43 protein-coding genes are annotated in these 43,333 nt (G+C 39.7%); 5 read left to right on the top strand and 38 right to left on the bottom strand.

Annotation, left to right across the window (positions count from 1 at the left end; translation table 11 throughout):
* A partial coding sequence (locus tag BALCAV_RS11770; RefSeq protein ID WP_040323935.1) for an RNA-guided endonuclease TnpB family protein occupies nucleotides 1-686 on the bottom strand: 686 nt, incomplete at its 3' end.
* A gap of 505 nt (nucleotides 687-1,191) precedes the next feature.
* Between BALCAV_RS11770 and BALCAV_RS11765 the strand changes: the two genes are divergently transcribed.
* A complete protein-coding gene (locus BALCAV_RS11765; RefSeq protein ID WP_052044374.1) occupies nucleotides 1,192-2,076 on the top strand; it encodes a metallophosphoesterase in 885 nt (294 codons plus the stop codon).
* Between the two features lie 271 nt (nucleotides 2,077-2,347).
* A complete protein-coding gene (locus tag BALCAV_RS11760) occupies nucleotides 2,348-2,848 on the top strand; it encodes a sigma-70 family RNA polymerase sigma factor (RefSeq protein ID WP_052044373.1) in 501 nt (166 codons plus the stop codon).
* Nucleotides 2,849-3,432: 584 nt separating this feature from the next.
* Here the strand turns inward: BALCAV_RS11760 and BALCAV_RS11755 are convergent.
* The 7 genes from BALCAV_RS11755 to spoIIID all read right to left on the bottom strand — a co-directional run bounded on the left by BALCAV_RS11755 (nucleotide 3,433) and on the right by spoIIID (nucleotide 8,831).
* Complete coding sequence (locus BALCAV_RS11755) at nucleotides 3,433-3,729, bottom strand: hypothetical protein (RefSeq protein ID WP_003324095.1); 297 nt, start codon at nucleotides 3,727-3,729, stop codon at nucleotides 3,433-3,435.
* A 437-nt stretch (nucleotides 3,730-4,166) separates the two neighbouring features.
* Complete coding sequence (fabZ, locus tag BALCAV_RS11750) at nucleotides 4,167-4,589, bottom strand: 3-hydroxyacyl-ACP dehydratase FabZ (protein ID WP_003324094.1); 423 nt, start codon at nucleotides 4,587-4,589, stop codon at nucleotides 4,167-4,169.
* A gap of 662 nt (nucleotides 4,590-5,251) precedes the next feature.
* Entirely contained in the window at nucleotides 5,252-5,611 is a 360-nt protein-coding gene (locus BALCAV_RS11745; RefSeq protein WP_003320620.1) for a DNA-directed RNA polymerase subunit beta, read from the bottom strand.
* 37 nt (nucleotides 5,612-5,648) lie between these two features.
* A complete protein-coding gene (locus tag BALCAV_RS11740; RefSeq protein WP_003320619.1) occupies nucleotides 5,649-6,485 on the bottom strand; it encodes a flagellar hook-basal body protein in 837 nt (278 codons plus the stop codon).
* A gap of 53 nt (nucleotides 6,486-6,538) precedes the next feature.
* Nucleotides 6,539-7,366 (bottom strand): flagellar hook-basal body protein, encoded by an 828-nt coding sequence (locus BALCAV_RS11735; RefSeq protein ID WP_003320617.1) that lies wholly within the window; start codon nucleotides 7,364-7,366, stop codon nucleotides 6,539-6,541.
* A gap of 63 nt (nucleotides 7,367-7,429) precedes the next feature.
* Nucleotides 7,430-8,434: a rod shape-determining protein gene (gene mreB, locus BALCAV_RS11730; protein ID WP_003320616.1), complete on the bottom strand. Its 1,005-nt coding sequence runs from the start codon at nucleotides 8,432-8,434 to the stop codon at nucleotides 7,430-7,432.
* 109 nt (nucleotides 8,435-8,543) lie between these two features.
* Complete coding sequence (spoIIID, locus tag BALCAV_RS11725; protein WP_003320615.1) at nucleotides 8,544-8,831, bottom strand: sporulation transcriptional regulator SpoIIID; 288 nt, start codon at nucleotides 8,829-8,831, stop codon at nucleotides 8,544-8,546.
* 960 nt (nucleotides 8,832-9,791) lie between these two features.
* Between spoIIID and BALCAV_RS23420 the strand changes: the two genes are divergently transcribed.
* Nucleotides 9,792-10,070: a nuclease-related domain-containing protein gene (locus BALCAV_RS23420; RefSeq protein WP_081939269.1), complete on the top strand. Its 279-nt coding sequence runs from the start codon at nucleotides 9,792-9,794 to the stop codon at nucleotides 10,068-10,070.
* 719 nt (nucleotides 10,071-10,789) lie between these two features.
* Here the strand turns inward: BALCAV_RS23420 and BALCAV_RS11720 are convergent.
* Nucleotides 10,790-11,719, bottom strand: a complete 930-nt coding sequence (locus BALCAV_RS11720) for a M23 family metallopeptidase (RefSeq protein WP_003322708.1) — start codon at nucleotides 11,717-11,719, stop codon at nucleotides 10,790-10,792.
* A 205-nt stretch (nucleotides 11,720-11,924) separates the two neighbouring features.
* On the opposite strand from BALCAV_RS11720, the gene BALCAV_RS11715 reads away from it, so the two are divergent.
* Nucleotides 11,925-12,482, top strand: coding sequence for a dihydrofolate reductase family protein (locus tag BALCAV_RS11715; RefSeq protein WP_003322709.1), 558 nt, complete (start codon nucleotides 11,925-11,927; stop codon nucleotides 12,480-12,482).
* 212 nt (nucleotides 12,483-12,694) lie between these two features.
* On the opposite strand, the gene spoIID is transcribed toward BALCAV_RS11715, so the two are convergent.
* The 15 genes from spoIID to BALCAV_RS11640 form a co-directional block, all read right to left on the bottom strand.
* Nucleotides 12,695-13,726, bottom strand: a complete 1,032-nt coding sequence (gene spoIID / locus BALCAV_RS11710) for a stage II sporulation protein D (protein WP_003322710.1) — start codon at nucleotides 13,724-13,726, stop codon at nucleotides 12,695-12,697.
* A 1,528-nt stretch (nucleotides 13,727-15,254) separates the two neighbouring features.
* Complete coding sequence (gene murA / locus BALCAV_RS11705; RefSeq protein WP_003324508.1) at nucleotides 15,255-16,574, bottom strand: UDP-N-acetylglucosamine 1-carboxyvinyltransferase; 1,320 nt, start codon at nucleotides 16,572-16,574, stop codon at nucleotides 15,255-15,257.
* 44 nt (nucleotides 16,575-16,618) lie between these two features.
* Nucleotides 16,619-17,386, bottom strand: coding sequence for a YwmB family TATA-box binding protein (locus tag BALCAV_RS21205; protein WP_003324509.1), 768 nt, complete (start codon nucleotides 17,384-17,386; stop codon nucleotides 16,619-16,621).
* 109 nt (nucleotides 17,387-17,495) lie between these two features.
* Complete coding sequence (locus BALCAV_RS11695; protein ID WP_003324510.1) at nucleotides 17,496-17,729, bottom strand: DUF1146 family protein; 234 nt, start codon at nucleotides 17,727-17,729, stop codon at nucleotides 17,496-17,498.
* A gap of 942 nt (nucleotides 17,730-18,671) precedes the next feature.
* The gene (locus BALCAV_RS11690) at nucleotides 18,672-19,073 is read right to left on the bottom strand and encodes a F0F1 ATP synthase subunit epsilon (protein ID WP_003320636.1); all 402 of its coding nucleotides are present in this window, start codon (nucleotides 19,071-19,073) and stop codon (nucleotides 18,672-18,674) included.
* 107 nt (nucleotides 19,074-19,180) lie between these two features.
* Entirely contained in the window at nucleotides 19,181-20,593 is a 1,413-nt protein-coding gene (atpD, locus tag BALCAV_RS11685; RefSeq protein ID WP_003320635.1) for a F0F1 ATP synthase subunit beta, read from the bottom strand.
* A gap of 90 nt (nucleotides 20,594-20,683) precedes the next feature.
* Nucleotides 20,684-21,550, bottom strand: coding sequence for an ATP synthase F1 subunit gamma (gene atpG / locus BALCAV_RS11680; RefSeq protein WP_003320634.1), 867 nt, complete (start codon nucleotides 21,548-21,550; stop codon nucleotides 20,684-20,686).
* Nucleotides 21,551-21,656: 106 nt separating this feature from the next.
* On the bottom strand, nucleotides 21,657-23,165 hold the full coding sequence (gene atpA, locus BALCAV_RS11675) for a F0F1 ATP synthase subunit alpha (protein ID WP_003320629.1): 1,509 nt from the start codon (nucleotides 23,163-23,165) through the stop codon (nucleotides 21,657-21,659).
* A 21-nt stretch (nucleotides 23,166-23,186) separates the two neighbouring features.
* Nucleotides 23,187-23,735 carry a F0F1 ATP synthase subunit delta gene (locus BALCAV_RS11670; RefSeq protein ID WP_003320628.1) on the bottom strand — a complete coding sequence of 183 codons (549 nt, stop codon included), beginning with the start codon at nucleotides 23,733-23,735 and terminating at the stop codon, nucleotides 23,187-23,189.
* Nucleotides 23,732-24,223: a F0F1 ATP synthase subunit B gene (gene atpF, locus BALCAV_RS11665; RefSeq protein WP_003320627.1), complete on the bottom strand. Its 492-nt coding sequence runs from the start codon at nucleotides 24,221-24,223 to the stop codon at nucleotides 23,732-23,734. Before atpF ends, BALCAV_RS11670 begins: the two co-directional genes overlap by 4 nt.
* A gap of 186 nt (nucleotides 24,224-24,409) precedes the next feature.
* On the bottom strand, nucleotides 24,410-24,625 hold the full coding sequence (atpE, locus tag BALCAV_RS11660; protein WP_003320626.1) for a F0F1 ATP synthase subunit C: 216 nt from the start codon (nucleotides 24,623-24,625) through the stop codon (nucleotides 24,410-24,412).
* A 70-nt stretch (nucleotides 24,626-24,695) separates the two neighbouring features.
* A complete protein-coding gene (gene atpB, locus BALCAV_RS11655) occupies nucleotides 24,696-25,409 on the bottom strand; it encodes a F0F1 ATP synthase subunit A (protein ID WP_003320625.1) in 714 nt (237 codons plus the stop codon).
* Nucleotides 25,410-25,426: 17 nt separating this feature from the next.
* Nucleotides 25,427-25,828 carry an ATP synthase subunit I gene (locus tag BALCAV_RS11650; protein WP_040323934.1) on the bottom strand — a complete coding sequence of 134 codons (402 nt, stop codon included), beginning with the start codon at nucleotides 25,826-25,828 and terminating at the stop codon, nucleotides 25,427-25,429.
* Nucleotides 25,821-26,045, bottom strand: a complete 225-nt coding sequence (locus BALCAV_RS11645; RefSeq protein ID WP_003320622.1) for an AtpZ/AtpI family protein — start codon at nucleotides 26,043-26,045, stop codon at nucleotides 25,821-25,823. Before BALCAV_RS11645 ends, BALCAV_RS11650 begins: the two co-directional genes overlap by 8 nt.
* 530 nt (nucleotides 26,046-26,575) lie before the next feature.
* Nucleotides 26,576-28,957, bottom strand: coding sequence for a S8 family serine peptidase (locus BALCAV_RS11640; protein WP_326938307.1), 2,382 nt, complete (start codon nucleotides 28,955-28,957; stop codon nucleotides 26,576-26,578).
* 778 nt (nucleotides 28,958-29,735) lie between these two features.
* Here BALCAV_RS11640 and BALCAV_RS11635 point away from each other — a divergent pair.
* Complete coding sequence (locus BALCAV_RS11635) at nucleotides 29,736-30,647, top strand: nuclease-related domain-containing protein (RefSeq protein ID WP_003324577.1); 912 nt, start codon at nucleotides 29,736-29,738, stop codon at nucleotides 30,645-30,647.
* Nucleotides 30,648-30,712: 65 nt separating this feature from the next.
* On the opposite strand, the gene upp is transcribed toward BALCAV_RS11635, so the two are convergent.
* The 14 genes from upp to spoIIR all read right to left on the bottom strand — a co-directional run bounded on the left by upp (nucleotide 30,713) and on the right by spoIIR (nucleotide 42,814).
* Entirely contained in the window at nucleotides 30,713-31,342 is a 630-nt protein-coding gene (upp, locus tag BALCAV_RS11630) for a uracil phosphoribosyltransferase (RefSeq protein WP_003324578.1), read from the bottom strand.
* A gap of 243 nt (nucleotides 31,343-31,585) precedes the next feature.
* Nucleotides 31,586-32,011, bottom strand: a complete 426-nt coding sequence (locus BALCAV_RS11625; protein ID WP_040323933.1) for a hypothetical protein — start codon at nucleotides 32,009-32,011, stop codon at nucleotides 31,586-31,588.
* A 92-nt stretch (nucleotides 32,012-32,103) separates the two neighbouring features.
* Nucleotides 32,104-33,345: a serine hydroxymethyltransferase gene (gene glyA / locus BALCAV_RS11620; protein ID WP_004428508.1), complete on the bottom strand. Its 1,242-nt coding sequence runs from the start codon at nucleotides 33,343-33,345 to the stop codon at nucleotides 32,104-32,106.
* Nucleotides 33,346-33,464: 119 nt separating this feature from the next.
* Nucleotides 33,465-34,019 (bottom strand): TIGR01440 family protein, encoded by a 555-nt coding sequence (locus tag BALCAV_RS11615; RefSeq protein ID WP_004428507.1) that lies wholly within the window; start codon nucleotides 34,017-34,019, stop codon nucleotides 33,465-33,467.
* Nucleotides 34,020-34,097: 78 nt separating this feature from the next.
* Nucleotides 34,098-34,535, bottom strand: coding sequence for a ribose 5-phosphate isomerase B (gene rpiB / locus BALCAV_RS11610; RefSeq protein ID WP_004428506.1), 438 nt, complete (start codon nucleotides 34,533-34,535; stop codon nucleotides 34,098-34,100).
* A gap of 105 nt (nucleotides 34,536-34,640) precedes the next feature.
* The gene (locus tag BALCAV_RS11605; RefSeq protein WP_004428505.1) at nucleotides 34,641-35,936 is read right to left on the bottom strand and encodes a methyl-accepting chemotaxis protein; all 1,296 of its coding nucleotides are present in this window, start codon (nucleotides 35,934-35,936) and stop codon (nucleotides 34,641-34,643) included.
* Nucleotides 35,937-36,012: 76 nt separating this feature from the next.
* The gene (locus BALCAV_RS11600; RefSeq protein WP_004428504.1) at nucleotides 36,013-36,453 is read right to left on the bottom strand and encodes a low molecular weight protein arginine phosphatase; all 441 of its coding nucleotides are present in this window, start codon (nucleotides 36,451-36,453) and stop codon (nucleotides 36,013-36,015) included.
* A 766-nt stretch (nucleotides 36,454-37,219) separates the two neighbouring features.
* Nucleotides 37,220-37,597 carry a nuclear transport factor 2 family protein gene (locus BALCAV_RS11595; protein WP_040323936.1) on the bottom strand — a complete coding sequence of 126 codons (378 nt, stop codon included), beginning with the start codon at nucleotides 37,595-37,597 and terminating at the stop codon, nucleotides 37,220-37,222.
* Between the two features lie 324 nt (nucleotides 37,598-37,921).
* Nucleotides 37,922-38,461 (bottom strand): manganese efflux pump MntP, encoded by a 540-nt coding sequence (locus BALCAV_RS11590; RefSeq protein ID WP_003324252.1) that lies wholly within the window; start codon nucleotides 38,459-38,461, stop codon nucleotides 37,922-37,924.
* A gap of 248 nt (nucleotides 38,462-38,709) precedes the next feature.
* Nucleotides 38,710-39,750: an L-threonylcarbamoyladenylate synthase gene (locus BALCAV_RS11585; protein WP_003324253.1), complete on the bottom strand. Its 1,041-nt coding sequence runs from the start codon at nucleotides 39,748-39,750 to the stop codon at nucleotides 38,710-38,712.
* Between the two features lie 202 nt (nucleotides 39,751-39,952).
* The gene (locus BALCAV_RS21200) at nucleotides 39,953-40,180 is read right to left on the bottom strand and encodes a GNAT family N-acetyltransferase (protein WP_052044372.1); all 228 of its coding nucleotides are present in this window, start codon (nucleotides 40,178-40,180) and stop codon (nucleotides 39,953-39,955) included.
* 41 nt (nucleotides 40,181-40,221) lie between these two features.
* Nucleotides 40,222-40,404: a hypothetical protein gene (locus tag BALCAV_RS21195; RefSeq protein WP_052044371.1), complete on the bottom strand. Its 183-nt coding sequence runs from the start codon at nucleotides 40,402-40,404 to the stop codon at nucleotides 40,222-40,224.
* 281 nt (nucleotides 40,405-40,685) lie between these two features.
* Nucleotides 40,686-41,957, bottom strand: a complete 1,272-nt coding sequence (locus BALCAV_RS11575; RefSeq protein ID WP_003324255.1) for a hemolysin family protein — start codon at nucleotides 41,955-41,957, stop codon at nucleotides 40,686-40,688.
* A gap of 209 nt (nucleotides 41,958-42,166) precedes the next feature.
* Nucleotides 42,167-42,814: a stage II sporulation protein R gene (spoIIR, locus tag BALCAV_RS11570; protein WP_003324256.1), complete on the bottom strand. Its 648-nt coding sequence runs from the start codon at nucleotides 42,812-42,814 to the stop codon at nucleotides 42,167-42,169.
* Nucleotides 42,815-43,333 lie beyond the last annotated feature (519 nt).

Here is a 43,333-nt window from a genome sequence, read left to right as displayed (position 1 = left end):
CCCTTGTTTTTAGCATTTAACGCACGTCTTGAAAGTTTTCGTTGCTCACGTCTTAATTTCTTTTCCATTTTGGCTGTGAACGTATGATTGTCCATCTTGTGACCATCCGAAAAAACCGCAAAATCCTTGATGCCTAAATCTATACCGATAGATGATTCCGTTTTCTTCAAGGGCTGTACGTCTGTTTTGACTACAATGGATACAAAGAACTTTCCGCTTGGATTTCGTCTGACTGTAGCGCTCAGAATACGTCCTTCAACCTCACGACTTTTGGCCAAGCGAACATACCCTAGTTTCGGCAATTTAATTTTGTTGTCTACTATGGCCATGTTGCTATTTGTTACTTTCGTGGTGTAGGATTGTACCGGATTCTTTTTAGACTTGAAGCGCGGAGCTTTATTTTGTTTCTTGAAGAATCGAGTAAAGGAATCGGCAAGATTTTTCAGGGAGGATTGAAGGGCAATGCTGTCCACTTCTTTTAGCCATACGAATTCCTTTTTTAGTTGCGTTAATTCAGCCGAACAAGCATTGTAAGTTAATCCTTTGCCTGTTTCTTGGTAGGTATCGTTCCATTGCCCTAAAAAGCGATTAAAGACAAAACGAGAACAGCCGATGGTTTTAGCAATGAAGATTTCCTGTTCTTTGGTTGGATAGAGACGAAATTTGTACGCTTTGTTGATGAGCATTGTTTTCACCTCCGATAGGAATGTATGTTCTTATTATACCCTAACAAGAATCTCTTTGGCTACCGCCAACCGCCATTCATCTCCCCCTTATCGTTGGGCTTCTCCCTTCACACGATTGAAGAGGGAGTCTTCTGTCGGGAAATGATAAATCTAACCCCTTTCAAAAAAACTTGTTCTGTTTCTAGAGCCTTCTCATAATTTTGTCCTCTCTTATCGCTTTTCAACCAGTCATATTCATGGACATAGCCGACTATCTATGCTATTTTTTGTACATCGACTTTTTGGAAAGGACTATGGAAATGCCAACTTATCTTATCTTGATTTTGTCTTTAACCTTTTATTTGACGACCTGTTGTTACATCGCCTATAACGGCTGGCGCTGGTTACAAGCTGCTTTTTCCTTCAAGTATAAAAAAAGCTATATTGCCGTTATCTCGTTCTTATCCTTCGCCTTTTTTCTCTCGTACTTTATCCCTTCTGTCGTTCTGGAACTTGCCGGTGGGTATTGGTTTATTATCGTCGGTTATGGACTCATTTTGTTACCGCTTGCGAACATCATTTATTTTGTCAGCAAAAGAAGATGGAAAGTACAAATCGGCTACATCATCAGCGCTTTTTTCCTTTTATTTTCATCTACGGTTCGTATAATGCATGGTCCCCGATTGTACGAGAATACGACATTTCAATCAATAAACCGCTCATGACAGAAGAGAATGAATTAAAAGTTTTGATTGCTTCTGACTTACATATGAACGACATTATTGGGGCCAATCACATTCAGCGTCTCGTCTCCATTTCAAAAGAAGAAGAGCCCGATATGATTTTGCTACCTGGTGATATCATTGATGATAATATTACCCCATATATCGAGCAAGGCCTGTCTGATGTGATGCTCCAACTCCGAGCTCCATACGGGGTCTATGCCGTTCCAGGAAATCATGATTATTATGGGGGTCATTTGCTTCAATTACGTGCTGAACTAGAAGAAATCAATATTCCGCTTTTAATGGATGAAACGATTATGACTAAAAATGGGATCATGATTGTCGGACGTGAGGATTTTACAAATACCGAGCGACTTACGATTGAGGAATTAATGGCAGATGTGCCTCCAGAATACCCAGTCATCATGCTTGATCATCAACCACGTGAAATTAGCGAAGCAGCCGAACACGGTGTCGATCTGATCGTTTCCGGTCACACCCACCGCGGACAAGTTTTCCCAGCAAACATTATTACCGGACTTTTATTTGAAAATGATTGGGGCCACCTGCAAATTGGCGAATTCCATTCCTTTACCACATCTGGTTTTGGCTTTTGGGGTCCAGCCGTCCGCTTTGGCACACGAGCCGAAGTAATGATTGTCAATATCACCTTTTCAGAAGAATAGAAGAACGTTTTGCTCATCCGCCCTCATGTTAAGGGTGGATTTTTTCTTTAGATGTCGATTTGAGCTCCATCCTCAAAAAATGACCATTTTCTCCATATCGACTTTTCCCAACCGTTAAAACAGCCATTTTCTCATACTCATTTTTTTAAAACTATCGCTAGCGAAGGAGTAAATTTGTCGACATCGTCATATGACTGTGACATGAAATTGATTTACATTATACCTACCGCGGAATACACAGAAAGCTGGCTTTCTAAATCGAGGGAAATCAATGTTGAATCAAGACCCCTTCCAATCTGTTTTGGAAGATTTTCAACCGTTAATTAAAGGTCAAATGAAAAAGTTACTTATTTACAAAAACTTTGATGAGTATTACCAAATCGCCCAAATATCGTTATGGAAAGCCTATCACCATTATGATCCAGCAAAAGGTCACTTTGCGGCTTATGCCCTACAAAGAGTACGTGGCGACTTAATCGATCAATTAAGAAAAGAACACAAATACGAAGAACGTTACGAATTAGTCGACCATCAAACCGAAGAATCGATTTGTTCAAATCCAACAAATATAGAAGCAGCTGAAGATTTTCTCACACCCTACTACCACCTCCTTTCAAACCGAGAACAAACCTGGCTCACGGAAACCTTTTATCAAGACATGAAACTCTCAGAAATCGCAACCAAATACGACGTCTCCAAAAACACCGTATCCTCCTGGAGAAAATCAACCTTAAAAAAACTACGCATGATTATCGTTAATGAGGTGAGGTGAAAGAGAGGACTTGGAATAGGAAAAGGGTAAAAATGAATTGAAAAAGGGTGATTAATTAAACGTTTATTTAATGAACATATCGTGGAGAGTCTCCTCTTTAAAATATAGTTATGTTAGTTAGCGTCCCTTAAGCGTTCCACGGGTGATTCGCTAACCTTCTCACAAAAACTATGGTATCTCTCGGTATTACACTTGCTCTAATTTAAATGCTTTGTTATTTTATTTTGACAGTGAAACATCATATCGCTTCAAACATTATCACCATAGACTAGAAAAAACTTGTATAATATAACATTCTTCGACTAAAGGCTGCGATGTTTTGTCTTTTATAAGCTGATTTTTTTCAGAGCTAAAATGAAACTTAGTCATATTCCCTTGTCATTTGAGCAAATAAATGATTCCATTCTGTCATAAATCAAAATTATTTCCCGAAAAATAGTGTTATTTCACCGATCATATCGCCGAACGATTCGACATTTTATGGTTTTTATTGAGGGCCCTGTTGAAGTAAAGCTCAACACAATAGCTCTGTGCATTTTCACAGAAAAAGACCCTACATTTGCAGGGTCTTTTTAATCAATCTATTATTCTACATCTTCAGTTTCGTCTTCAAGATCTTCGCCAAATCCGTCTTCTTCACCTAGGTCATCATCACCTAAGCCACCTTCTTCAAAATCGTCATCTCCAAAACTATCTTCTTCAATACCGTCTTCACCTAGACCGTCATCTTCTAAGCCGCCTTCATCTTCTAATACTGGATCTTCAACTGAAGGATCGTCCATACCCGGATCATTTATTGGATCATCTGTTCCATCTCCACAAGCTGCTAAAAGACCTAAAGATACTACCGCTGCTGCTGATGTTAATAAATATTTTTTCATTTTATTTACCTCCAATAGTAAGTGAAAACTAATTTTTAAGATTGACTAACCTAATCATTATTGCCTCTCTGTTAGCCTGACTGTATCTTAACAAGGATAAATCTTAACGTCTATGGGTTGCGTATTTTTTTGGCAATGTAATACCAACTCCACATCTTGTCACAAACTCTCACATAAAAACTTGGAAGAAGTTATAGAATTGAGAGGTTTAAACTATGGCATTATTGGGTTCAAAGCAACTATTGTCGTTTCTTGAAAAAGACATTCTTTCAGTGCTTAAATCAAAAAAACGAGAAGCCCAAGGTCAATACCAAGGATTTCTCGTTTTTGTATCATTTCTTTCTTGATAAAATAATGCAATACTTACATACGTTCAACTAGATGAAAAAAACAACTTGAATTAAAACAATTTGCTTATGTATGAGCGAAAAATGAGTTTATTTTAATGCAAACGTCATTTCTGCCTCTGCAGCTACTTCCCCATCTACAGTAGCAACGCCTTTAGCTTTTGCAACTGGCCCCTTCATTCTCGTGATTTCTACTTCCAAACGAAGTTGATCACCAGGTCGCACCGGGTTTTTAAAGCGGCAATTTTCAATTTTGGCAAATAACCCAAGCTTTCCTTGATTCTCTTCTTTTTGAAGCATTGCAACCGCACATGTTTGAGCTAGTGCTTCCACAATCAAAACACCAGGCATCACAGGATATTCAGGAAAATGCCCATTAAAGAATTCCTCATTTGCTGTTACATTTTTAATTCCAACCGCACTTTTCCCTACCTCACACTCAATCACTTTATCAATAAGTAAAAATGGATAGCGGTGCGGGATAATTGATTTAATTTCATCAATTCCAATCATGTTCTACATCCTTCCCTTTTTCTTTTTTAATATTATATCATATATTTGGAATGCAGGAATTTTGGGTAAGTTTGGAGGGTTTAGGGCTGATTGGTGGATTTTGATTCCCTTTTACGCTTTTATTTGATGGCTTTCGGATTCATTGCTGGCCTTTGATTCCCTTTGCGGCTTTTATTTGGTGGCTTTCGGATTCATTGCTGGCCTTTGATTCCCTTTGCGGCTTTGATTCGATGGCTTTGGGCTTCATTGCTGGCCTTTGATTCCCTTTGCGGCTTTTATTTGGTGGCTTTCGGCTTCATTGCCGGCCTTTGATTCCCTTTCTGGCTTTGGTTTGATGGCTTTCGGCTTCATTGCTGGCCTTTGATTCCCTTTCACGCCTTTATTTGATGGCTTTCGGCTTCATTAGCGGCCTTTGATTCCCTTTGCGGCTTTGGTTTGATGGCTTTCGGCTTCATTGCTGGCCTTTGATTCCCTTTCACGCCTTTATTTGATGGCTTTCGGCTTCATTGCTGGCCTTTGATTCACTTGCTTTGGGATTCATTGACATCCTCTCTCCATAGCAAAAAACCATGTGGCTTCTGCTTCGCTACATGGTTTTCGTTTATGCTGATATTTCTTTTAATTGCAACTTTTAACTTCCATCACAACACGGTATTGAGCTTTTATTCGTTGCCTCTGATTAGATCTAGGATATGGTACCATGTTTCGGGTTTGAGGGCGTCAGTTGGTTCTTGACCACCGATTGTGCCATAGCCGAACATTAAGCCGAGTATTAAGCAACCTCCGATAAGAGCAAGCACGATTGGGATCCTGAGCCAGATTGGGATTAGACGTATTCTTCCCTTGTTGACTTTCGGGCGGCCAAAACGTTTCTCTTTCGCTTGTTTCTCATCATTTTTTGATGCTGTATTTGCCGCTGGAGCCCCTTCTGTTAACTCTTCTTGTTTGGAATCAACTTTTTTGATTGATTCTTCCTTTGAAGTTGTGTCGGTTTCCATCGGTTTATGGTCTTTTTCACTCATTGGCTTCTCCTCAATAACTAATCAGATTCTAAATCGACTATCCGCGAATGCCGTTCACTAGACCAGACATTTGGTCTGCCATTGAAATGGCTGTGGAATTAAATTGATAATGTCGTTGAGCAATCATAAGGTCACTCATTTCTTTTGCCATATCGACATTAGAGCCTTCTAGTGTCTTTTGCATAAGGGCGATTTCATTTGCATTTACATCTTCAATTACATCTGCTTCAGCATAACCTAATGTTGCCAAATCGGCAAGTTCAAATTGATTCTCACCAACCGGTACGAGCAATTGTGCATTATGAACTTGACGAATTCCAAGGTTCGCTACTTCTTCAACACTACCGTCTGCTAATGTAACAAGTAACTGGCCATTATTATGCAATTGAAAGGAAGAAAAATCTTCAGGAATGATGATTCGCTCTCCTTGATTATCAAGTAAAAAATCACCACTCGCCGTCACTAAAGTTAACTGCTCCGGATTCGCGGCATTTGCCGTTAAATAGAAATTCCCAGCTCGTGTCATACGTTCTGCTGTTCCATCAGCCGCTTCCACTCGGAAAAAGTGATTCGGTTTAGTCAAAGCAAAATCGAGCTCACGATCTGTTGTTTGCAGCGCGCCTTGCTCTAGTCGTAATGCCGTTTGTCCAATTTTTGCTCCTGCACCAATCGTTAGGCCCATTGGTGTCAATCGGCCTACTTCAAGATTTTCTTGAGATTGGTTTGTAAGCTGTTGCGATAATAAATCATGAAAGCTTGCTTCACGACGTTTAAAGCCAACTGTTTGGCTATTTGTTAGATTATGAGAAATCGTATCGAGCTGACTTTGAATTTGGCCCATCGTCACACTAGCAGTTATCATTGAACGATTCATGTTCCACCCCACCTTTTTTAGAAAAGAGATATGCTTTTAATTTGCTTAAGAAATTATCCGAGCCTTCCAATTTCGTTAACAGCTTTTTGCAAACTTTGATCGTACGCTTGTAACACACGCTGATTCGCTTCAAAAGCTCGGTAAGCACTCATCATTTCTGCCATTGTTTGAGTTGGATCGACATTTGATTTTTCCACAAAACCTTGTTGAATTTGATATGTGATATCATCCATCCCAATAGCTTGCGGAAAGTCCTCTGCCTCTTCACCTGAATACGTCAATAAACCATTTCCTTCGCGAGTCAGGTCAAGTGGATTTTCAACATAGACGATACCAAGTTGTCCGATAATATCTCCCTCATTTGAAAGAATGACTCCGTTCTCGTTTACCGAAAAAGAAGTGTTGCCAACCTCAAGGGCTTGTCCATCTGTACCGAGAACACGATGTCCACTAGAGGTCGTCAACACCCCTTCTCCATCAACCGTAAATTGCCCGTTTCTTGTATAACGAAGTGCACCATCATCACCTGTAACCGTGAAAAATAAGCCACCTTGTACGCCATTTTCTCCTTCAGGTAGCACTCCTTGTAACAGAGCAAGGTCTGTTGTGTTTCCGGTTTGATTTAAGTCACCTTGCTTAAAATTAGGAACATGCTCTTGTACATAAACACCAGTGGCCAATTCACCGATCACTTTATTTTGATTCATCGGACCCGAACTTGTATTCATCGCGGCTAGCATCATAGATGGAAACGCTCGAATCGTCGCTTGGTCAGCCTTATATCCTGGAGTTTGTACATTGGCAAGATTATTCGTTAACATTTCTTGGCGTTGTTGTTGGGCAAGCATTCCAGCTGCTGCCCCGTACATTCCTCTTAGCATCGTCTACCTCCGTTTATCCTACTATTTAAAAGTCATTGTTAATTATATCGGTAGAAATGCGGATTATATTTGCACTTTTTTACTGGACATTTTATCTAGGTTTTCTAAAATTAACCCCGTTCCTTTTGCTACACAATGCATTGGCTCTTCTGCTACAAGCACAGGTACTTTTAACTGATCGGCAAGAAGCAAGTCAATTCCGTGCAACAACGCTCCACCACCAGTTAAAATAACGCCACGATCGATAATGTCAGCTGATAGCTCTGGAGGAGTTTGCTCAAGAACTTGTTTGGAAGCTTGTACAATATAGGAAACAGACTCTTGTAAGGCCTCTTGAATTTCCTCTGAATTCACCGTAATCGTTCTCGGCAATCCACTAACCATGTCACGGCCGCGAATATCGATTTCTTCATTACGTGCACCAGGAAATACTGTTGCTACTTCTTTTTTAATATTTTCAGCTGTTCTTTCACCAATTAATAACTTATATGTTTTCTTCACATAGTTCAGAATGTCTAAGTCAAAGCGATCACCAGCTACTTTAATAGAAGAGGCGGTGACGATATCACCCATGGAAAGAACAGCAACATCCGTTGTTCCACCGCCTATATCTACAACCATATTACCGCTTGGTTGGAAAATATCCATGCCTGCACCGATTGCGGCTACCTTTGGTTCCTCTTCTAGGTAAACATTTTTTCCACCGCTTTTTTCTGCTGCTTCACGAATGGCCTTTTGCTCAACGGATGTAATGTTCGTTGGGCAACAAATCAGAATTCTCGGTTTAGAGAAAATACTTTTCATATTAATTTTGCTTAAAAAGTGCTTTAGCATTGATTCTGTTAATTCAAAGTTGGCAATCACTCCGTCTTTCATTGGACGAACGGCAACAATATTTCCTGGTGTACGGCCGACCATACGGAAAGCTTCTTCCCCTACAGCAAGTACGCGCTTGGTGTTTGTTTCGACTGCTACAACTGATGGTTCATTTAATACAATTCCATTTCCTTTTACATAAATAAGTACATTAGCTGTTCCTAAATCAATCCCAATATCTCGACCAAACATGATTCTTTTTCCTCCCTGTTTTTCCGAACATCGTATTAGTAATAAATACGAATTACCTAGTAATAAATTTTATCACAAAAGGCTTGGGCAGGGATAGCTTTTTCAAGAATTATTGTCTAGTTTTGACTACTTTTTCCTGTGAATCGTTCTGTGTTTTCTTATATTTCACTTTTGTCGCCTCACCACCTCTTAAATGGCGAATAGACTTGTGGTACTCAAGGATTTCCTTAACTTCGTTTGCTAAGTCAGGATTGATCTCTGGCAAACGCTCCGTCAAATCCTTGTGTACGGTACTTTTCGAGACCCCGAATTCTTTGGCTATCGTTCGAACCGTTTTTCGTGACTCGACTATATACCTGCCAATCTTGATAGTACGCTCTTTGATGTAATCGTGCACACGACTCGCCTCCCTAAATCTGTGTTAGTGATTGGTACAGTTTATTAAGCAGGCTTAGGAGATATACCACATTCTTCACAGGACAAGGTTTGTTTTTCATAATTTGCGTGAATTTTTTGATTTAGAGTGGTGCTAATAGTGAAGCCACATAGAAAACGGTTTGTTCTTTAAGATATGGTTACATTAGTTAACTTACTCCGAGGCTGAACCGGAGTCGCCGTCTACGGTTTTTATGTTAGAGGCTTTGGCCTTCATTGCGGGGCTTTGATTCCCTTTGCGGCTTTGATTCGATGGCTTTTGGCTTCATTGCGGGCCTTTGATTCCCTTTGTGGCTTTTATTTACTGGCTTTTGGCTTCATTGCGGGCCTTTGATTCCCTTTGCGGCTTTTATTCGATGGCTTTCGGCTTCATTGCGGGGCTTTGATTCCCTTTGCGGCTTTTATTTGCTGGCTTTTGGCTTCATTGCGGGCCTTTGATTCCCTTTGCGGCTTTTATTTACTGGCTTCGGGATTCATTGCAGGCCTTTTGATCCCCTTGGCAGTTTTTTTAATTCCGTGTATTTCGCTCTTGCCGTTTTGGATTATGAAAATAATAATGGTCTTTGTAAAAGAAAGATGATGTTGATATTTTTTTCAGTAGCCTCTCAACCACTACAAAACCCATTAAGAATCACGATTTCCACTCTTTTTTTAAATAAAAATTAATTTCTTTGTCAGATAATCGATCAAACCACTAAACACACTAAATTTTTCGCGGTAAAATAGTCTTACTTTTCAGAATTATAAATTGGTAATTCCATACTAAAGGAGGTGTAAATTTGATATTAAAGGAAAGATAGGAATCAAAATCCTTGATTACTATGAGAAGTTGAAAAAGTCGATTACCCAATTTATCTGAAAAGCATCGTCATCATTATCTTAATATAAAAAAGAAATATGAAGACGAGTAATAATTATACAAATGGACGCAGCATGCTCTCTAGCAAATGATTGGCTTTATGTACATGATATTTCTTTAAAAGTAGGTCAGAGGTATTTTCATAATGATTCTATTATGATCACTCCATACTGTATTTACCTTTTTAAAACGAAAAGCTACAAAGGTAAATTCACGATCAATAATAATCGTTGGTACTCATCGTCTAATGAAGAAATTGAAAGCCCAATTGCCCAACTTCTACGAAACGAAAGCCTCATTCGTCCATTTCTACAAAAACATCGATTAACTCCTCAGATATAATCATTTGTTGTTTTTATCCACCCAGAAACCTATTTATTTCAAGTCCCCCCAGATACGTCAATAAAGATTCATCTGCAATTAAATTGATTGAAAGACATGCTGATGAATGAAGAAAGACAAAATTTAAGTATTACTCCTCAGAAATTCGTCAAAAACTACTTAACGAATCATTTCAGTCAAAACCCTTATTGCTCACACTTCTTGTTCAACTTCCTTCCTAATCTATGACCTCCCTCACAATATTTTAGGAGTATAACACCTCCTCTTAACTTATTGCCTCATAATCTCAATTAGATGAGAGCCTTCCTCCTTTTGATTGAGCCTTTCTTTACTACACTTAACCAAAGAGAGGCATACTCTTTGGTTAAGTCCCTCTAACAGACATGCTATCGCCCCTCTATTAAATGGACAAAAGTAACATTCTAGAAGATTAGCTATTACCTATTTTCAATGGCTTGCGTCTGCCATTTAGCCTCATTTTGTGTATAAAAAAAACCGCCCCGAGTGTATAATCGGAACGGTTTCGGTTAATATTTTTAACTTTTTTCATAGGTTAACTTGGTTTTAGCCATTTGCTAGTCTCTCTTAGCCACTTGAACTTGGCTATTCTAAATGATTGGTCCTTTATTTAAAATAAGGTGACCTTCCATCTTTGACTTCAAACCAGTGGCATCAAAACCACATCTTGCTGTGAACTTGCTTTGGACTCTTTGTCCCCATTACATGAGTAAAGTTACGTTTCCAATGGACTCAACGGCTTCTTCGTCATCAGCGTCGTTAGCGTCTTCTGCACCGTCTTCTTCTTGATCACTGTCTTCGTCTTCTTTATCAGCGGGATCTTCTGTGTCAGTTGGTGTATTTTCTGTTGGTTGTTCTGAACCTTCTGCAGGCTCTTCTTCTTTTCCATCCTTATCTTCTGCTTCTTTACCGTCCTCATCTGATTGGACTACTTCAAAGATTGCATCAATTGGTTGTTGGAAAAGGTCTGTTGGATTCACTTGAACACCATCATATCTAAGCTCAAAATGAACGTGAACTCCTGCATCCTTGTTGTATTCATTTCTTCCAGCTTGTCCTAAGATTTCACCTTGATTAACCGTATCACCGACAGTGACGTCTAGGTTTGCTAAACTGTGGTAGTATGTCACAAGGCCATCTTTATGATTTAATTCAACAACATAACCAAAAATAGGTTGTTTTTCAGCTTTAACAACTGTACCTGTTAAGGCTGCTGTTACATCAAATGAATCTTCTGCACCTGGCATTGCATAATCCAATCCGAAGTTTTGGTGGAATGAACTATTATAACTTACAAGTGCTGCTTGCTTTTCTTCTGATGTTCCATTGTGGTCATAAAAGAACCCGACTAACTCAACTTCTGACTCGTCTGCTGGCATCTTTAACACTTCGTTTGATACAGCGGCCTCAACAGCTTCTTCATCATAGACAAAACTAGGGTCGTTAATTTCTACTTCTCCATCTGGATTAGTAGATTCCTCTTGACCATTTAGAATAAAGACTGCACTTAGAATACCGGCTGCTACAACTAGATAAAGAGCAGGAGCGACCCAACGTTTACGCATTAGACGCTTTACTTGTACACTTAATGTTTTTTCTTCTGAAGAACGTTTATTTTCGTCTTCTCTCATTGTTTCATCACCTCAGCAATCAGTCTGATCAGATTAAGAGGTTTGTATACATCTTTCAAAAAATTTTTTCGATTATTTTTCGACAAAAGCAAGATTTTTATGCATGATTTATAAAAAAAGCACTTCAAGCCCGCTATAAAAAGGATTCACACGGGCCCATCTAGAAGAATATAATAGCTAACTTTTAGAAAATGGGGGAGAACCTATGAGAAAAATACTTGCTCAAGCAATGGTCAGCCTAGATGGCTATATAGAAGATTCTAAGAATAAGATAGATTGGCATGTCGTTGATTCTGAATATCATACATACAGTCTCGAGCTTTTAAAATCAGCTGATTATCTTGCCTTTGGTCGGAAAACATATGAACATATGGCTGCCTTTTGGCCAACACCACTGGCGGAAAGTCTATTTCCAGAAACGAGAAAGCAAATGAATGAGACAAACAAAATAGTCGTCTCTTCCACATTAAAGGAGGCCAATTGGAAATCTACTGAACTGATTAACGAAGATATTGCTTCTTATTTTCATGATCTAAAAAAAGGGCCGAGTAACCAAAACATCGTCATTTTATCGAGCTCTATTCTGTCTGATTATCTATTAAACGAACAGCTGATTGATGAATATCATATTATCGTCAATCCGATTTTACTCGGTGGTGGCACTCCTTATTTCAAAAAGACTCCTGCTAAATTACGATTAGTCGAATCCTCCCCTTTTTCATCCGGGAATGTGCGGCTTCGTTACACACCTATTTATAACTAAAGGAACATTATTGGAGCTACTAAAAAATCGACGATACTCCGCAAGCAGGCGAGCTGCTCCCTAACATGTGAATGTATATCCTACCATGAGGGGAAGGTTTTTAGGTCTACGCTAGAAGCTCTTTTAGACTACTCGTATAGCCAGGGGTTTTCGAAAAGATAAAAAAACTCCACCGTCGTAGTTAACTAACGGTGAAGCTGTTGCTTTTTGGATTAGGAATTTTTTGCGACGTATTGTTCCACAAAAGGTTTTGTCGATTGAATCGTAATATCCTGGTAATAGTAATGGACGATTTCTTCATACGTTTTTCCTTCTAGGGCCATTCCGTTCGCTCCATATTGACTCATGCCAACTCCATGTCCCCAGCCACGTGTTTGGATAATAATCTCGTCGCCTTGCCTTTGCCATTGGAAATCTGATGAATCAAGTCCTAGTTCATCGCGAACGACCCGACCACTAATTTCTTTTCCATTAATTTGAGCCACAGCGACTCGGCCTCCATCTGTTCTCGAAACAATCGTTCCAACGGTTCCATCATCAGGTAAGTTCACTTTTAATTTGCTTTCAAATTCGGCTACACTCATTCTTTTGATACCACTAAATCTTGGTGACTCTTGGTCCCATGGACTCGTTACACTTTTTAAATACGGTGTTTCATTTCCCCAATAATCCTCTGAGTTCTCAGTGTACCCATTACTTGTGGAAAAGAATTGGGCGTCAATCGGTTGGCCATCATACGTTAAAATCTCTCCCTTTGTTGCTAAGACCGCTTCTCGTACTTTTGCATAATTTTGTTCAAAATCGGCTCCCCATTTTTCTTTTAGCTGTTCGTTATCTTGATATACTTGATGGTTTGTCGTGTCCGTAACCACTGCACCTTCAGGGAAGTCAAAGTGCTCCTCATTCATCATATACTGAAGGACATAGGTTCTCGCTGCTAATGACTGGGCTTTTAAAGCCTCGACTTCAAAGGACGCATGCATCTCTGAGCCAACAACCCCAATGACGTATTCTTCAAGCGGAATTTGTTCAACGGTTGACGACTGATTTCGAAAAACTGCTACGGTGACATCTTCCTCTGGTTGATATTCTTCGGTTGCTTCTGGTGGAGGAGCTGGATTTGCTGCTACTTCTGTTGATTGAACTTGTTCACTGGTTGACGATGACCCTAGTAAAACAAGCATCGTCGGAATAAATAAGACTACAGTACATAGAATAATCCCCGTTATCAATAACCGTCTCATATCTAAACTCCTTCATTAAGTATCTCTCTACATGTACTATATGACGCTCTCCCAAAAGATAGAACACGATTTAATAGAGTTAAAGAAGTGCTTTTTAGAACAAAAAAATTAAGATAAAAAGTGTAAATTTGCAGAAAAAATGCGAATCAATGCGATAGCTTGACTCATACACAGCCTATCCAAGACAAAGCAAATATAAAAGTGAAATTTCGATTGATTTTAGAACTGGAAAGAAAGTCATAGGAGGGCAATGATGTCGAAAGCGAATCAATTAGAGAGGATTTGGGATTCATTGAGGTGCTTTGATGTCAATTACACTTGATTTTGGGGCGTAAAGGCATTCATTGAGCGGCTTTGGTTTCCTTTTCACTTGGTTCTGGGACTCTTTGGGATTCATTTGACGGCTTTGATTCCCTTTTCACTTGGTTCTGAGGAGCTTCGGGAATCATTTGGTCCCTTTGATTCCCTTTTCACTTGATTCTGAGGTGCTTTGGCAATCATTTGACGGCTTTGATTCCCTTTTCACTTGGTTCTGGGGCTCTTTGGCAATCATTGAGTGGCTTTGGTTCCCTTTTCACTTGGTTCTGGGGCTCTTTGGGATTCATTGAGGTGCTTTGATTCCCTTTTCACTTGGTTGTGAGGCGCTTTGGGATTCATTGAGTGGCTTTGATTCCCTTTTCACTTGGTTCTGGGACTCTATAGGAATCATTGAGCCCCTTTGATTCCCTTTTCACTTGGTTCTGGGACTCTATAGGAATCATTGAGTGGCTTTGGTTTCCTTTTCACTTGGTTCTGGAGCACTTTGGCAATCATTGACCTCCTTTGATTCCCTTTGCACTTGATTCTGAGGCGCTTTCGGAATCATTGGACCCCTTTGATTCCCTTTTCACTCGATTCTGAGGCGCTTTCGGAATCATTGGACCCCTTTGATTCCCTTTTCATCTGATTCTGAGGCACTTTGGCAATCATTGAGCACCAATCATGTCGATATAACGAGTGACATCGCGACATTCTCATCCCTGCCGCCGCAGCCGACATTTTTGCTTTTGATACGTATAAACCAACGTATTATGTGGTATCCTTTGTGATAATTAGCTCCGTTCGTAATGTAGCTCTGATTTGGTTTGGCGTTTCTATTAGCTATTCTAACCAAATTAACCTACGCTGTTACGAATAGGGGCTAATTTTCTTCATGATAACTCGCTCGCTGCGTGTCTCCCGTCCTTCACTATTTTCATAGGAGTCCCTGTGTCTTTCACTAGCCCCGTTTTGGTCATCAAAAAACGGCGCTCCCTTCATTTTGGAATGAAGTCGCTTCTTCATTAGTCATAGAACCCTACTTTTTCAGTGGCCACGCCTGAGGATCGGGCTGGGCGTTGCGGATTTGTCTTAGGGACTTTCCTGCTTCATCATTTCTGGCTTCAGTTACTCCTCTTGCTTATAACTTTTACCACCCAATCAAAAAAACACGATAGGAATCTCCTGATCGTGTTTTAAATAAATGTTTATTTAATTTTTTACTTGTAGGTTAAACTAAGTTTGTTTTGGCTTCAACAGCCGTGTTGGTTTCTGGTGTTGCTGTTTCGGCTGTGTCGTTGTAGCGCTCGACTTTGGCTCCTAAGCCTTGGAGTTTGCCTGTTAAGTCGACATATCCACGGTCGATGTGTTTAAGCTCTGTGACGCGTGTAACACCGTCTGCTACGAGTCCTGCGATAACTAAAGCGGCACCAGCACGTAAATCCGTTGAGGCAACTTCGGCTCCTTGTAAAGAGTTTGGTCCGGTGATGATAGCTGAACGTCCTTCGATTTTAATGTTACCGTTCATCCGACGGAATTCTTCTACGTGCATGAAGCGATTTTCAAAAACCGTTTCCGTAATCACACCTGTTCCTTCTGCTCTTAATAGTAAAGCCATCATTTGTGCTTGCATATCTGTTGGGAAACCTGGATGTGGCATCGTTTTAAAGTCGACAGCTTTTAATTTTTCAGGTCCAATAATACGAAGTCCGGTTGGTTCTTCAATGATTTGAACATCCATTTCTTGCATTTTTGCGATAAGAGGACGTAAATGTTCACTTACGGCTCCTTCGACAAGGACATTTCCACCTGTAATGGCAGCTGCCACCATAAATGTTCCAGCTTCAATCCGGTCAGGGATTACTGTGTGCTCGGCGCCCTCTAATGAATCAACACCTTCAATGCGGATAACACCTGTTCCTGCACCACGCACTTTAGCTCCCATTGAATTTAAATAGTTCGCCAAACAAACGATTTCCGGTTCTTCTGCAGCATTTTCTAGAATTGTTGTTCCTTCTGCTAAAGCAGCCGCCATCATAATGTTTTCAGTTGCTCCCACACTTGGGAAGTCTAAATAAATTTTTGTACCTTGAAGACGCCCATCAATACGAGCTTCGATAAAGCCGTTCCCAATCTCAACAACTGCTCCCATTGCTTCGAAGCCTTTTAAATGTTGATCAATTGGTCTTGAGCCAATCGCACAGCCACCTGGTAAAGCGATACGAGCTTTTCCAACGCGAGCCAAAAGTGGACCCATTACTAAGAATGAAGCACGCATTTTTCGAACGTATTCAAAAGGTGCCTCTGTCTTTAATGTTTTTTCGGCATTTACTTTAAAAATGCCATCCGTGTAATCAACGTCAATGTTTAAATTACGTAAAACTTCTTGCATTGTGTATACATCAGCCAATGAAGGCACATCATAAATATGGCTCGTGCCGCGGCCAGCTAAAATCGATGCAGCAATCACAGGTAACACAGCATTTTTGGCACCAGATACTTTTACTGTACCATTAAGCTTGTTGCCACCGTGGACAATAATTTTTTCCAACGTATTCCCCTCCGCGTCTAGAAATTATGGTCTCTTCTATATTATCAATATTCAGTCGTAATAATAGGCGTTCCTATTGTCACAGTCGTCCTAGAGCCCAATCCTTGTTCTTGTCTAATCGCGAGCTGAAGATTCATCTCCTCACCGTTGGTTGAAATGGCTTGTTCCCAGTTCTCTAAATAGGCAGAAAAAGAAACAAATGATTCTTCTTCTAATGCTTCAACCTGTTTAGCATCAAGGGATTCGAGCAATTCCGTAGCAAAGTGAGACAAGCTCTCGTGATGTTCAAGATACGATTGGTCCTCTGAAGTTTTAAGTTGTGTATAAATTGCAGATTGATCAAGTGAGAAAGAATCAATTCGTTTGTTCACTAATGGTTCCAGTTGTTGTGATGCGAGAGTGTGTAGAGAGGATCCCTGAAGTTTATATGTGTGCGCTAGACGGTACTGCCCATTTTCTGGATATGCAAAGATCGTTAAAGATTCTTGAACATCCATTATTGGGTTTTGATTCGTAAGGGTTGCTTTCCATTCTTGTGCAGAATCGTCAACATCCGTTACGTTCCAGTCATCTAAATCAATGCTCATCATATGTACATGTTGTCTGAATGATTCTTGATTTGTAATCAAACCTTGCTCTTCTCTTGCTAAAATTTGCCATTCATGAATGTCCCATTTTTTGTCTTCAGCTAAAGTTACAAGCTCATTAGCTGCTGCTACAAATGAATGACCCCCTAAAGAATTCGCAAAAAAATGTACGATAACGAGCCCGAACACAAGTACAACTAAAAAGAAACTTTTCCCCAATTTCATGTAAGATTCCCCTCTCGTAAAAACTCTTTACTAACATTTTTACCAGAGAAAAGGTGAGCATACATGGAAGTTGTAGTCACTTTTCGACATGTTCAGTTGCTATAGCGAGTTACCATAGGTAGCGTAACATTTGAGATGAGTTTAAGTATGCAAGGAAAAAATCTGTTAATAAATGGGCGATAGCAAACGTTAATAATACTTGTAATACCTTTGCTCTTGTCCCTTTTGGGTCTCGAAGAAAGACATCAAATCTTACTGCCTGCAATGCCCACCATGTTAATGCCAGGAAAAAGACATTCACCATGATATGTATGAGTGCCAGTTGTCCAAAATCATCAAACATGGGTTATAACTCCTTTTCTACTTATTCATCCAAAAATCGACAAAATGCAATCAGTCCATTACTCAATAGATGTTTCCTTAACTAAAACAATCCAATTCTCATCATATCTTATCTTGCAAAAAAAATCTACAGAGTAAATATGGAATTATATAGTTGTACAGACCTATTTTTTCAAGAAGTTGTGACAAAAATGAAAACATTTTACCCTGACAAATTTTTGAGAACGTTTCCCTTCTATTCTCTACCCGCAAATATTCATTTTTAATCATTTAAATAAAAATCCACCTAATTATAAGACGTTCAATATCATAAAAAGTTTCGCTTTTTTATAAAATTTTAATTGTGCTGTTTCAAATCTTTGTATTAGATAAGGAACAAATCAGATGTTGCAAATGTTGTTTTAGTGTTGGGGATTGGGGTAATTATTGATGTCTGTTGTGGTGGGGGCTTTGATTCCCTTTGCGGCTTTTATTTGATGGCTTATGGATTCATTGGGAGCCTTTGTTTCCCTTTGCGGCTTTTATTTGATGGCTTTCGGATTCATTGGGGCTCTTTGATTCCCTTTGAGGCTTTTATTTGGTGGCTTTCGGATTCATTGGGGCTCTTTGATTCCCTTTGAGGCTTTTATTTGGTGGCTTTCGGATTCATTGATGCCCTGTGATTCCCTTTCACGCTTTTATTCAATGGCTTCGGGATTCATTGCACCTCTTTGATTCCCTTTCACGCTTTTATTCAATGGCTTCGGGATTCATTGCACCTCTTTGATTCCCTTTCACGCTTTTATTCAACGGCTTCGGGACTCACTGAACCCCTTTGTTTCCCTTACTCACTTTTGGGCATTGGCTTTTGGCTTCTTTCAAAGCTAAAAAGCCATTCTTTCTCCAATCCACATGAAAAAAAGAGAGTAGGATGTCTTAGCATCCTACTCCCTTTTTGATTTGATTATTTACCTGATACATCCAAGCGGTTCATGGCACGTTTTAAGGCAAGTTGAGCACGTTTTGAATCAGTTTGCTCTTGTTTAATTTCTTCAAGACGCTTTTCTGCACGTTCCTTTGCTTGTTTTGCACGGTCTACATCGATATCTGAAGGCAATTCCGCAGCCTCTGCTAAAATCGTTACTTGATCAGGGCGAACTTCAACGAAGCCACCACTTACTGCAACTTTTTCAACAGTTGAGCCGTTTTTTAAGCGTACTGCTCCGATTGTTAATGGAGCAACTAATGGGATATGTTTAGGTAAAATACCGAGCTCGCCGTCAACCGTACGAACACTGACCATATCGACATCGCCATCATACACTTTGCCATCAGGAGTTACGACATTCACATTAATAGTTGGCATGTAAAAACCCTCCTTAATAGCAATACGGGTTTTGAAATTTGTCTCCTCAAAACTTAAGAGGAGAGCTAGCAGTGATTCACCACCACTAGCTTATTAATCAACGGATATTAAGCCATTTCCTTTGCTTTTTCCACAACTTCTTCGATACGTCCAACTAGACGGAACGCATCTTCTGGAAGGTTATCGTACTTACCTTCAAGAATTTCTTTGAAGCCTTTAACCGTTTCTTTAACCGGTACATAAGATCCTTTTTGGCCAGTAAATTGCTCAGCCACGTGGAAGTTTTGCGATAAGAAGAATTGAATACGACGTGCACGGGCAACGATTTGTTTCTCTTCTTCTGAAAGCTCATCCATACCTAGGATTGCGATAATATCTTGAAGCTCGTTGTACTTTTGTAGCGTTTGCTGTACTTGACGAGCAATTGCATAATGCTCTTCTCCAACAACTTCTGGAGAAAGGGCACGAGATGTAGATGCTAATGGATCCACGGCTGGGTAAATACCCATCTCAGATAACTTACGCTCTAAGTTTGTTGTTGCATCTAAGTGAGCGAAAGTTGTTGCTGGAGCTGGATCCGTATAGTCATCGGCTGGTACATAAATCGCTTGGATAGATGTAACAGAACCGACTTTAGTAGATGTAATACGCTCTTGTAATTGACCCATTTCCGTTGCAAGTGTTGGTTGGTAACCAACGGCAGATGGCATACGACCAAGTAGGGCCGAAACCTCTGAACCAGCTTGTGTAAAGCGGAAAATGTTGTCGATGAATAAAAGAACGTCTTGTCCGTCTTTATCACGGAAATGCTCAGCCATTGTTAAGCCTGAAAGGGCAACACGCATACGCGCACCAGGTGGCTCGTTCATTTGACCGAATACCATTGCCGTTTTCTTAATAACGCCTGAATCTGTCATTTCGTGGAAAAGGTCATTTCCTTCACGAGTACGCTCACCTACACCGGCGAATACAGAGATACCACCGTGCTCTTGAGCGATGTTGTTAATAAGTTCTTGGATAAGAACGGTTTTACCTACACCCGCTCCTCCAAATAGGCCGATTTTACCACCTTTGATATAAGGAGCTAGTAAGTCTACAACTTTAATTCCTGTCTCAAGAATTTCTTTACCTGTAGAAAGCTCATCAAACTTTGGTGCTTCACGGTGAATTGGAGCACGCTTAGCATCAGCTGGAATTGGATCAGCTAAGTCGATTGCTTCACCTAATACGTTAAATACGCGACCTAATGTCACGTCTCCAACTGGTACAGAAATCGCGTCACCTGTGTCAACCACTTCTGTTCCACGAACAAGTCCGTCTGTAGAAGACATTGCAACCGTACGAACAGTGTCGTCACCTAGATGCAAGGCTACTTCTAATGTTACATTAACATCAACTGCATTTATGCTCGCGCCACGTTGTTCAACGCGTAATGCATTATTGAGTTCAGGTAACTGTCCACTGTTAAACTTTACGTCAACAACTGGACCCATTACTTGAGTAATGCGACCTGTATTCATTTTTTTCCCTCCTATTGGCTATCAACTACTTTGATGAACACTTATAAAGTAGTCTATTGACCGTATCATCAATTGATTTGCGTTCCGATATTATTCTAATGCAGCTGCTCCGCCGACGATTTCCGTAATCTCTTGCGTAATCGCTGCTTGTCTTAAACGGTTATATGTTAATGTCAAGTCATCAATAATGCCTGAAGCGTTATCCGTTGCTGCACTCATCGCTGTCATACGAGCACCGAATTCACTAGCTTTAGCATCAAGTAATGCACCGTAAATTAAGCTTTCCGCATATTGTGGAAGAAGCACTTCTAAAATCGCTGCCTCAGATGGCTCATACACGTATTCACTACTTGCACCTTTAGCTCCATCTGTTCCGATATCCGATAATGGTAAAAGCTTTTTCTCCGTTACATCTTGTTTGATTGGATTGACAAAGTGGTTGTACCATACATATAACTCATCAAAAATGCCGTCTGCAAACATTTCAACTGTTGTACGAGCCACATTTTTAATATCATTAAATTCAGGTTGATCTGGTAGACCGATTAACTCCTGAACGATTGGAAGATTACGTTTTTTAAACAAGTCACGACCGATACGACCTAAGACAATGATTGCATACTCATCTGGTGATGAATGACGCGCTTCAATTGTTTTAAGCAAATCACGAACGAGGTTACTATTATAACCACCCGCAAGACCTGTATCAGATGTCATGACGACATAACCAGTCTTCTTAACGGGGCGAGTTTGAAGCATCGGGTGTGATACTTCTGTATTAGAAGAAGCAATCCCAGATACAACCTCATGAATTTTATCCGTATAAGGTTGGAAGGCTTGTGCTTTATTTTGAGCACGGTTTAGCTTTGCAGCTGAAACCATTTGCATCGCCTTCGTAATTTGTTTTGTCTTTTTAGTAGACGTAATGCGTGCTTTTATATCACGTAATGAAGCCACTTGTTTCACCACCTTTTTTGCAAAACTATTCCATCCATTTCACAATGAATGCCGAACAATTTATATGGAAGTTAGGTCCCGATGACTCGGGAACCTTAAACTTCAATTATTTACTTACAGTGAAGCCTTTTTTGAATTCATTGATCGCTGCTACTAAGTCAGCATCCTCAGGTAATGCACCTGTTGTGCGGATGTGATCAAATAATTCTTTTTTGTTATGGTCGATGAAAGTGAACAACTCTGATTCAAAGCGTAAAACATCAGCGACTGGGACATCATCCAAGAAGCCTTTTGTTAAGGCATAAAGAATCACAACTTGTTTTTCAACTGAAAGTGGTTTGTGTAAGTCTTGTTTTAAAATCTCAACTGTACGTTGACCACGGTTTAATTTTGCTTGTGTCGCTTTATCAAGGTCTGAACCAAATTGAGAGAATGCTTCTAGCTCACGGTAAGCAGCTAAGTCAAGACGAAGTGTACCGGCAACTTTTTTCATCGCTTTAATTTGGGCAGAACCCCCTACACGTGATACCGATAAACCGGCGTTAACGGCTGGACGTACACCTGAGTGGAATAAATCAGATTGTAAGAAAATTTGTCCATCAGTGATGGAAATAACGTTTGTTGGAATGTATGCAGATACGTCACCAGCTTGTGTTTCAATGAAAGGTAAAGCTGTGATCGAACCGCCACCTAAGTCATCGTTTAATTTCGCTGCACGCTCAAGTAAACGTGAATGTAAGTAGAATACATCCCCTGGGAACGCCTCACGACCTGGAGGACGACGAAGTAATAATGAAAGCTCACGATAAGCAGATGCTTGTTTTGTTAAGTCATCATAGATAACTAAAACATGCTTTCCGTTATACATGAACTCCTCACCCATTGTTACCCCAGCATATGGTGCTAAGAATAACATTGGTGCTGGATCTGATGCACTCGCTGATACAACGATTGTGTAATCTAGAGCACCTTTTTGACGAAGTGTCTCTACAACACCTGCAACTGTTGATTCTTTTTGGCCAATTGCGACGTAAATACAAATCATATTTTGGTCAGCTTGGTTTAAGATCGTATCAATTGCAATCGCTGTTTTACCAGTTTGACGGTCACCGATAATTAACTCACGTTGACCACGGCCAATTGGTACCATTGCATCAATTGATTTAATTCCTGTTTGTAATGGTTCGTGAACGGATTTACGAGCCATTACACCAGGTGCTTGTGCTTCGATTGGACGTGATTTAATCGTATTCACTGGACCTAAACCATCGATAGGTTGTCCTAGTGAGTTCACGACACGACCTAATAATTGTTCACCTACAGGAACTTCCATGATACGACCTGTACGTTTTACTTCGTCACCTTCACGAATGTCACGGTAAGGTCCTAAAATGATAATCCCGATATTGTTTTCCTCAAGGTTCTGAGCCATTCCCATTACACCATTTGAGAATTCGAGTAATTCACCCGCCATAACATTCTCAAGGCCATGAGCAAGTGCGATACCGTCACCGACACGGATAACTGTACCTACATCCTGTACTTGAACATCAGATTCAAAATTCTCAATCTGCTGTTTAATTAGAGAGCTAATTTCCTCTGGTTTGATGCTCATATCATTCACCCCTATCTTCTACTAACGTGTTCCCGTTACCAATTGACGCTCTAAGCGATCAAGTTGAGACTTAACGCTTCCGTCAAAAATACGGTCACCAATACGAATTTTCAAACCGCCTAAAAGGTCGGCGTTTACTACATTATTAATTAATAGCTTAGCTTTTCCAACTTTCACCGCAAAAACTTGAGCTATTTGAGTTTTTTCTTCTTCAGTTAGTGCTTTTGCTGAAAACACAGTGGCTTCGGCAATATTTTGCGCTTCATAAGATAAAGCAACAAACTTTTTGATCATCGGCACAAGAATATCTGTACGTTTACGATCCACTAAGATTTGTAAAGTATTAAGCACTTCACTACTTACTGAACCTTGAAAACTTGATTGAATAAACGCGCGCTTTTGATCTTTTGTAAATTTCGGATTTTCAAGGAATTTTGAGAAAGAAGGAGTTGATTGAACAACGTCCTTGATTGCTTGAAGCTCTTCAATTGCTTGAATGAGGATTCCTTTTTCGCGTGCAACTTGAAAAAGGGCATTTGCATAACGATTGGCTACGGCAACGTTACTCATAGCTTACCGCCTACCTCTTTAATGTACTCTTGTACAAGCTTGTCTTGTTCTTCTGCATTAAGTTCTTTTTCAATCACTTTAGTAGCAATTAGAACAGATAGACTTGCGACTTGTTCGCGAAGTTCGCTAACCGCATGCTCTTTTTCGCGTTGAATCTCAGCAAGAGCTGCATCTTTAATTCTTTCAGCGTTAACACGAGCTTGCTCTAAGATCTCTTGACCTTGTTGCTCACTTAGTTTTTTCGCATTTTGTACGATTTCATGTGCTTCCGTACGAGCTTCTTCTAAAGCAATGCGTTGATCTTTAATATATGCTTCAGCCTCTTTGCTTCTCGCTTCAGCGTTCTCAATTTGGTCATTAACCATTTGCTCACGCTTTTCCATAATGCCAAGTAGAGGCTTAAGTGCGAATTTGCTTAAAAGGGCTAACAATACAAGAAATGCAAATAATTGATAAAGAATAGAGCCCCATGGTATTTCAAAACCCATTTCGTTCACTCCTTTCATGGATGTGAGAATTTCTCAGTAAAACCTTTTATATTCAAGCTTTTTATCAATTGACTAGTTAATCATTTAAGTTGTTAAACCATACACAAGCAATGGCGCAGCCTCGTTGTGGATGCTGTCGCCATTTCCATGTGCAAAAGTATGCCGCATTCCTACGACAAAATCGTATTAAGCGTTACCCATGATTAGGAAGCCCATAACGATCGCGATGATTGGTACGGCTTCTGCAAGAGGTACCCCGATGAACATAAGTGTTTGTAATGTACCTTTAAGTTCTGGTTGACGAGTTACTCCCTCGATAGTTGATTTTACAATGATAGCTACGGCGATTGCTCCTCCGACAGCTGCTAAACCTGCAACAATTGCTGCTCCTAATAAACCCATGATAAAATTTCCTCCCTATGATGAAATAATTTTTATTATTTTTTTGCTCAATAGAGCGTTATTACCTAAATTAATGTGCCTCAACTTTGTGAGCCATATAAACCATTGCGAGCATTGCAAAGATAAATGCTTGCAGCGAACCAATGAACATACCAAAGGCTTGCCAAACGATTAATGGTAGGAATGCACCAAATGCCCCAAGGAAACCTGATGTCCCTAATCCAACTAATAGTATCATTAACATTTCCTTGGCATATACGTTACCAAATAAACGCATTCCAAGTGTTAAGGTGTTGGCAAATTCCTCAATAATTTTAAATGGAAGCAAGAACCATACTGGTCGAACATAGTCTTTTAAATATTCTCCCATTCCACGGATTTTAATCCCATAGTAATGTGTGAGGAGAATGACTAATGCTGCCATTGATATAGTAACAGCCGGGTCAGATGTTGGTGATTTCCACCAAACTTCATGTGTAGCTTTATCATATATTTCAAAAGGAAGACCCAACATATTTGCTACAAACACATAAAATAGTAATGTAAAAGCTAAGGCGATAAATTGTCCACCGACTTTCCATCCCATGTTCGCCTTAATAATCCCACGAACAAAATCGACAACCCATTCTAAGAAGTTTTGCATTCCAGATGGTTTCATGGACAACTTTCTCGTTCCGATAAAACAGATTAAGAAAACGATCAGACATGCTATAGTCGTCATAAGAACGGAAGACATATTAAAATCAAGACCCATAAAGGTTCTTATTGGGGACACATGTGCCATAATTGCCATATTTTATTTCACCTCTTTCTGCCACTTTGAGTTATAGTATCCACAAATATAATGACATAAACCAGGGAAATCCCTGCAATGACCGAAATTAAGTTCACTTCATCAGGAAATTGCATTGCAACAAACAGTGCAAGAATGACAAGTGAGATGCGTATAGCATAGCTAAACCCGGCAAAGAGCACTGAAATCATCGAATGCTTTTGTAAGTTGCTTGCGATACGACCAATGAGAGAAGTTTTCTGGTAGATCGTCAAAAGATTAAGATAACTAACCAAAAAACCAATAGTTAAACCGAGGAATACATCGGGATAAGGCGTTACAAAAAACAAATAATCGTTACCACCAAGGCAATAAGAAAAATAATCGTATATTGTTTCATTTTGTTGCCAATGGAAGTCATAATTATTCATCTTCTCCTAAGTAAGGTTGAATCGTTTTAAACACAGCGTAAAACGCAACACCTAGCCATGTAAATATAGAGACAATCAAAAAGAGCGGAGCAGTATCAAAGCGTTCATCTAACCATAAACCACTATAAACACCTGCTAATGTACAAACGACAATATATGACGAGATGACAGAAACAAGCGCCATCGCTCGATAAGGACTCTTTTCAGGTTTCGACATAAACCGTCTCCTTCCCATCCTCTAAATGGCATGTCCAATATCAAAAAAAACGCTGGATATGTAACCCTTATCATCTTCATATCCTTTGTAATCGTACAATAGGGAAAACCAAGTGTCAATTGGTTTTCCCATGAAAAATTTGGAGAAATGTCATCTATTTTGATTGTTCACATTTCTGACAAACAATATTAGACAAAGTTAGGTTTGTTCCTATTTATTATTTCTATTATTTTCTATTAATATAAGCCGAATTTCTGTTAGCCATGCGATTTATAGCGAAACCATACACCAGGCAGCGTTTTCTTTACTCTTCAGATGAAAATGTGAACAAATTTTGTCGATAGTTGTTTATTAGGGCGAAGCGGCAGTGAACGGCTTTTTTCCCCTATCATCGCTGACAATATTCAGTTAGGCGGCAGTGTTCGACTTTTTTACACCATATTCAGTGAGGAAACGTCCTTCCGCTCCATGTACAAAACTTAAGAGACGAGCGTACTTGTCTTGATGACAAACACGCTCGCCTGTTGCTCTTAATTCACCTCTGCTCCTTGACTTTTCGGCGGGATTTCAGCTCCGATTGTGATCCATGCTTCTAGTGTGTCTTCGCGGCCTTCTTGTTTGGCATAGACGAGTGCTTTGTAGACCCCATCCTCTAATCCAATGTCATGAATCTCACCACCGACCATGCCGCGACCGAGGTCGTATTGAACGTCAAGATAGGTAATAAATTGGAAGGTATCGGGGTTATAAACGGCAATTCCAACTTCCTCTGCTCCTCCCGGCAAATACAATTCATATCGATAACTTTCTTCTTTGTCTCCATGACCAAAATGGAAGGACATTAACCTCGGATAATCTGGCTCTTCAATAAAAAAGACAAATGGAACCGCAACTTTTTCCTTGCCCCCTTCTATAAAAATGTCTCCATGATGAAGTCCTTCCGCTAAAACACTAGGCATCAAATCGACCGCTAATTCAATCTCTTTCTTTTCACCAGCGGCAATCGTTACCGCATAAGGCACTTTCCATTGCACTCCATCGGGCACATCAAAAGGTGGAACAACATGATAAGTTCTTGTCACATCGTCTTGATTATCAATCGTAAATGAAATCGTACGCGTTTCTCTTAAATCATCCTTTGACCACTTCCCAAAAGTCATAGCTCCTGGATACACAAGCGTTTTTGCCGAAACAGCTTTGTCGACTTGGATTCTTCCGGCTCCCTGCTCATGGGGGAAATAAGGATCATTTTCATTGTTGTAAAGCTTTTTTGACGTATTCATTAAGGCTGCTTTCACTTGCTCCGGTGTCCAATCAGGATGCGCTTCTAAAATTAGAGCCGCTGCTCCTGCTACATGTGGAGAGGACATACTCGTTCCATTTAAACTAAGATACCCTTTTGGAATGGTACTATTAATCGAAACCCCTGGCGCAACTAAATCAGGTTTTACTTCCCAAGAATGTGTTACTGGCCCGCGTGAACTAAAAGGAGCGATAAAATCCTGCTCTTTGCGATAGATCGTTCGAATGTTAAGATCCTTTTTATTTTTTTTCATTTTTTGTAAAAGCCACTCTCCATCCTCTTTTGAGATGCTGACAGCTGGTAGCTTCACTCCGCCCTCAATCGCACCGACAAAGCTGCCTGAAAGATTGTTATAAATAATGACGGCTTCTGCTCCTGCATTGTAAGCGGCGATTACTTTTTCATTAAACGGGACAAGTCCACGCTTAATAATGGCGATTTTACCTTTCGCTTCGATTTCGTCAAACTCTTCTTTTGTTCCGTAACCAGCATCTATTACTGAGAAATCTCGTTTCAGATTCCAAGGCAATGTCCCACCCATAGGGAGTAATGTTAGCTCTTTATCTTCACCAAAAATGGTGACATACGGTGTCTGAATAGGCGGTGCAGATGCTCCAACTGAAATGGCCTTTGAGGATGTTCCAGGTGAACCGACTGTCCACATTTTTGGACCACTATTGCCATTAGAAGTTACGGCAACGACCCCAGCCTCAACCGCCTTATCAAGGGCAATACTCGTTGGCCAATCTGGTCCGTTTACCGTATTCCCTAACGAAAGGTTAATAATATCCACCCCATCATCGACCGCTTTTTCAATCGCTTCTATCACCTGCTCGGTTGTCCCTTGGCCTCCTGGACCTAAAGCCCGATAAACATAAAGTTCCGCTTCAGGAGCAACACCTTTTAATGTTCCATTTGCTGCTATAATTCCAGCTACATGTGTGCCGTGCAAAGTTGGAATCCCTTGACTCGCTATCGTTTCCATCGGATCTTCATCATCGTCCACGACATCATAGCCGCCTTGATAATTAACCTGTAAATCAGGATGACGATAATCGATGCCTGTATCAATTACGGCCACTTTAACTCCTTTTCCAGTTAATTGAGTGCCGTTTCGACTCATCAAATCCTTTGTCGGACCTGCCCCAATAAACGGAACACTGCTCTCAATATTCGCTTCAAAATAAGCCAAGCGATCAATTCGTTCAATATCTTCCATTTTTTCAAGCTTTGTAAGCTCGCGTTTTGGAAGTTCCATTGTGAAACCATTATAAAGTCGCGTGAAAATTTTTCGGATCGTCGCTTCCGGTACTTCCGCTTTTATTTGCTCGATTAACTCATTCATATCCCCCTTCGCCGTCACAATCACAATCTCTTTCCGATCCAAATCCTCCTCATCATCAGAAAAAATGGGACGTTTTAGTTCTGTTGGACTTTGAGTTGAACTAACGTTTATATCAACTTGTGGTATATCGATTAAACTTGTGGCGTGATTTGTTAGAGCTCCAGTTGCTAGGTTTGATTTAGTGGTTTCATGAGCGGTTGCTGTTGAATTATTAGCCTTACCAGAAACTTCTGTAAGAGCTTTAGTCTGTTGACTCTGAACCACAGCCTCCTGTGCATATGTATGCCCCTGAGAACACAACGGCATGATAACCATCAACATAAATAAACAAATTGCTACTACCCTTTTCAAAAAAATCATCCCTTCTCCCGCACATTCTGCTCATCATATTATTAACAGAATGAGATTCTTTTTAGTATGGAATGGAATGCATAGAATCATGTATGGGAAAATGTTGGTTAGTGTAGCAGAGACGTTTGAACGGTGGGTGCTTTTGGGATTGTGGTGGTTGTGGCTTTTATTTGATGGCTTTTGGGTTCATTAGGGGGGCTTTGATTCCCTTTGATGCTCTGATTCGATGGCTTTGGGCTTCATTGGACGGTTTTGATTCCCTTTGCGGCTTTGATTTGGTGGCATTTGGTTTCATTGGCTGGCTTTGATTCCCTTTGCGGCTTTGATTCGATAGCATTTGGTTTCATTGGCTGGCTTTGATTCCCTTTCTGGCCTAGATTTGATGGCTTTGGGCTTCATTGGGGGCCTTTGATTCCCTTTACGGCTTTGATTTGATGGCTTTGGGGTTCATTGGCTGGCTCTGATTCCCTTTACGACTCGGATTCAGTAGCATTTGGTTTCATTGGCTGGCTTTGATTCCCTTTACGACTCGGATTCAGTAGCATTTGGTTTCATTGGCTGGCTTTTATTCAACTGCTTTCGGATTCAATGTACAGACATATGCTTTTTCACCTCTTATTCTCACAAAAACAATTTACAAATTATTCAGTTTTTTATAAAATAAAGCTAATAAAGATTTGGAGGTGATTAGTTGATTATTAAACAAAGGAAAAAGCCAAAGGAATTACTGATACTAGAGTCACTAGTTAATCGCACTAAAGATATACCTAAAAATTATTACTTAAGATACTTAAACTTATTAAAAGGGTTTGAGGGAGAGCAAAAATTTGATCAATGGTTCGATCAAGACTCTTCAGAAAACTGGCTCCAGTTAAATGACTTAACGTTCGAAGTAAATAATTCTATTTTTCAAATTGACGCATTAATTATCACCTCTAACCAACTCTTCCTTTTTGAAGTCAAAAACTACGAAGGTGATTATAAAGTTGAATCTAATCGATGGTTCACTTTAGCTGGGAAAGAAATCCAAAACCCCTTATTACAACTCCAAAAAACTGAAACACTTCTACGACAACTTCTCCAACAACACAATATACATTTAAATATTTGTCCCTACTTAATTTTTATCCACCATGAATTCCAATTATTTAACAATTCAATTGATGCACCGATTATTTTTGCAAGTCAGTTAAACAGATTTATGAAGAACTTTCAGCAAGAACACTCAAAAAGAGTAGCCTCCAACTCCTCATTCATCCAAAAACTTTTAGCCTTACATTTAGAAGACCCTCCACAACATCGAGAGCTTGAATATCATTACGACAAGTTAAACAAAGGGGTTTTATGTAAGAAGTGCCAATCATTAAACACACAAATAGATGGTCGCACAATTTACTGTTTTGAATGCTGTTATAAAGAACCTAAAGACCTTGCCCTTAAACGGACAGTCAACGAATACAGATTACTTTTTCCAGATAATCCATTACTTACTAATACTTTATTAAATTGGTGCCAAGTTATTTGTTCAAGAAAAACGCTCCTTCGCTTATTGAAAAAAGATTATAAACTTACTGGTCATGGTAAATCTGCTAAATTTATTTGAAACTCCTCAATTACGTGACAAACAAAAAAAGCCATCGAGCTTCCACTCAACGACTCTCTCATTTATTATTTTGTTCCAAACAAACGGTCACCAGCGTCACCTAATCCAGGTACGATGTAGCCGTGATCATTTAGTTTTTCATCTAATGCAGCTAAATAGATATCTACATCTGGATGTTCTTTTTGTGTTGCCGCTACACCTTCTGGAGCAGCAACTAAACACATTAATTTAATTTGCTTAGCGCCACGTTTTTTCAAGCTGTTAATCGCTTCAATCGCGGAACCACCTGTTGCTAGCATCGGGTCGATTACAATGAACTCACGCTCTTCAACATCAGTTGGTAATTTCACGTAGTATTCGACTGGCATTAATGTTTCTGGATCACGATATAAACCAACATGTCCTACTTTAGCCGCTGGGATCATGCGTAAAATTCCGTCCGTCATACCTAGACCAGCACGAAGAATAGGTACTAAACCTAGTTTTTTACCTGCAATTTTTTTAGCATTCGCTGTCGAAACAGGTGTTTCAACAGTCACATCTTGCAGTGGTAAATCACGAGTAATTTCAAAAGCCATAAGTCCTGCCACTTCGTCAACAAGCTCACGGAATTCCTTTGTCCCTGTTTCTTTATCACGGATATACGTTAATTTATGTTGGATAAGCGGGTGGTCGAACACATATACTTTACTCATATTATTTACTCCTTTTTTCTTCGTCTACTTACGAAGCTCATTCGGCAAATCTTCTTGAAGAATTTTACCGAAAAAACACGTCCGATACAAGTCTCTATGTCAGATTTCGCCGTTTTTTTTTGGGAGCGTTTTGTTAAGTGCATTATGGAAAGGCTTTAGCGTTGAATAAAAACAGAATTCAGAATTATGCGGTTTTTACAGGAGTGGTTTATATAGTAGTCATTTTGCTGGGGGGGATTGTTCTCACCGTAATCTTGGCTTTTTGTGTTTTTCATTACTTATTCGGGGCTTTTCGCTCCTTAATTTGGACTGGCTGGCTTTTTCATTACTTATTACGAGTTTTTCGCACCTTAATTTGGACTGGCTGGCTTTTTCATTACTTATTACGGGTTTTTCGCACCTTAATTTGGACTGGCTGGCTTTTTCATTACTTATTACGAGTTTTTCGCACCTTAATTTGGACTGCTCAGCTTTTTCATTACCTATTACGGGTTTTTCGCGCCTTAATTTTGACTGGCTGGCTTTTTCATTACTTATTACGGGTTTTTCGCGCCTTAATTTCGTCCGAACCACTTTTTCATTACCTATTACGGGTTTTTCGCGCCGTAATTTCGTCCGAACCACTTTTTCATTACTTATCCAACTCTTTTCGCTCCCTAACCCCAGCACAGCACGCCTTCATTACTTTTTTCCAAACAAAAAACCAGACGAGTTACCTCGTCTGGCCTTCATTTCACTTTTTATTATCAATACGCTTGTTTTTATAAGCTTGGGTACATTGGGAACTTGGCTGTTAGTGTTGCGACACGTGTACGAACTTCTTCTAGTGCTTCTTCGTTTTCTGTGTTCTTTAATGTGAGGGCAATGAGTTCACCGATTTCGTCCATTGCTTCTTCATCAAGACCACGAGATGTAACGGCAGCTGTTCCAATACGGATTCCACTTGTCACAAATGGACTTTGTGGGTCGAATGGAATCGTGTTTTTGTTTGTTGTAATTCCGACGCTATCAAGAGCGTGCTCGGCTACTTTTCCTGTTAATCCTAATGATTGAAGGTCTAGTAGTAAAAGATGATTATCTGTTCCGCCTGATACAAGGTTAATGCCTTCGCTTTGAAGTTTTTCACCGAGACGTTTGGCGTTTGTAATAACTTGGCTGGCGTATGTTTTGAACTCGTCAGTTAACACTTCACCAAATGAAACGGCTTTAGCCGAGATAACGTGCATTAATGGTCCACCTTGGATTCCAGGGAAGATCGATTTGTCGATTTTTTTGCCAAACTCTTCTAGACAAAGAATCATTCCGCCACGTGGTCCACGTAATGTTTTATGGGTTGTCGTTGTGACAAAATGAGCGTGTGGTACCGGATTTTGGTGAAGACCTGCTGCTACTAGACCAGCGATGTGAGCCATATCAACCATTAAGTATGCTCCGACTTCATCAGCGATTTCGCGGAATTTAGCAAAATCAATCGCACGTGGGAATGCACTCGCCCCAGCAACAATTAATTTTGGTTTATGTTCTAACGCCAGTTCACGGACAACGTCATAATTAATTAAATGTGTTTCTTTATCAACACCGTACTCCACAAAGTTGTACTGAACACCACTGAAGTTAACAGGACTTCCGTGAGTTAAGTGTCCACCATGAGAAAGATTCATTCCAAGAACGGTATCGCCTTGCTCAAGGATTGTAAAATAAACCGCCATATTCGCTTGGGCACCAGAGTGTGGTTGAACATTTACATATTCAGCCCCAAAAATTTCTTTTGCACGATCGCGAGCAATATCCTCAACAATATCAACATATTCACAACCGCCATAATAACGACGGCCAGGATAACCCTCTGCATATTTATTTGTTAAAACAGACCCCTGTGCTTCCATAACCGCTTCACTAACAAAGTTCTCTGATGCGATTAATTCAATTTTGTCTCTTTGTCGACCTAGTTCTAACTCAATTGCTTCAAATACTTTTTGATCTTGCTTTTTTAAATTTTCCATACTCTTTCCCCTTTCGCTCCCATATGATTCGGATTTGTGTCATCATTCTAGTTATTTCGATTTCATTTTATCATAAAATCTCGCATTTTTCCGTATCATTTCTGCTTTTAGGTCAAAAATCATTCAGTTTCTACATTTGGTTCATAAACGGCCCTGATTCCGCCAATTAACTTAGGTCTTGTGACGGCCATTGTTAAATGGGCTGCACCAATTGATTTCACTTCACTTCGAACCGGAACCGCAACCTTTTTCAAATGCATGCCAATAAATGTGTCGCCAATATCTAACCCGGCATCCGCTTGAACCTCTTCTACTAAAACAGGATCCTTCATCTGACTAAATGCATACGTCGCCATCGCTCCACCTGCTTTTCGAATCGGAATCGCTGATACAGGCTCATAAAACTTCCGCTCCGCTAATTCACGTTCTACGACTAACGCTCGGTTTAAATGCTCACAACATTGGAAAGCGAGAGCGACTTTTTCATCTTGAAGCACATCAAAAATAGCCTCGGCCACATCGTTTGAACCGCTTGTCCCAATCGTTGCCCCGATGACTTCACTAGTCGAACAGCCGATTACCAATAAAGAATGTTCAGTTAATGGTTTCGCTTTTTTCAAATCTGCTAGTGCTTTTTTTAACGAATCCTTCAATTGTTCGATGTTTAGCTCCATACGAATCACTCCTTATCCAAAATTTGAAAAAGGGGCTACCTTTTTATGTAAGATTCCTTAAAAATTTAGAGCGCTCATTCACGCTTCATAATCTGAAATTTTTCCGACTCGATTGGCATGTCTACCGCCTTGAAAATCAGTTTCTAACCAAATTTTTGCGATGTCGCGGGCAAGACCGGCACCAATGACACGTTCTCCCATAGAAAGCATATTCGTATCGTTATGCTCACGGGTCGCTCTGGCACTAAATGTATCATGAACAAGGGCACAACGAATTCCTTTTACTTTGTTAGCGGCAATCGACATGCCAATTCCTGTTCCACAAATTAAAATACCACGCTCAAACTCTCCTGCTGCTACTTTTGTAGCCACTGGTAAGGCATAATCAGGATAATCAACTGATGTTTCACACTCACAGCCAAAATCCTCATATTCATAGCCTAGCTCTTCTAAAAGTGAAACAATTTCTTTTTTAATGTTCATACCGCCGTGATCGGATGCAATCGCGATTTTCATTGTTTTTGCCCTCCAACATGTGTTTTTTCATGTTTAATAATCAAAAAGAATCATTGAAAAATTAGTTTCACCTAACTTTAATGATTCTTTCCTATAGTTCTTAAATTATATTGTAAACTTTTCTATCGTCGCCTTCAATCTCTTTGCCTGTTCTGAGAGGTTTTGAGCACTATTATTAATACCGGTTAAAGCACTCGCTTGATGCTCTGTCATCGAACTTACTTCAGTCGAACCTGCTGAGGTTTCTTCGGCAATAGCTGCAACCTCTTGAGATTCAGCATTTGTCTTCTTGATCGATTCCATTTGTTCATCAATCATAATCGTAATTTCTTCAATGACTTTTTCTACTTCTTGAACAGATTGCTCGACTTCTCTGATCGATTTTGTCGTTTCTTTCCCTTTTTGGGATTGATCATTAGCCATTTTTACTTGACTACTTATTTTTTCCACGACATTTTTGACTTCGAATTGAATATTATGTACAAGCTCTGTAATCCCTTGTACGGCTTGTGCACTTTCATCAGCCAATTTTCGCACCTCATCTGCCACAACAGCAAAGCCACGTCCATGCTCACCTGCTCGTGCCGCTTCAATCGAGGCATTCAAGGCAAGAAGATTCGTTTGCTCGGCAATATCACCGACTAATGAAATAATTTCCCCAACTTCTTTTGCCTGCTTTTCTAAAATTCCAACACCTTTTAAAGAATCTTGATTGTCACTTGCTAGCTGATTAATTCCATCTACAAGCTCATTAATAACTTCTAAACTATTAGAAAGAGAGCCGACCATTTTTTTCGATGACTTTTGGGAGGTACTGGCCAAACCTTGGACTTTCTCAGCAATCGTTGTAATATGTTCAATAGATGAAACCGTATTTTGAATAGCGTAAGCAGAGTTTTCCGCCCCTTGGGAAATTTCATCCATCGTATGACCAATTTGCTCACCTCTTGTGGCTGCCACTTCTGCTGAGCTCGTTAATTCTTTCACGTTTTCATTTGTCTTTTCAAAATTAGCTTCAATATCTTTTACCATCAATCGCAAACTCGTTAACATTTCATTATAAGCAAGACCTAATGACCGTACTTCATCATCGGATTTCGATACTTGAACATCTTGAGAGAGATCCCCAGATGCTGCAAGCCTTGCCCCTTTTTCAACCTCACCAATTGGCTTTGTAATATAACCCGCGGCAAAATAGGCTAAGACCGAACTCCAAAATACGCCACTAATTAGCGTAAAAGCAAAAACTCCTTTTTCTGTCCAACCTAGTAAATCCGTTAAATGAGTATTTAAAACAAAGATAAAAATAGCACTAAACCCAAACGTAATAACCGCTAACAAACTTGCCCCAATGACAAGCTTTCTCCGTAAACTTCCTCGATATTTCGTCTTCTTATCCATAACCTCATCCCCACCCTTTCAACAATGGCCCATAGCCTAACTAACTTTTTATGTGTAATTCCTGATTGTACAAAATTTATGTTAATTTTTTAATTAACTTATGGAGTAAATATTCTAATTGCTGGGCTGTTTGTTCATACACTTCGACTGGACCACCAAATGGATCCGAAATGTCTCCCACTTCTTCTACAAAGGAGGTCAAAGAGTATGTTTTTATTTCGTGTTCTGGGTACTGACTAATTAATTGCTGACGGTGGCTTTCGGTCATCGTCAACACAACGTCCGCCCAGTCTACTAAATCCAATGTAAGTGCTTGTGAAAGATGCTCGTCTGCTTTCAAATTCCGCTTTTCCAAAACCTCGGTTGTCCCGGCTGAAGCTGGACTACCTGGAAATGCATAGATTCCAGCAGATTGAACGTCAAATTGCGAACCGGCTTTTTCCTTTAATAAAATTTCTGCAAGTGGACTACGACAAGTATTACCTGTGCAAATAAATAAAATATGTGTTTTACTCATACTCGTGACACCTTCCTTCATATAGGTCAAACGATGCAACCAAACAATTCATTTTTATAGGTAGTCTGCCCTATTTAATTCTTCTTCATAATCTTATCATATAATTGTCAGATTAAAAGTAAGGATCGAAACAAAATTTGACATATTTATGCTGATTTATAGAGGCAGAGGATAGGGAATGACTGGCAGCTGTGGAGGGAGTTACATTCTTTTTTCAATAGGGGTTAGACCTCAGGATTACGGAAATTTCCTGATTGTGATCCATTCTAATAAAAAACCACCTTAAGGAAAAGTTAACAGAATTACTCGTGAGGCACAAAACAGAAAAATACAGACAAAATCAGATACTAAAACACATAACTTTCATAACTCAAATCATAGCGAAAAAAGAGGCCTGCTGGTGCAAAAACCTCTTAATGATCTGAAAAACGGATGTGGATGGCGATGAATGGCGTTCAACTCACCGCTCCCGAAAATCATGCTCCGCGTCCTGTGGGGCGGCACCGAACTAACCGGCTTGGCCGGTGGATTTCGGCCTGCCACTAGATCCCACGGGAGTCTCCGCATGTTTTCGTCCGCTAGGGCACAGGGCAATCTTCGTTTTCAGACTTTCAGGTAATAGAGTGACGTGACAAAATTCAAAACAGCGAAATATGGAACCTAAAATAAATAAAATATATTTTTTGGACTCGTTTTCTACTTTCTATAGCTAGTTATGTCCCAACCTCTTAAATATCATATTTGTTAGTTGAATTAACGCACCCTGTTAAGTGTAATAAAAATTAAGGTGACGGAGATGTTGTGTGCCTTGATGAAACTGCATTTTCCACTTCCCATCAGTTAATCTCCATATCGAACTACGTAATGAATGTTGTCCATTTACTTCGTTATATACTCTGTATGTTGTTAAAACTATTTGTTCAGACAATGGATGAATTTCAAAATCACTTAATTTCATACGTACCGCACTAAGACTCACTTCACCAATGCTCTCATTTTTATACAAAACTTTACCAGAACTTCCGAACTCAAAGAAATCTTCTGATAGTAGATGAGTAAGCTCAGCTTTTGATGTCCTGATTTCTGGTTTCAACAATTTTTCTTCCAAATCAAGTAACACTTCTTTTAATAATTTATCATCCATTTCAGATTTACCTTCTTTCTTCGCTTTATAGCTAATATTAAATTTGAGGACTTTAATCATCAACTTTACTACCCCGTTGCTTTAAGGTCATCACTTCACAAAGTTTGTTTATTCCTCCCATCTATTTTAACATAAATATCCAATTCGTTTTTTCACATGACAAATCACACCAAAATCACAAGAAAAAATATCTATTCTTGTGCTTAGGTGTGTGAATTACTTTGTGATTTCATTTCTATTAAGTGATAAAACATTCATATTGCGATAAAAAACATGCGGATGGCTCATTTGCACCTCTGATGTAAACCTGTTAAGAAAAAGTCTTTATGGTAAAAGCAGTTTCATACCGAATATGACTAAAATACAGCCGCCTAAAAAGACTCCATATGCCCCAACGAAGTTTTGTAACCGTGAGCCTAAGATTAAACCAATCCATGAAAGGACCATACTAAATACCCCGATAATTGTGACGGTTAAAATCGTTTTAGCGCCTAACATTCCAAAGCTAAGCCCCGCAGAAAAGCTATCGATGCTTACACTCAATGCAAATACAAATAACCCCCATCCAACTGGTCTAATATACGGCTCCTCTTCAGATTTGAAACAGGAATAGACCATTTGTAAGCCTATGATCAATAATAACGCCCCGCCAATATATATGGTGATGACTCCTAAAAAAGACGACATCCAAATGCCCGTTGCCATCCCTATCAATGGCATAATGACATGAAAAATTCCAATAACTAGTCCAATAATAAAAATCCGTTTCATTCTGAGTCCAAGCATCCCCATCCCTAAAGCAACGGAGAAGGCATCCATCCCAAGGGCTCCAGCCATAAGTGTAATCGTAATAAGCTCATTCATCCACACCGCTCCTTGTCCATCCTCATGTTGATATGTATGCATGTCTTATCTCGATTAGAAGGGAAATTGGATAAAGGTTATTAGAGCTCAGGACGGTAGAACGCACGCTCTGGCAAGGCTTTTACTTATTACTCCCCGCTCAAACTCTTCACCTAACTAGTTTTCATCACAAAAAAAGCACCCAACTTCTCTTTAAAGTAAGGTGCTTGAGCATCTATCAATTATTTCTAGTTTGTCGCTGTAAACATTTAAAGGTACCTCCCCGAGGCGGCTTTTTCGAGGCGGTTCATAATCGCCATTCCGATGCCCTCTTCTGGGAAGACTTCGGCGAAGATGATTTCGGCTTTTTCTTTATCAAACTGGCGTAGGCTATCATAGAGATGGCTGGCAACCGTGGATAAGTTTGCACGACTGCCACTGCTTACGATTACATCTGCCGTATATCTTTCCCGATTTTCTTCGGTTGTCAAAATTCCGACTCGTTTGCCTTTCGCCTGCCATTTATCCACATGCTTTTGAATATCTTCACAGGCTCGAATTAGATAAACCTCTCCATTCGGCGAGTAATGAGTATACTTCATCCCCGGTGAACGTGGAGCTTCTTCCGCTTTTTTTAAGGCAGGGTCAACAGCGATTGGTCCAATAACCTCTTCAATTTGTTCCTTTGTTACCCCACCTGGACGGTATAAAATTGGCTCTTCAGTGGAAACATCTAATACTGTTGATTCCAAACCGACACCTGTGGAACCACCATCGACAACACCGGCAATTCGTTTGTTTAAATCAAGCATGACATGACCTGCTGTTGTTGGACTCGGTCGCCCCGATAGGTTTGCACTTGGGGCGGCTAACGGTAAGTCGCTCGTTAAAAGCAAGGCTGCTGCGACTGGATGATCTGGCATACGTACGGCGATCGTATCCAATCCAGCTGTAACATTGCTCGCAATCTCTCCTTTTTGTTTAAAAATTAAGGTAAGTGGACCTGGCCAGAAAGCATTGATTAGTTGCTCCGCTTTTTCAGAAATCCCCTCAATAAAGGGCAGCATTTGCTCACGTTTGGCGATATGAACAATGAGTGGGTTGTCACTCGGTCTCCCTTTGGCCGCAAAGATTTTCGCAATCGCCGATTCATCATAAGCGTTTGCTCCTAAGCCATACACTGTTTCAGTCGGAAAGGCGATGACCTCACCTTTTTTTAAAATTTGGGCGGCTTCTTTTATCGCTTGATTATTTATTAAGTTGTCCTCTAATTTATCCACAGTCCATTGTCTTGTTTGTTGATTATTCATTTCTAATCTCTCCTATCCATCATTATTGTTAACCTGAATAGGAAAATTGTCAAATGTCGACAAAATAAAAGAACTTTAGTCAATTAATATTCACATTTTTCGAGTCACTCACTCTTTTATAATTTTTAGATAATCACAATATCCACAGAAATCAGAAAAAGTTATCCACGGTTGTGTATAACCTGTAGATAACTTTTATATTTTAGCTTATTTTACTTTTTAAATCGTAAGACCAAACGGCGACATTTTGCCCTATTGTCCGTTGATAATGAGGCAAAGAGCTTACATCAATCGGGACTTCCTCTTTGTCAATTTGTCTAAACCCGAGCTGCCAAAACAGAGGTGTTTTTCCTTTTGTACAAGCATAAATTCTTTCAATTTTTCTTTCCTTTGCATAGGCGAGGACGATGTCCATAAATTCAATACTCATTTCGGCCGTCCACGTTGGTGAATCTAAAATAAAGGAACGAATTAATCCGTTTTTTTCCCCTTTTCAATTCCGGCAATCCCTATAATCGCCTTCTCATCATTTTCAACAACTAGGAACTTCGTGACTTGTTCATCTATAGCTGTATCCTGCGCCCCCGCTCTTGCCATCAATCGTTGAATTTTTAATAAATCATGCTTTTCTGCTTTTCGAACGACTAAACTCAAGTCCTTTTCCCCTCCTTTTTCTTACGGTAAATCTACTATATATATCTATGACATGCTCGTACAAAATATGAATAGAACCAGATATTTATAGCAATCTTTTTTATAGTTAATAGATTCTTAAAGATTTTGTGGAGAAATAATAGAGCCAGTTTTAATATGTGGATATATATGTGGATGGGCAAATGTTTTGTTCATTAAATACCCAACCAAGACTAGAACGTCTAGAGAATAAAAAAACGATCCTGAAATGATCAGAATCGTTCTCTTTTTTACCTATATAATTAACCCGTTGATAACGTACGTTCAACAACGGTTACTTCTACTTGGCGAATTCTTCTTTCCTCTGCTTCTGTTACTTTAAGCAGCAAATTCTCATAAGGGTATTCTTCCCCAACATTTGGAACTCTTGTAAAGACCTCAGTCAACCAACCACCAATCGTATTTTGGCTCGTTTCCGGGAGCTCCACTTGTAAAAAGTTAGCAAATTCATCAACGGAATAATCTCCAAAAAAGATATAGTTACTCGCATCAAGTTGCTTAACCATTCGAACGCTTTCATCGTGTTCATCCCAAATTTCACCAACGATTTCTTCTAGCAAATCTTCTAATGTGATTAATCCAGAAGTACCACCAAATTCATCAATGACAATCGCCATATGGACTTTTTGCTTCTGTAATTCGGGTAATAATGTAGACACCTTCATTGATTGAACGACAAACAATGGATTCCTAAGTAAAGTGCGAATCTTTACCATCTGTTCTCCTTGTTGAATCAAAGCTGTTAAAAAGTCTCGCTCTGATAAAATCCCAATAATATTATCAATCGAGCCCTCATATACTGGAATTCGGGAGTACCGTTCCTCAAAGAAAATATCTTTTATCTCATGGATTGGTTGATTAATTTCAATCGCCACCATGTCAGGTCGAGGCCTTAAAATCTCGCTCACGACAATATCATTAAAATCGAGGGAACGATTCACAAGCTCTTTTTCATGCTTGTCAATAACCCCTTCTTCTTCACTAATATCAATGATCGCTTTAATTTCTTCTTCAGTTACAGATGGACTAACTTCCTTAACTTCCATAAACTTGGAAAAGAGCTTTTGAATTTTCATAAATACCCAAGTTACTGGTGTTAAAACCATCATAAACAGATGCAATAAAAAGGAAAACTTCATAGCTAATGTTTCGGCATACTGTTTGGCAAAGGTCTTTGGAATCACACCCGCAAATAATAAAACAAGTATCGTCACAGCAAATGCACTAATAAAAACCCCTGTACCTTGATCATAAATTTGAATAGCTATTTGTGCTGCGATCGCCGCAGCGGCAATGTTGACTAAGTTAAATCCTATAAAGCTAGTTGAAAGTGCCTTTTCAATATGATCAGCTATATAGACCGCTCTTTTTGCTCCTAGTCTCCCTTCTTCCTCGTACTGCTTTAATCGAATTCGGTTCGCATTGGCATAAGCCGTCTCCACAAACGAAAAGAAAGTAGACAACACTAACAGCAGACTAAAAATCAAAATCATACTTAACGGGACATCGTCCAAAAAAAATCACTCTCCATTTCTTAAATTACCTTATATTATATATGAAGGTTCTGAAAAATGTACAGTGTTTTTCTCTCCATATCCAATATAAGGAAGTTAGTCCATTCCCGGACCACATTTAACTGCGACAAAACAATAGTTACGATTATTTATGCTGACAAATAAAAAAACATGCATGATTTTTACAAAAATCCGCATGTTTTTTCTTTTTATCCAAATAGACGGTCAAACAAGTTGCCAAAAAAGTCAAAGATAAAAAAGGAGATTTTTACTTCCTCACTGTCTTCTGGCTCTTCTTCCTCTTCTGTCTCGCTTGTGTCAGTACTTGCAACTTCATCCGTCAGTTCCGGCTCAACCGCTTCCCCATTTTCAAAATCTAAAAAGCATAAAGGCGGAAAGAGCACGCACCACCAATTTTCGCCGTTCCCTTCCCCTAACGTAATCAATACCGCATTATACCAACCTGCTGGATAAACGATATTTCCATAAATTTTTGTCGGAAACTGCACTTCTTCAAACTCAACTGTGTAGTCTTGATTTAATCCAAGCTTCTGTAACTCTTCCTCTACAATGCTTTCAACCTCTGATAAATTTTCTTTAATCAGCTGTCCGGCTTCATCTAAATCATCTATACCCACAACCCATTCGGTAATTTGCTCATTCACTTTATCACGAATTGAACGCTTCACCATTTGGTCTTGAATACCATCACTATTCGCTAAGATCCGAAGACGAATCGCTTCTTCTTCACTAATTTCTTGATGAAAATCAGCCACCGCTTGCGAATGCTGGAACTCCCAACTCACAATTAATACAAAAAGAGAGAATAATAAATAAATAATAACATTTGGTTTCATAATAGATTCGCACCGCCCCTTCACCAAACAGTCTAGTCAGATTACTAGATTCCTAAACTAGGATCTTTTCGACAAGTTTTTAGGTGATGGGGGGATGCGGGGGTGAGCTCTCTTGGACAATTGTGGAGAGGGTGGGGTGCTTTTTGTCCTTTAAACTCTCGTTATTGGACACTTTCCAGCTTCGGCTCCCTTTTTTGTCCTTTAAACTCTCGTTATTGGACATTTGCCAGCTTCAGCTTCCTTTTTTGTCCTTTAAACTCTCGTTATTGGACACTTTCCAGCTTCGGCTCCCTTTTTTGTCCTTTAAACTCTCGTTATTGGACACTTTCCAGCTTCGGCTTCCTTTTTTGTCCTTTAAACTCTCGTTATTGGACATTTGCCAGCTTCGGCATCACCTTTTGTCCTTTAAAACCCTCTTCCTTTGTCACATTCCAGCTCACTCTCTTTTTTTCCCATAAGCCCCGATTATTAATCAACCATCGACACAGTTAGTGTTTTTAATTAAACGTTTATTTAATC

It is taken from the genome of Alkalihalobacillus alcalophilus ATCC 27647 = CGMCC 1.3604 (assembly GCF_000292245.2).
Classification (GTDB): domain Bacteria; phylum Bacillota; class Bacilli; order Bacillales; family Bacillaceae_D; genus Alkalihalobacillus; species Alkalihalobacillus alcalophilus.
The sequence above is the reverse complement of the archived record's forward strand: the minus strand, read 5'-3'. Positions and strand labels throughout refer to the sequence as shown.

Coding starts and splice junctions, on each gene's coding strand:
- BALCAV_RS11760 (WP_052044373.1), top strand. CDS start 2,348: ATGTTGAATCAAGACCCCTTCCAATCTGTTTTGGAAGATTTTCAACCG.
- BALCAV_RS11755 (WP_003324095.1), bottom strand. CDS start 3,729: ATGAAAAAATATTTATTAACATCAGCAGCAGCGGTAGTATCTTTAGGT.
- fabZ (WP_003324094.1), bottom strand. CDS start 4,589: ATGATTGGAATTGATGAAATTAAATCAATTATCCCGCACCGCTATCCA.
- BALCAV_RS11745 (WP_003320620.1), bottom strand. CDS start 5,611: ATGAGTGAAAAAGACCATAAACCGATGGAAACCGACACAACTTCAAAG.
- BALCAV_RS11740 (WP_003320619.1), bottom strand. CDS start 6,485: ATGAATCGTTCAATGATAACTGCTAGTGTGACGATGGGCCAAATTCAA.
- BALCAV_RS11735 (WP_003320617.1), bottom strand. CDS start 7,366: ATGCTAAGAGGAATGTACGGGGCAGCAGCTGGAATGCTTGCCCAACAA.
- mreB (WP_003320616.1), bottom strand. CDS start 8,434: ATGTTTGGTCGAGATATTGGGATTGATTTAGGAACAGCTAATGTACTT.
- BALCAV_RS23420 (WP_081939269.1), top strand. CDS start 9,792: ATGGACGCAGCATGCTCTCTAGCAAATGATTGGCTTTATGTACATGAT.
- BALCAV_RS11720 (WP_003322708.1), bottom strand. CDS start 11,719: ATGAGAGAAGACGAAAATAAACGTTCTTCAGAAGAAAAAACATTAAGT.
- BALCAV_RS11715 (WP_003322709.1), top strand. CDS start 11,925: ATGAGAAAAATACTTGCTCAAGCAATGGTCAGCCTAGATGGCTATATA.
- spoIID (WP_003322710.1), bottom strand. CDS start 13,726: ATGAGACGGTTATTGATAACGGGGATTATTCTATGTACTGTAGTCTTA.
- BALCAV_RS21205 (WP_003324509.1), bottom strand. CDS start 17,386: ATGAAATTGGGGAAAAGTTTCTTTTTAGTTGTACTTGTGTTCGGGCTC.
- BALCAV_RS11695 (WP_003324510.1), bottom strand. CDS start 17,729: ATGTTTGATGATTTTGGACAACTGGCACTCATACATATCATGGTGAAT.
- BALCAV_RS11690 (WP_003320636.1), bottom strand. CDS start 19,073: ATGCCAACTATTAATGTGAATGTCGTAACTCCTGATGGCAAAGTGTAT.
- atpD (WP_003320635.1), bottom strand. CDS start 20,593: ATGAATACAGGTCGCATTACTCAAGTAATGGGTCCAGTTGTTGACGTA.
- atpA (WP_003320629.1), bottom strand. CDS start 23,165: ATGAGCATCAAACCAGAGGAAATTAGCTCTCTAATTAAACAGCAGATT.
- BALCAV_RS11670 (WP_003320628.1), bottom strand. CDS start 23,735: ATGAGTAACGTTGCCGTAGCCAATCGTTATGCAAATGCCCTTTTTCAA.
- atpF (WP_003320627.1), bottom strand. CDS start 24,223: ATGGGTTTTGAAATACCATGGGGCTCTATTCTTTATCAATTATTTGCA.
- atpE (WP_003320626.1), bottom strand. CDS start 24,625: ATGGGTTTATTAGGAGCAGCAATTGTTGCAGGTTTAGCAGCTGTCGGA.
- atpB (WP_003320625.1), bottom strand. CDS start 25,409: ATGGCACATGTGTCCCCAATAAGAACCTTTATGGGTCTTGATTTTAAT.
- BALCAV_RS11650 (WP_040323934.1), bottom strand. CDS start 25,828: ATGAATAATTATGACTTCCATTGGCAACAAAATGAAACAATATACGAT.
- BALCAV_RS11645 (WP_003320622.1), bottom strand. CDS start 26,045: ATGTCGAAACCTGAAAAGAGTCCTTATCGAGCGATGGCGCTTGTTTCT.
- upp (WP_003324578.1), bottom strand. CDS start 31,342: ATGAGTAAAGTATATGTGTTCGACCACCCGCTTATCCAACATAAATTA.
- glyA (WP_004428508.1), bottom strand. CDS start 33,345: ATGGAAAATTTAAAAAAGCAAGATCAAAAAGTATTTGAAGCAATTGAG.
- BALCAV_RS11615 (WP_004428507.1), bottom strand. CDS start 34,019: ATGGAGCTAAACATCGAACAATTGAAGGATTCGTTAAAAAAAGCACTA.
- rpiB (WP_004428506.1), bottom strand. CDS start 34,535: ATGAAAATCGCGATTGCATCCGATCACGGCGGTATGAACATTAAAAAA.
- BALCAV_RS11605 (WP_004428505.1), bottom strand. CDS start 35,936: ATGGATAAGAAGACGAAATATCGAGGAAGTTTACGGAGAAAGCTTGTC.
- BALCAV_RS11600 (WP_004428504.1), bottom strand. CDS start 36,453: ATGAGTAAAACACATATTTTATTTATTTGCACAGGTAATACTTGTCGT.
- BALCAV_RS11595 (WP_040323936.1), bottom strand. CDS start 37,597: ATGGATGATAAATTATTAAAAGAAGTGTTACTTGATTTGGAAGAAAAA.
- BALCAV_RS11590 (WP_003324252.1), bottom strand. CDS start 38,461: ATGAATGAGCTTATTACGATTACACTTATGGCTGGAGCCCTTGGGATG.
- BALCAV_RS11585 (WP_003324253.1), bottom strand. CDS start 39,750: ATGAATAATCAACAAACAAGACAATGGACTGTGGATAAATTAGAGGAC.
- BALCAV_RS21200 (WP_052044372.1), bottom strand. CDS start 40,180: ATGAGTATTGAATTTATGGACATCGTCCTCGCCTATGCAAAGGAAAGA.
- spoIIR (WP_003324256.1), bottom strand. CDS start 42,814: ATGAAACCAAATGTTATTATTTATTTATTATTCTCTCTTTTTGTATTA.